Annotated in this window: 49 protein-coding genes (2 of these 49 running past the window's edge); 16 read left to right on the top strand and 33 right to left on the bottom strand. The window is 64.5% G+C overall.

Annotated elements, in window-relative coordinates:
* The 12 genes from recQ to QQK18_RS10500 all read right to left on the bottom strand — a co-directional run.
* Positions 1-89, bottom strand: the 5' portion of a protein-coding gene (gene recQ / locus QQK18_RS10555) for a DNA helicase RecQ (RefSeq protein WP_284340295.1). 1,744 nt of this gene lie to the left of the window's left edge; only the first 89 of its 1,833 coding nucleotides appear in the window; the start codon lies at positions 87-89; its stop codon lies off the left edge, out of view.
* 143 nt (positions 90-232) lie between these two features.
* On the bottom strand, positions 233-895 hold the full coding sequence (locus QQK18_RS10550) for a ThuA domain-containing protein (protein ID WP_284340294.1): 663 nt from the start codon (positions 893-895) through the stop codon (positions 233-235).
* An 8-nt stretch (positions 896-903) separates the two neighbouring features.
* The gene (locus tag QQK18_RS10545) at positions 904-2,565 is read right to left on the bottom strand and encodes an acyltransferase (protein ID WP_284340293.1); all 1,662 of its coding nucleotides are present in this window, start codon (positions 2,563-2,565) and stop codon (positions 904-906) included.
* Positions 2,562-3,572, bottom strand: coding sequence for a hydroxyacid dehydrogenase (locus tag QQK18_RS10540; protein WP_284340301.1), 1,011 nt, complete (start codon positions 3,570-3,572; stop codon positions 2,562-2,564). The genes QQK18_RS10545 and QQK18_RS10540 overlap by 4 nt, the downstream gene beginning before the upstream one ends.
* Positions 3,569-5,428, bottom strand: coding sequence for a DUF2264 domain-containing protein (locus tag QQK18_RS10535; protein WP_284340292.1), 1,860 nt, complete (start codon positions 5,426-5,428; stop codon positions 3,569-3,571). Before QQK18_RS10535 ends, QQK18_RS10540 begins: the two co-directional genes overlap by 4 nt.
* Positions 5,429-6,460 carry an ABC transporter ATP-binding protein gene (locus tag QQK18_RS10530; RefSeq protein ID WP_284340291.1) on the bottom strand — a complete coding sequence of 344 codons (1,032 nt, stop codon included), beginning with the start codon at positions 6,458-6,460 and terminating at the stop codon, positions 5,429-5,431. It abuts the gene before it with no gap.
* Positions 6,457-7,485 (bottom strand): ABC transporter ATP-binding protein, encoded by a 1,029-nt coding sequence (locus QQK18_RS10525; protein WP_379993754.1) that lies wholly within the window; start codon positions 7,483-7,485, stop codon positions 6,457-6,459. The genes QQK18_RS10530 and QQK18_RS10525 overlap by 4 nt, the downstream gene beginning before the upstream one ends.
* Complete coding sequence (locus tag QQK18_RS10520; RefSeq protein ID WP_284340289.1) at positions 7,475-8,611, bottom strand: ABC transporter permease; 1,137 nt, start codon at positions 8,609-8,611, stop codon at positions 7,475-7,477. The genes QQK18_RS10525 and QQK18_RS10520 overlap by 11 nt, the downstream gene beginning before the upstream one ends.
* Complete coding sequence (locus QQK18_RS10515) at positions 8,611-9,603, bottom strand: ABC transporter permease (RefSeq protein ID WP_284340288.1); 993 nt, start codon at positions 9,601-9,603, stop codon at positions 8,611-8,613. Before QQK18_RS10515 ends, QQK18_RS10520 begins: the two co-directional genes overlap by 1 nt.
* 77 nt (positions 9,604-9,680) lie before the next feature.
* Positions 9,681-11,606, bottom strand: a complete 1,926-nt coding sequence (locus QQK18_RS10510) for an ABC transporter substrate-binding protein (RefSeq protein ID WP_284340287.1) — start codon at positions 11,604-11,606, stop codon at positions 9,681-9,683.
* Between the two features lie 217 nt (positions 11,607-11,823).
* Positions 11,824-12,831 (bottom strand): LacI family DNA-binding transcriptional regulator, encoded by a 1,008-nt coding sequence (locus QQK18_RS10505; RefSeq protein ID WP_284340286.1) that lies wholly within the window; start codon positions 12,829-12,831, stop codon positions 11,824-11,826.
* Positions 12,832-12,936: 105 nt separating this feature from the next.
* A complete protein-coding gene (locus tag QQK18_RS10500) occupies positions 12,937-13,668 on the bottom strand; it encodes an SDR family oxidoreductase (protein ID WP_284340285.1) in 732 nt (243 codons plus the stop codon).
* A 240-nt stretch (positions 13,669-13,908) separates the two neighbouring features.
* On the opposite strand from QQK18_RS10500, the gene QQK18_RS10495 reads away from it, so the two are divergent.
* On the top strand, positions 13,909-14,742 hold the full coding sequence (locus QQK18_RS10495; protein WP_284340284.1) for an amidohydrolase family protein: 834 nt from the start codon (positions 13,909-13,911) through the stop codon (positions 14,740-14,742).
* An 18-nt stretch (positions 14,743-14,760) separates the two neighbouring features.
* Here the strand turns inward: QQK18_RS10495 and putA are convergent, their stop codons facing one another.
* Complete coding sequence (gene putA, locus QQK18_RS10490) at positions 14,761-18,411, bottom strand: trifunctional transcriptional regulator/proline dehydrogenase/L-glutamate gamma-semialdehyde dehydrogenase (protein ID WP_284340283.1); 3,651 nt, start codon at positions 18,409-18,411, stop codon at positions 14,761-14,763.
* 116 nt (positions 18,412-18,527) lie between these two features.
* Here putA and QQK18_RS10485 point away from each other — a divergent pair, with 116 nt between their 5' ends.
* On the top strand, positions 18,528-18,989 hold the full coding sequence (locus QQK18_RS10485; RefSeq protein ID WP_284340282.1) for an Lrp/AsnC ligand binding domain-containing protein: 462 nt from the start codon (positions 18,528-18,530) through the stop codon (positions 18,987-18,989).
* Positions 18,990-19,045: 56 nt separating this feature from the next.
* Here QQK18_RS10485 and QQK18_RS10480 read toward each other — a convergent pair whose 3' ends face one another.
* The 7 genes from QQK18_RS10480 to QQK18_RS10450 all read right to left on the bottom strand — a co-directional run bounded on the left by QQK18_RS10480 (position 19,046) and on the right by QQK18_RS10450 (position 27,010).
* A complete protein-coding gene (locus QQK18_RS10480; RefSeq protein ID WP_284340281.1) occupies positions 19,046-19,729 on the bottom strand; it encodes an outer membrane protein in 684 nt (227 codons plus the stop codon).
* Between the two features lie 119 nt (positions 19,730-19,848).
* The gene (acs, locus tag QQK18_RS10475) at positions 19,849-21,783 is read right to left on the bottom strand and encodes an acetate--CoA ligase (protein WP_284340280.1); all 1,935 of its coding nucleotides are present in this window, start codon (positions 21,781-21,783) and stop codon (positions 19,849-19,851) included.
* Positions 21,784-21,874: 91 nt separating this feature from the next.
* Positions 21,875-22,636, bottom strand: a complete 762-nt coding sequence (locus tag QQK18_RS10470) for an ABC transporter ATP-binding protein (RefSeq protein ID WP_379993752.1) — start codon at positions 22,634-22,636, stop codon at positions 21,875-21,877.
* Between the two features lie 14 nt (positions 22,637-22,650).
* Positions 22,651-23,412 carry an ABC transporter ATP-binding protein gene (locus QQK18_RS10465; protein ID WP_284340278.1) on the bottom strand — a complete coding sequence of 254 codons (762 nt, stop codon included), beginning with the start codon at positions 23,410-23,412 and terminating at the stop codon, positions 22,651-22,653.
* A gap of 11 nt (positions 23,413-23,423) precedes the next feature.
* Positions 23,424-24,557: a branched-chain amino acid ABC transporter permease gene (locus tag QQK18_RS10460; protein WP_284340277.1), complete on the bottom strand. Its 1,134-nt coding sequence runs from the start codon at positions 24,555-24,557 to the stop codon at positions 23,424-23,426.
* 2 nt (positions 24,558-24,559) lie between these two features.
* A complete protein-coding gene (locus QQK18_RS10455) occupies positions 24,560-25,591 on the bottom strand; it encodes a branched-chain amino acid ABC transporter permease (protein ID WP_284340276.1) in 1,032 nt (343 codons plus the stop codon).
* Between the two features lie 63 nt (positions 25,592-25,654).
* Positions 25,655-27,010 (bottom strand): substrate-binding protein, encoded by a 1,356-nt coding sequence (locus tag QQK18_RS10450; RefSeq protein WP_284340275.1) that lies wholly within the window; start codon positions 27,008-27,010, stop codon positions 25,655-25,657.
* A 178-nt stretch (positions 27,011-27,188) separates the two neighbouring features.
* Here QQK18_RS10450 and QQK18_RS10445 point away from each other — a divergent pair, with 178 nt between their 5' ends.
* The 4 genes from QQK18_RS10445 (at position 27,189) to QQK18_RS10430 (ending at position 32,258) form a co-directional block, all read left to right on the top strand.
* Complete coding sequence (locus QQK18_RS10445; protein WP_284340274.1) at positions 27,189-28,772, top strand: helix-turn-helix domain-containing protein; 1,584 nt, start codon at positions 27,189-27,191, stop codon at positions 28,770-28,772.
* Positions 28,773-28,910: 138 nt separating this feature from the next.
* On the top strand, positions 28,911-29,297 hold the full coding sequence (locus QQK18_RS10440; RefSeq protein ID WP_284340273.1) for a response regulator transcription factor: 387 nt from the start codon (positions 28,911-28,913) through the stop codon (positions 29,295-29,297).
* A 4-nt stretch (positions 29,298-29,301) separates the two neighbouring features.
* The gene (locus QQK18_RS10435) at positions 29,302-29,535 is read left to right on the top strand and encodes a hypothetical protein (protein WP_284340272.1); all 234 of its coding nucleotides are present in this window, start codon (positions 29,302-29,304) and stop codon (positions 29,533-29,535) included.
* Positions 29,535-32,258, top strand: coding sequence for a sensor histidine kinase (locus tag QQK18_RS10430; RefSeq protein WP_284340271.1), 2,724 nt, complete (start codon positions 29,535-29,537; stop codon positions 32,256-32,258). Before QQK18_RS10435 ends, QQK18_RS10430 begins: the two co-directional genes overlap by 1 nt.
* Before the next feature lie 140 nt (positions 32,259-32,398).
* On the opposite strand, the gene QQK18_RS10425 is transcribed toward QQK18_RS10430, so the two are convergent.
* The 3 genes from QQK18_RS10425 to QQK18_RS10415 all read right to left on the bottom strand — a co-directional run bounded on the left by QQK18_RS10425 (position 32,399) and on the right by QQK18_RS10415 (position 36,538).
* Positions 32,399-34,255 carry an ABC transporter ATP-binding protein gene (locus QQK18_RS10425; RefSeq protein WP_284340270.1) on the bottom strand — a complete coding sequence of 619 codons (1,857 nt, stop codon included), beginning with the start codon at positions 34,253-34,255 and terminating at the stop codon, positions 32,399-32,401.
* Positions 34,256-34,439: 184 nt separating this feature from the next.
* Positions 34,440-35,459: a LacI family DNA-binding transcriptional regulator gene (locus tag QQK18_RS10420; RefSeq protein ID WP_284340269.1), complete on the bottom strand. Its 1,020-nt coding sequence runs from the start codon at positions 35,457-35,459 to the stop codon at positions 34,440-34,442.
* Positions 35,460-35,725: 266 nt separating this feature from the next.
* Positions 35,726-36,538, bottom strand: a complete 813-nt coding sequence (locus QQK18_RS10415) for an aldo/keto reductase (protein WP_284340268.1) — start codon at positions 36,536-36,538, stop codon at positions 35,726-35,728.
* A gap of 204 nt (positions 36,539-36,742) precedes the next feature.
* On the opposite strand from QQK18_RS10415, the gene QQK18_RS10410 reads away from it, so the two are divergent.
* The 7 genes from QQK18_RS10410 (at position 36,743) to QQK18_RS10380 (ending at position 42,890) form a co-directional block, all read left to right on the top strand.
* Positions 36,743-37,639: a carbohydrate ABC transporter permease gene (locus tag QQK18_RS10410; RefSeq protein ID WP_284340267.1), complete on the top strand. Its 897-nt coding sequence runs from the start codon at positions 36,743-36,745 to the stop codon at positions 37,637-37,639.
* On the top strand, positions 37,636-38,568 hold the full coding sequence (locus QQK18_RS10405) for a carbohydrate ABC transporter permease (RefSeq protein ID WP_284340266.1): 933 nt from the start codon (positions 37,636-37,638) through the stop codon (positions 38,566-38,568). Before QQK18_RS10410 ends, QQK18_RS10405 begins: the two co-directional genes overlap by 4 nt.
* A 10-nt stretch (positions 38,569-38,578) precedes the next feature.
* Positions 38,579-39,679 (top strand): ABC transporter ATP-binding protein, encoded by a 1,101-nt coding sequence (locus QQK18_RS10400; protein ID WP_284340265.1) that lies wholly within the window; start codon positions 38,579-38,581, stop codon positions 39,677-39,679.
* Between the two features lie 23 nt (positions 39,680-39,702).
* Positions 39,703-40,950 carry an ABC transporter substrate-binding protein gene (locus QQK18_RS10395; RefSeq protein WP_284340264.1) on the top strand — a complete coding sequence of 416 codons (1,248 nt, stop codon included), beginning with the start codon at positions 39,703-39,705 and terminating at the stop codon, positions 40,948-40,950.
* A 138-nt stretch (positions 40,951-41,088) separates the two neighbouring features.
* Positions 41,089-41,568 carry a VOC family protein gene (locus tag QQK18_RS10390; RefSeq protein WP_284340263.1) on the top strand — a complete coding sequence of 160 codons (480 nt, stop codon included), beginning with the start codon at positions 41,089-41,091 and terminating at the stop codon, positions 41,566-41,568.
* Positions 41,569-41,570: 2 nt separating this feature from the next.
* Complete coding sequence (locus QQK18_RS10385) at positions 41,571-42,329, top strand: sugar phosphate isomerase/epimerase family protein (RefSeq protein WP_284340262.1); 759 nt, start codon at positions 41,571-41,573, stop codon at positions 42,327-42,329.
* Between the two features lie 156 nt (positions 42,330-42,485).
* On the top strand, positions 42,486-42,890 hold the full coding sequence (locus QQK18_RS10380) for a hypothetical protein (protein ID WP_284340261.1): 405 nt from the start codon (positions 42,486-42,488) through the stop codon (positions 42,888-42,890).
* A 34-nt stretch (positions 42,891-42,924) separates the two neighbouring features.
* Here the strand turns inward: QQK18_RS10380 and QQK18_RS10375 are convergent, their stop codons facing one another.
* The 10 genes from QQK18_RS10375 to QQK18_RS10330 all read right to left on the bottom strand — a co-directional run bounded on the left by QQK18_RS10375 (position 42,925) and on the right by QQK18_RS10330 (position 54,332).
* Positions 42,925-43,161: a DUF6894 family protein gene (locus QQK18_RS10375; RefSeq protein ID WP_284340260.1), complete on the bottom strand. Its 237-nt coding sequence runs from the start codon at positions 43,159-43,161 to the stop codon at positions 42,925-42,927.
* A 158-nt stretch (positions 43,162-43,319) separates the two neighbouring features.
* A complete protein-coding gene (locus QQK18_RS10370; RefSeq protein ID WP_284340259.1) occupies positions 43,320-44,144 on the bottom strand; it encodes an HpcH/HpaI aldolase/citrate lyase family protein in 825 nt (274 codons plus the stop codon).
* Entirely contained in the window at positions 44,141-45,355 is a 1,215-nt protein-coding gene (locus QQK18_RS10365; protein ID WP_284340300.1) for a CaiB/BaiF CoA transferase family protein, read from the bottom strand. Before QQK18_RS10365 ends, QQK18_RS10370 begins: the two co-directional genes overlap by 4 nt.
* 2 nt (positions 45,356-45,357) lie before the next feature.
* Positions 45,358-46,419: an ABC transporter ATP-binding protein gene (locus QQK18_RS10360; RefSeq protein ID WP_284340258.1), complete on the bottom strand. Its 1,062-nt coding sequence runs from the start codon at positions 46,417-46,419 to the stop codon at positions 45,358-45,360.
* Positions 46,420-46,455: 36 nt separating this feature from the next.
* A complete protein-coding gene (locus tag QQK18_RS10355; protein WP_284340257.1) occupies positions 46,456-48,552 on the bottom strand; it encodes an ADP-ribosylglycohydrolase family protein in 2,097 nt (698 codons plus the stop codon).
* A 24-nt stretch (positions 48,553-48,576) separates the two neighbouring features.
* Positions 48,577-49,770, bottom strand: coding sequence for an ADP-ribosylglycohydrolase family protein (locus QQK18_RS10350; protein WP_284340256.1), 1,194 nt, complete (start codon positions 49,768-49,770; stop codon positions 48,577-48,579).
* A 173-nt stretch (positions 49,771-49,943) separates the two neighbouring features.
* Positions 49,944-51,362: an extracellular solute-binding protein gene (locus tag QQK18_RS10345; RefSeq protein ID WP_284340255.1), complete on the bottom strand. Its 1,419-nt coding sequence runs from the start codon at positions 51,360-51,362 to the stop codon at positions 49,944-49,946.
* A 44-nt stretch (positions 51,363-51,406) separates the two neighbouring features.
* Positions 51,407-52,309 (bottom strand): carbohydrate ABC transporter permease, encoded by a 903-nt coding sequence (locus QQK18_RS10340; RefSeq protein ID WP_284340254.1) that lies wholly within the window; start codon positions 52,307-52,309, stop codon positions 51,407-51,409.
* Positions 52,309-53,274: an ABC transporter permease gene (locus tag QQK18_RS10335; protein WP_284340253.1), complete on the bottom strand. Its 966-nt coding sequence runs from the start codon at positions 53,272-53,274 to the stop codon at positions 52,309-52,311. Before QQK18_RS10335 ends, QQK18_RS10340 begins: the two co-directional genes overlap by 1 nt.
* A 2-nt stretch (positions 53,275-53,276) precedes the next feature.
* The gene (locus tag QQK18_RS10330; protein WP_284340252.1) at positions 53,277-54,332 is read right to left on the bottom strand and encodes a LacI family DNA-binding transcriptional regulator; all 1,056 of its coding nucleotides are present in this window, start codon (positions 54,330-54,332) and stop codon (positions 53,277-53,279) included.
* A 289-nt stretch (positions 54,333-54,621) separates the two neighbouring features.
* Here QQK18_RS10330 and QQK18_RS10325 point away from each other — a divergent pair, with 289 nt between their 5' ends.
* The 3 genes from QQK18_RS10325 to QQK18_RS10315 all read left to right on the top strand — a co-directional run.
* Positions 54,622-55,374 (top strand): glycerophosphodiester phosphodiesterase family protein, encoded by a 753-nt coding sequence (locus QQK18_RS10325; protein WP_284340251.1) that lies wholly within the window; start codon positions 54,622-54,624, stop codon positions 55,372-55,374.
* Entirely contained in the window at positions 55,361-56,896 is a 1,536-nt protein-coding gene (locus QQK18_RS10320) for an alkaline phosphatase D family protein (RefSeq protein ID WP_284340250.1), read from the top strand. The genes QQK18_RS10325 and QQK18_RS10320 overlap by 14 nt, the downstream gene beginning before the upstream one ends.
* A 98-nt stretch (positions 56,897-56,994) precedes the next feature.
* Positions 56,995-57,671 carry the 5' portion of a pyridoxal phosphate-dependent aminotransferase gene (locus tag QQK18_RS10315; protein ID WP_284340249.1) on the top strand. Its footprint extends 583 nt past the window's final position, so the window shows 677 of its 1,260 coding nt (coding positions 1-677); its start codon is at positions 56,995-56,997; its stop codon lies beyond the right edge, outside the window.

Here is a 57,671-nt window from a genome sequence, read left to right as displayed (position 1 = left end):
CGGAACGCCGAGTGCCCGAACACGGTCGCAAGCACCTCGAGCGGGTCACGGGGGCGATTTAGGAAGAGGTCGGGTGCGGCTGTCGGCACGGGCTCTTGGCAACAAACGAATCTGGGAAAGCGGCGCCGTTCCGTTGAATCACGGCGAGCAGCCGCGGGCAAGACAGTGCACCACATAAGTGGGTGATAAGCCCCTTGCCTTCTCCTCTCTTGGGAAAATGAGGTGCCCCGCTCTAGCCTTGCAATCCCCGAGCCGCCCACAGCAGCCCGCGCCGCAGGATCTCGCGCACCTGCGGAATCTCCAGCTCGTCGGCGGTGTGGCCGAGGGAGGAATAGAAGACCCGCCCGTCGCCATGGTTGGTGGTGAACACCACCGGCATCATCACGTTCGAGCGCCACGGATCGAATTCGCCCGAGAACGTCGTCGTCGCCAGTACTTCGACCGCCGGATCATAGTTGAGGTAATATTGCTCGGAGGTGTGTTCGAAGCTGTCGATGCCGGCCATGATCGGGTGATCCGGACGGGTAACGTCGACCCGATAGGTGATGATATTGCCGGGATGCGCGACCCAATAGCAGCTCGCCACATAGCGGAAGGGCACGCAATCGCGAAAGCTCGTGGCGAGGCCCATGTGGTACCCGGCGAGCCCGGTACCTGCCCGGATGGCGGCGGTGAGCTTGCGGCCCTTCTCGCGATCGAGCTGGCCGTCAGTCACCACCGGCACGACGAGGTCGTAGCTGGCGATGTCGTCGGCGCCGAGGAGGTCATAGTCCTGGCTCACCGTCGCTGTGAACCCTTCGGTTTCGAGTAGGGTGCGCACGGTCTCGGCACCGCGCCTCGGCGTGTGGAGTTCCATGCCGCCGAAAACAATGAGGGCTTTGCGGAAGGTCGCCATCGCTGCTGCTAGAGCCCCAGCCCCGACGGCTTGGTGCGGTGTACGCCCTTGGGCGCAAACGGAAACGTCTCCGCCAGTCCGAGGAGAAGCGCGCAAAGATGCACTACCGACAGCCACATTTCGGTGCCCTGCAGGCTGCCGGTCTGCCCGTCGGCGAAGGGAAAGCCTTGCCCGGCAATCCAGCGTTCCGGCGCGCGCAGTATGACCGCCTCGGCGATCGCCTCTGCCTCCGGCCGGCGATGGTCGGTTGTCTTGAGGCAGAGCCAGAGGGGGTGGACGGTGTCGAGCAGATTGCAGGCGGTGTAAGTCTTGCCGGAGAAACCGCTATAGTTGCGGTAGTTGGCAAGGACGCTGTCGATCGCCCGCTCGGCATCGGGCACGGGCAGGCCGAACTGGGCGTAGGTCCCGCGCGTCAGGCGATAGAAGCCGTTGACCGGCTGCAAGAGGCCCTCCTCGGTGGTGGGCCGGCCCCATAAACCAGTGCCTCGATCCTGGTTGAGGGCGAGCCAGCCGAAGAGAGCCTCTCGCGTACGGCCCGCTGTGAAGTAACGGGCGTTGAAATAGAGCGCGGTACCGATGGCATCGATCGCCGAACCGGCCGACCAGGCGCGGGTCGCCCACGGCAGGTCGTCGAGCCAGTCGCAGAGATCGGGCGCGGACAGCTCCACCGCGGAGATGGGGTATTTCGGGCTCGCACCCAGCACTTCGAGCGCATAGCCGACGGAGAGGATGTTGTAGAGCGCAAGGCCATCGTCGCGCAGCGGCCTGCCCTCGGCGGGCCTGCGCCAGGGATCGGGAAAGAGACCAGTCTGCGGGTCCTGCACCGCCTGCAGCCTGGCCACGGTCCCGGCCACGTCGAGATCGTCGGGGAGTTCGCCGAAGGCACCGGCGATCTCGATGGCGTCGTTGAGGTGGCGGATGCTCATGCGCGCCTCGCCGTCCGCCTCGGGCGAGAGATAGCCCTCGGGCGTGCGACGCCGTGCCAGGATGCCGCGCCATTCGGCTGCGGCCGTTTTGCCCAAGCGTGCCAGCGCCGCTTCGGATTCGCTACGGCGCGACTGCATCGACCGTTCACCACGGCGGCGCACGACCTTGGCGGGGACGCCGGCGACGATCGCCATCTCGGGCACGTCCCGCGTCACGACCGCTCCAGCCGCGATCACCGCGCCGCGTCCGACGGTCACGCCATCGACGACGACCGCATTGGCGCCGACCCAGACGTCGTCGTTGATGACGATACCGAGGGTCTCGTGCTTTTGCACATGGATCGGCTGGTCCGGGTCATCAAAGCCGTGATTGAAACCGACGATGGAGGCATGGGAAGCAATGCGCACGCCATTGCCGCAGGCAACCTTGCCGGAAATCGCCGCATAGGAATTGACCGTGCAGTGGTCGCCGAAGGTCACGTCCCCGCGCACCAGTGCATGGCCGGCGATCCAGGAGTGCTCTCCCAGAAGCAGCCGGGTGGTGAAGATCGCCGTGTCGGCGGCGATATAGGCCGTCTCGGCGAGCTTGGCCCCGGCGGTCTCGGCAAGGCGGGCTTTGCGCGCGACGTGCTCGGGATCGGCGATGTCGGCGGCGGTCCGGTCCCAGGTGAGGAACTGCAGGCGCGCCTTGCGCTCCTCCGGAGTGAGCCGCCGCTCGTCCGGCAGGGCCTCGGCCGCACTCATGCCAGGCGCTCCAGAATGGTCGGCTCGATGGCGTATGTCAGCGGCTTGCCAGCGACGAACCTCTCGATCTCCTCGACGGCCATCTGGCCGAGGCGCAGCCGTTCGGTGCCTGCCGCACCCGCCACATGCGGCGTCAGGAAGACGTTGGGCAAGGTATAGAGCGGCGAGGACGGTTCGGGAATCTCGGGTTCGGTCACATCGATCACGGCGTGGATACGCCCGGTCTCGAGCTCGGCGATCAGCGCCGCTTCGTCGACCAGGGCGCCGCGGGCGGTGTTGATGAAAGTCGCTCCGTCGCGCATCAGGGCGAACTCGCGCGCGCCGATCATATGACGGGTCGTCTCGAGCGAGGGCGCATGCAGCGACACGATGTCGGAGCGTCTCAGCAGATCGTCGAGATCGGTGAGCTCGGCAAGGCCCGTCACCGGATCGGTGCGGCCGACATAGGGGTCGGCCAGGAGCACTTCGACGTCGAGTGCCTGAAGGAGCGTGGCGACCTTTCGCCCGATCCGGGAGGCCCCGATGAGGCCGACTGTGCGGCGGTAATTGCCGATCGGCTCGTCCATCAGCGCCCAGGTGGAGGTACGCGAGGGATCGGCCTTGTAGAGCTCGCGCAGCTCGAACACGCGCTTGTTGGCGAAGATGATGGCCGCGAGCGTATATTCGGCGACCGGGATGGCGTTGGCCTCGGCGGCGTGGGTCACGAGAATGCCGGCCTCGTAGACGGCTGGATCGAACGTATATTTGACCGTACCGGCCGCATGAGCAACAAGGCGCAACCGGGGCATGGCCGCAAGCACCTCGCGGCTGACGAACGGGCAGCCCCATCCCGTCACCAGGATCTCCGCCTCGCCGAGCAGGTCGCGCGCCTTTGCGGTCGAGAAATCCTCGATCGGCACGGGTGAAAGAATCTCGCAACTCCCGGCGAGCCGGTCGAGCAGGTGCTCGTTGAAGACGTAACGTGTCTTTCCGGCCGCCATGGCGAATACGAGTTTAGGCCGCATCAGAATCTCTCCGCGACCTGTATGGCGCTGACCTCGACGCCCTCGCGGGCGAAAAGGGCTTCGAGCTCGGCAAGATCGGGCAGTGCCGGCGGGCTCGCAAGCGCAGCCTCGGCCTCTGCGCCAGCGGGCAGGGCGAGCACTGCGCAGGCGAGGACGGTGGTGCCCGCCGGCACATCACCACGCAATTGCGGCACGATGGTCTTGGCAACGATGAGGTTGGTGTTGGGCAGGGCGCGCAGGGCACGGCCGGCGCGTTTGCCGCCGGGCGAAAGGTCGAGGATGACACTGACATCGCTCGGCGACCTGGCGAATCCCCTGCCCTCGTCGTCTTCGTAGGTGTCGGTGTTGAGGTCGGCGCGGGCGATAGCAAATCCGCCTTCGGTCGCGTGCAGCGGCCGGGGCGTCTCGATGCGGTGGATGCGGATGTGCCATGGATTGGCCGGGATCAGCCAGGTCTCGACCGTCACGTCGCTCCACGGTTTCCACCTGGCATGGAGCCGGTCACCCGCGATCAGCGCGGCCTCATTGCTCTCGCGCACCCGGTAGTGCCGGCCATCGTCGGACAAGCCGATCATTCCGTCAAAGGCGGCCGAGTGGTAGGCGCGCTCGTCGCTTTCGACCGAGAAGGCGTAGCGCGAGGAATAGACGAACTTGGCGTATTTCTCGGCGCCAAACCGCATCTGGTAATTCTGCTGGCCGCTGGCGAGCGCAACGACATTGCCCCTGGTGTGGCTCATGACCATGCCGGGGTGCTTGAGCGGCACCGGATCGGCGCTGGTGACAGCTGGCGTCTCCTCGGCCTGCCAGAAGGGATGGTCCTCCGGCAGGGCGAGCGGCAGGAAGGCCTTGAGCGCCCAATAGGGGGAGCCTGCCGAGTTGTAGTTCTCGCTCATCAGGAGGTTCGGATAGCCGAAGCCGATCGAGAGCACGCCGTCGCGGTCGGCAATGGGGAGCCTCGCCCACCAGCGCAGGTGCCGCATGAAGTGGCCCTTGATCTCGCCCCAGGGCAGCGCCTCCAGGTCGGCAAAGGCGAGCGCGCCCCAGATACCGCCGCAGGCGAAGCGGTAGGTGAGGCTGCGCCCGAAAGCCAGGGCCCCACCATCTTCGTCGAACCAGTGGCGGATGTCCCTGGCAAAGAGCTCGGCGCGCTCCCTGTAGCGCTTGACCCGCTCATCGTCGCCCTGGGCGAGCCTGGCGTAGATGAGGCCATAAAAGTGCATGGCGAAGGGAATGTAGTGGTCGATGCGGCGCACATTGCCGTCGCGGTACCAGCCGTCGCCGAGATAGAAGCCGTCGAGTTCCTCGAGGTACTTCTCCGTCAGGGAGCGGTCGAACTCGACGCCGACCTCCTCGAGCCCAAGATCCACGAGGATGCGGAAGAACTTCCAGTTGTTGTCGGCGAAGTCGTATTTACGGATGTGGGTGAGATAGGCCGCGATATTGTCCTTGGAACGCTGATCGAGCGGCTCCCAGACGAGGTGCGGCACCATTTTCAGGGTGAAGCCAATCGCGGCCATCTCGACCATGCGCTGGTCGGTCTGGTGGACCGTGCCCCAGTATTCGGGATGCTCGGGATCCATGCCGTTGGCGAGGCCCTGCCGGTAGAGTTCCCAATGATCGAACGCGCCGCCACCGGCCGCGAACGGCGTCACGCCCCAGAGCGGGCGGGCGAATCCCTCGACATCGGCGGCGATGCGGTCGAAATGGGCCGCCGTGCCGCTGAGGCGCACGCGCGCACCGCCTTCCGAAAAGAACGGCAGCAGGGGGTTGAAGAGGTCGAGCAGCGCCTTTTCGACATCAGCACGGGTCTTCAGCGGATTGCCGGCCAGCGGGTTGGCGCCCAGGGGATTGTAGATCATTCAAGCAAATGTCCTGGTCATGGGCGCCTCTGCATAGGCGCCTTTCAATTCGAGGGATTCGGCAAAATGGCAGGCGACTTCCGCTTGACCGACTTTGCGCAGCGCCGGCTTATCGGTGCGACAGCGGTCCTCGGCGAAGCGGCAGCGGGTGTGGAACGGACAACCGGTGGGCCGGTTGCCGAGATACGGAATCTCGCCGCGCACCGCCTTCTCGCGCTTGTTGCGACGGGTCGGATCGGCGATCGGCAGGGCCTCGAGCAGCACCTCGGTATAGGGGTGACGCGGGCGCTCGAACAGCGTCTCGGTTGGCGCGTCCTCGACGACGTGCCCCAGATACATCACCACCACCCGGTCGGCGATGTAGTTAACCACTCCGAGGTCGTGGCTGATGAAGATGTAGGTCAGGCCGAACTCGCCCTTCAAATCCTCGAGCAGATTGAGGACCTGCGCCTGGATCGAGACGTCGAGCGCGGAAACCGCTTCGTCGGCGATGACGAGCTTTGGATCGAGGACCAGGGCGCGGGCGATGCCGATGCGCTGGCGCTGCCCACCCGAGAAGGCGTGCGGATAGCGCCCGATGGCATCGGGGGCGATGCCGACCTTGCCCAGCACCTCCACGACCTTCTCCTCGAGCGCCCGGCCGCGCGCCACCTTATGGATGCGTAGCGGTTCGGCGACGATGTCGAAGACCCGCATATTGGGGTTGAGCGAAGACATCGGGTCCTGGAAGATCATGCGGATATCGCGACGCCAAGGTTTCATTGCACGCTTATCGAGCGCGGTCAGTTCTACAGGGGCATACCCCTGCGGACGGTAGACGACCTTGCCGGCGCTGACCGGCATCGCCTTGACGATGCAGCGGCCAAGCGTGGTTTTGCCGCAGCCGCTCTCGCCCACGATCGCCAGCGTCTCTCCCGGCGCGACCGAAAGGCTGACATCGGAAAGCGCATCGAGGCTTTGCGGCGGACCGAACCAGCCCGAACGGAAGGTGAAGGTCTTAGAGAGGTTCTCGACCGAAAGCAGCGCCGTCATGCCATCGCCTCCGCTACCGGCGCGTTCTGGGTCAGCAGATGGCAACGCGCCGTGTGGCCTTCCCCAACCCGGGTACGCTCGGGCCTGATCCCTGCGCAGGGCTCGAAGGCATAGGGGCAGCGGCTGGTGAAGGCACAACCCTCCGGCCGGTCCTTGGCCGAGGGCACCGTGCCCTTGATCGGTGACAGACGCTGCCGGTCGGCTTTGCGCGCCATGGTGGGAATGGAGCGCAGCAGTGCCTGGGTATAGGGGTGCCTGGGCGCGCGGAAGACGTCGAAGACGTTACCCTGCTCGACGACATCGCCCAGGTACATCACCGCTACGTCGTCGGCGATCTCGGCAACGACGCCAAGATCGTGGGTGATGAACAGCATGGCCATTCCGTAGTCGTCCTGCAGTTTTTTCAGCAGGTCGAGGATCTGCGCCTGGGTCGTCACGTCGAGCGCCGTCGTCGGCTCGTCAGCGATGAGCAGATTGGGCGTGCAGGCAAGCGCCATGGCGATCATGGCGCGTTGCCGCAGGCCGCCGGAAAGCTGGAAGGGATAGGCGTCGGCCCGCTCGCGGGGACCGGGAATGCCGACCTGGTCGAGAAGGCTGACGGTACGCTCGCGGGCTTGCTTGGGTTTCAGCCCCTCGTGCAGGATGATCATCTCGTCGATCTGATCGCCGATGGTGTGGACCGGCGAAAGCGAGGACATCGGCTCCTGGAAGATCATCGAAACCTTGTTGCCCCTGATCTTGCGCATGGCGAGGCTGTCTGGCTTCAATGTCGCGATATCGACCGTCTCTTCGCCGGGAGGCGTAAAGAGGATGCGGCCGCGGCTGATGGTGGCGTTGTGGTCGAGAAGACGCAGCACGGCGCGAGCCGTCACCGACTTACCACAGCCGCTCTCCCCCACGAGGCAAAGGGTCTTGCCGGGGGTCAACGTCAGGTCCACCTGACGCACGGCGACGATGTCGGCCTCGTCGGGCGAGGAGAAGGCGATCTCGACATCCTCGATGGTCAGCAGTGGTCTATCGGCCATGGGGGTCAGCGGCGTCACGAAGGCCGTCTCCAAGAAAATTGAGGGCAAGGATGACCACCACCACGGCAACCCCTGGCAGCAGCAGCCATGGCGCGCTGGCGAGTGTGCGGATGTTCTGGGCCTCCTGCATCAGCGTGCCCCAGGAAACGATCGGCGCCTGCAAGCCGAGCCCGAGGAAGGAGAGTGCAGTTTCGGCGAGGATCATACCGGGCACCGCGAGCGTTGCCGCGGCAATGATGTGGCTCATGAACGAAGGCACCATGTGCTTGGTGATGATGCGCCAGTCGCTGGCGCCGTCGAGCTGGGCGGCGGTGACGAAATCCTCGGTCCTCAAGGCAAGAAACCGGCCGCGCACCACGCGAGCAAGTTCGGTCCAGCCGACGAGCGAGAGGATGATCGTGATAGCAAAATAAATCTGGAGCGAAGACCAATCGCGCGGCAGCGCCGCTGCCAGCCCCAGCCACAGCGGAATGGTCGGCAGCGAGCGGATGAATTCGATCACGCGCTGGACGGCGCCATCGAACCAGCCGCCGTAATAGCCCGAGAAGCCGCCGATGATGACGCCGAAGAAGAGGCTCATGACGACGCCGACGAGGCCGATGGAGAGCGAGATGCGGGTGCCGTGGATAAGACGGCTCAGAAGATCGCGTCCCAGCCGGTCGGCGCCGAGCACATAGAGTGGGGCACGCGGTTCTGTGACGCCGAAGAGCTTAATGCTCATTGGGATGAAACCGGCGAGGCGATAGGGTTCGCTCGGCACGAAGAAGGCGATGGGGATTTTCACCTCCTCGTCGATGACGAAGGTGCGGCGCAGCGCCACCGGATCGATCTCGGTCTTATATCCATAGACGTAGGGACCGAACTGCCAGTTGCCGTTCTCGTCGGTCGAGAAGAAATGGATACCCTGCGGCGCGGCATAGGTATAGCGCGGGTTATAGTCGCCCGGACCGAGAGGAGCGAGAAACTCGGCGAGTAGCGCCACCAGGTAGAAGGCGACGACTATCCACAGGCTCCAAACCGCCAGGTGGTGCTGACGGAAGCGGCGCCACATCAAGGCGGACTGGCTTTCGCGCGAGCGCTTGACCCTGAGCAAGGCGGGCTGCTGAGTGAGTGCGTCGATAGCCATCAGTTGCCCCCGTAGCGGATGCGCGGATCGATCCAGGCAAGGATCAGATCGGAAATCAGCGTACCGATGACCGTTAGGACGCCGAGCAGCATGATTATGGCGCCGGCCAGATACATGTCCTGACTGGTCAGCGAGCGCAGAAGCATGGGACCGGCGGTCGGCAAGTTCATCACCACCGAGACGATGACCGAGGAGGATACGAGTGTCGGCAGCAGCCAGCCGATGGTCGATACCAGCGGATTGAGCGCCACTCGCACGGGATATTTGAGGATCACCTTCCACTCGGGCAGGCCCTTGGAGCGCGCGGTCGTGACATAGGGTTTCTTGAGCTCATCGAGCAAGTTGGCGCGCATAATGCGGATGAGCTGAGCGGTGCCGGCGGTCGCCAGCACAACGATCGGTGCCCAGGCATGGGAGAAGAAGTCCCAAATACGCGGCAGGCTCCAGCGGGCGTTCTCGAACTCGGGCGAGAAAAGCCCGCCGAGCGTGGTGCCGAACCAGACGTAGCCAAGATACATCAGCACCAGCGCGAAAAGGAAATTAGGTACGGCCAAGCCGAGGAAGCCGAAGATGGTGGCGAGGTAGTCACCAAGAGAATACTTGCGTACCGCCGCATAGACGCCGATCGGCAGGGCAACGAACCACATGACGACGACGGCGAGGCCTTCGAGCAGGATCGAATTGCCCAGACGCCCCCAGATGAGTTCGGTGACCGGTGCATTCCATTCGAAGCTGCGGCCGAAATCGCCGTGGAGGACAATGCCCGTTATCCATTTCCAATACTGGACCAGATAAGGCTGACCGAGCCCGTACTGCTGGCGCAAAGCCTCGATGGCCCGTGGATCGGCACGCTCACCCTGGGCGCTGATGGTGGCAAGATAGGTCGTCAGGTAGTCGCCGGGCGGCAGCTGGATGATGGCGAAAGCGACGAAGGAGACTGCCCATATGGTCACGACCATCGAAAACAGCCGTCCGGTCAGGAAACGTAGCATGGCACGCGGTCCTCGGGGCGATCGGGGCTTCCCGCGGCGACAGGCGTCGCGGGAAGCGGTTCAATGCGGCGCCGAGCTTATTGCTCGAAATACCACTGGAACGGGTCGTAAGGCGCCGGGGTCGGGAACAGCCAGCCGTGCAACATATTATCGGCAACGTTACGCAGGTTGTTCTTGGCAATGTAGTAGCCGGGTCCGGGCATGCTGACGCCGATGACTGGGAACTGCTCCTTGGTGATGGCCAGTATTTGTTTCATCAACGCGGCACGGGCTTCCGGATCGCCCTCCTGGCGCAGCTGGGTATAGAGGTCCATCTGCTCCTTGGCCCAGTCGACGGGCTCCTCGGCGACTTCGGGTGTGGTGCCGTTGTACCAGGCCTGCCAGCGGAAGGCCCACACGCTCTCGCCATTGGCCGGGAAGTAGTAGCGCGGCTCCTGGATGACATCGAGGCCGCCGTCACCCTGCCAGACCTGGGCGTCGTACTCTCCGAGCGGACGTTTGTCGTAAAAGAGCGTGCGGTCGATGGTATTGATCTCGACGTTGATGCCGGCGGCGGCGAGCTGGAGCTGGATCAGCTCGAGCATGTCAACCCATTCGGCGCGGAACGCGGCGATGGTATCGATAGTGATCGTCAGAGGCGAGCCATCGGGCATGGTATAGAATTCACCGTTGCGCACGAGCCCGGCCTTTTCGAGGTACTCGGCAGCGAGTTCGGGATCGTACTCGGTATACTGCTTTGCCAGCTCCTCATCATAGAACGGGGATTCTGGGCGCGGCGCGACCTGGAAGGGTTCGCCCTGGCCGGTGAAGACCACGTCGATGATCTCCTGACGGTCGATGGCATGGCTGAGGCCGATGCGGAAATCCTTGTTCTGGAACAGTTCGCGCTTTGCCTCATCGACGTGGTTGAAGTTGAGCTGGATGAGGAGGGTGTTGGAGTTGGACAGCACGTTCGATCCCAACCGGTAGTCGCCCTGCTCCTGGCCGTCGAAGAAAAGCGGCCGGTTGATGGTGGTGGCGATGTGACGATCCTGGAAGTCGATCTCGCCATTGAGCGCCATGAGGGTGAGTTCCTCGAGGCTTTCGCTGACCCGCATCTCGAGGCGGTCGATGTAGGGATACTGATTACCCTCGGGGTCGACTTTGAAGTAATAGGGATTACGCTCGAAGACGACGCGCGTGGCATCGCCGGTCAACGGCTCGGTGAGCATCCAGGCGTTCATCATGGGCAGGTCGGGATTGGCCCAGCGCTCCTGCTCGATTGCCCAGGCACATTTGTTCTCCATGAGCAGAGCCCAGCCCTCAAAGCCCATCTCGGTCGCCAGAGCCTCGGCATCCGGATTGTATTTGGGGTAGAACTGCCCGCAGTAATTCTTGTTGAGCGAGACGATGGTGATGCCGTTGACGCTCGCCAACTCATCGAGAACAGTGCCGTTGGGCTGCTCGAATACGAGAGTGAAGGTATTCTCGTCCTCGATCTCGATCGAAACAGGATTCTGCGGGTTGTCGATGAAGCCGGCCGAGCCGGGGTAAGCCTCGTCCTGCATCAGTTCGATGGCAAAGGCGATGTCCTCGGTCGTGAAGGGCTCGCCATTGTTCCATTTGAGCCCTTCGCGCAACTCGAAGGTATAGCTGCGCGCGTCGTCGCTGACTTCCCAGCTTTCGGCAATGTTTGGAATGATCTGATCCCAGTTGCGGTCGTAGCGCACGAGGCCGTCGTAGGCGATCGTGCGCCCAATCCAGGCGTTGTCGCCGCCGCCGCGCAGACCAGAGCGCCAGGTGCCGCCGTATTGGCCGACGCTCTCGACCGGTTCCACCACGAGCGGGTTGGCCGGCAGGCGTTCCTCAACCGGGGGCAATTCGCCCGAGGCGACCAGGTCGTCGAGCATTGGGGCCTGCGAGTACTCCTGCGCCAGGGCGGACGTGCCCAGCCCCAGGATGGCGGCGAATGTCGCGGTGACCAGATGGCCGGCACGCGGGCCGGACCTCAGTCCTTGTTTCATCATGAATTCCTCTCCCTTGTGACCGTCGGGTTTCGGTCCGGCGCCGTTGCGGCACGCATTGCGCAAACTAGAGGAGCCTTTGCGTAAGCGCAAGCATTTGCACAAATTTTCATTATTTGCGCAAATTTGCTTCGCACTTGCAGGCGCTTACTCACCTCGGAGGAGGAAGGGATGAAAAAACAAGAACTTCAGCAGGCTCGCGCGCAGGCGGGTGGACTCAGCGGTTGAGCGGAAAGATCGTGCCGCCCTGCACGGGCGTCACGCCGATCTGCAACTGCTGGACGGCCGTGACACCGCTCATCTGCTGGACCAGTAGGCGGATAGCCCCTGCCCCGATCGCCTCGCGGTCGACCCGCATGGTCGCGAGGCGTGGAGTGGCTATTGCGGCCACCGGAAGGTCATCGAATCCGATGATGGAAAAGTCCGCCGGCAGGGGCGTGCCATCCTGGGCGCCTTCGAGAATCTCGACGGCGGCGATATCATTCCAGTTAAAGAGGGCAGTCGCGCCATAGCGGTTGGTGACGATGCTTTCGAAAAGCTCGGCCCGCGTCTGCTCGTCGGAGGTCACGACGATGCCTTCGGCCTCGGGCGTTTCTGCGATGGCGGCCTCGAAACCGCGCCGGCGCTGGACAATGGTGGGACGAAAGAGATGGGTATAGTGCAGGATACGCCGGTGCCCAGCATCGAGCAGGCGCTTGGTGGCAAGGTAAGCGCCATAGAAGTTGCTCGGGGCAACAGAACTGACCCGCATGCGTGGATCGACGCCATTGACCAAAACGATGGCAACGGCGTTTTCCGCGCACCAGTCGGCCACCTCGTCCACGGGATCTATACCGGCGAGGAGCACGCCGTTCGCTTCGGCCTGAGCCAGATGCCGCCGAACCGTCTCCAGGCTGACCGTCGCATCACCGACCAGCCGCAGGTCAAGTGCCAGCCCCATCTCCTCGGCTGTGCGGCGCATGGCTTCGATAATGCCGAAATAGAAGTTGGATATGCCGCCGGTGGCGCTGCCGAGCGGCACCAGCGCAACGGCTCGGCGACCGGCGGCAGCCACGCTCACGTGCTTGCTCTTGTAACCCAGCGCCTGGGCCATCTTGTGGACGTCGCGGCGCACGGTCTCGCTGATGCCGACCTCATTGGCCAGTGCTCGCGACACGGTCGACACCGACACGCCCAGGCGCGCCGCGATATCGGCTTGGTTTGGACGCCGGTTGACGATGGTCATGGACTCAAAAGCCGCCTTGCCTGAGGAGATCAACTCTCCTTACGCAAGTTTTGCGTTTTTTGAAAGTGGCGCGATCAATTCTCGCGGCGCGCCGTCCACCCACCCTCAGGCCGTCCAGCCTCCGTCGATGATGTGGACATGGCCGGTGGTATAGGTTGCGGTCGCCAGGTAAAGCGCGAGCTCAGCGACCTCGTCAGGCGTGCCGATACGCCCGATCGGCTGGCGCGCGATGAAGTCCCTGCGGGCCTTGTCGTAGTCGCCGGTCGCCTTCAGGCGCTCCTGCAGCGAGGGACTGTCGACGGTGCCGGGGCAGATGGCGTTGCAGCGGATGCCCTTGGTCACATAGTCGGCGGCGATCGACTTGGTCAGGCCGATAACGGCAGCCTTGGAGGCCGAATAGGCAAAGCGGTTAGGCACGCCTTTGACCGAGGAGGCAACCGAGGACATGTTGACGATGGCGCCATCGCCACGCTCCAGCATACCGGGCAGAACCGCCCTGATGGTGCGCACCTGCGCCTTGACGTTGAGGTTGAGGGCGAAATCGAGCTCTGCATCGGTGCAGTCGAGAATGGTGCCGTTGTGGACGACGCCGGCGCAGTTGAAGAGCACGTCAACGCGGCCGATCTCGGCGCAGGCCGCGCTGACCGCGGCATCGTCGAGCACGTCCAGAACCCGCGTCTCGACATTGGGCTCATCGTCAAGGTCCCTCAGCCTGTCGGCGTTGATGTCGGTGGCGATGACGCGACCGCCGGCCCTGGCGAAGGCGAGCGCCGAAGCTTGGCCGATGCCCTGGGCGGCGGCGGTGATGAGGCTGGTCTTGCCGGTCAGGCTCGGCATAGTCGTTCCTCCGTCGAATCCTCTGCCTGTTTTGCGCGGGCCGCCTCCTCCGGAGCCACCGGGAGCCGCGCCGGCCACGAGTGCGACCCGCCTACCCGGCTCGAAAAGCACCTATCAGGAGGTCAGGCAACCTATCCACGCCGCCCAGGGCCGTCAACGTCCGGCCGGCAGCTTGCGTCCCCCTTTCCGGCATGTTCTTGATAGCAAAACGATCGGCTCCAGGACATCCGGGAGGACACCTTGCGCATTCTCGATACGCACCTGCATCTCGTCTATCCCGAGCGCTTCAGCTATCCCTGGCTTTCCGGGGCGCCAGCGATCAACAGGGCCTGGCCGGTCGAGGCCTATTTCGCCGAGGCCGAGGCGCTCGGCATCGAATCGGCGCTTCATATGGAGGTGGACGTTGCCGAAGCGGACATGCTGGCCGAGACGCAGTTCATGGCGACGGTCCACCCCAAAGTCGTCGGCGCCATCGCTGCCTGCCGCCCCGAAAGCGCCGACTTCCCTGCCTTGCTCGAAACCCTTGCCGGCATGGACCACGTCAAGGGCCTGCGACGTATCCTCCATGAAGCGCCCGACACGCTGTCGCAGTCGGAGCTGTTTGCCGAGAACATAAAGCGCCTCGCCGTCCACCGGCTGTCGTTCGACCTGTGCCTCAGAGCCGACCAACTGCCGATCGGCATCGCGCTCGTCGACAAGGCCCCGGACGTGCAGTTCGTCCTCGACCATTGCGGAGTGCCCGATGTCGCCGGCAACGGGCTCGATCCCTGGCGCGCCTATATCGGTGAGATGGCGAGGCGCCCGAATGTGGCTGCCAAGGTCTCAGGCATCGTCGCCTATGCCCGGCCCGACTGGACAGTCGACGATCTCAGGCCCTTTGCCGAGCACGTCATCGAGAGCTTCGGCTGGGATCGGGTCGTCTGGGGCTCGGACCATCCCGTCTGCACGAAGACCGCCGACCTCACCCGCTGGGTCGAGGCCACGCGTGAGATCGTCGCCGGAGCGAGCGAGGACGAGCAGGCCAGGCTCCTCCACCGCAATGCCGAGCACTTCTACCGCGTGGGCGGACACTAACCCACTGCGCGGCAGCCTTCACGCCAATGCCATCAGGCTGGCGTTGCCGCCGGCCGCCGCCGTGTTGGTGCTGATCGAGATCTCGTCGACCAGGAGGTCGAGGCTATAATGTCCGTCGACCGGCCCTTGCACGGTCACGACCGGGCCCGGCCACTCCGCCACCCGCCGGCTCATCGCCGCCACTGCATGCGTGCCCTCGACCAGCGCCGCCTGCACTGAGCCGGGTTCCGCCGGGCCGACGCTCACGCGGCGACGCGCCCCCTCGGGCAAGTCCGCGAACAGGCGTTCGAGATGCGGCGGAGCCTCGACTAGGGCGTCATTACCGGTTGCAAGGATCGCAGCAAGCTGGGCCAGCAGACCCGCCTCGGTCTCGGCGCTGGCGAGGACAGTGCCACGCGGCCGCGTCAGGTAGCTGTTACGCTCGCCCACCGGTCCGGCAAGTTCGACATTGGCCTTAACGACCGGATGCGTCCCCATGAGGCGGGCAGCGTGGGCGATGTCATGCGTGCCATTCTCCGACAGCCAGCCCGCGAGGGCGGCTAGAGCCGGATCGGGAGCGGCATTGGCAGGGAGCCCGGGCACGACCGATCCCGCCTCCATCACCAGCCGCCGCAGGTAGAGCGGCCCTCCCGCCTTGGGGCCGGTTCCGGAAAGCCCATGGCCGCCGAACGGCTGCACGCCGACCACGGCGCCGATCTGATTGCGGTTGACGTAGATATTGCCGGCCTCGATGCGTGCGGTCACCTCGGCAATAGTGGTGTCGATGCGGGTATGGAGGCCGAAGGTCAGCCCGTAGCCCAGCGCATTGATCCTGTCGATGAGCCCAGCGAGCCCATCGCGGCGGAAGCGGACGACGTGCAGCACCGGCCCGAACACCTCGCGGCCGAGTTCGGCAACGTCGTCGATCTCGATGATCGTCGGCGCAATGAAGGTGCCGTGCGCGGCTTCGGCCGGCAGGTCAAAGCTGGTCACGCGGCGGCCCTTGCCGCGCATCGCCTCGATATGCTCCGCGATGGTTTTTTGCGCCTCGGCGGTGATCACCGGCCCGACATCGGTCGAAAGCCGCTCCGGATTGCCGACGGCCAGCTCGGCCAGGGCCCCTTTCAGCATCTCGAGCGTGCGCTCAGCCACCTCCTCCTGCAGGCAGAGGACGCGCAGCGCCGAGCAGCGCTGACCGGCACTGTCGAAGGCCGAGGTCAGGACGTCGATCACCACCTGCTCGGCAAGGGCCGAGGAATCGACGATGAGGGCATTCTGGCCGCCGGTCTCGGCAATGAGCGGAACCGGGCGCCCATCCGGCAGGATGCGCTCGGCCAGTTGCCGCTGGATCAGCCGGGCGACCTCGATCGAGCCTGTGAACATCACGCCGCGGGTGCGCGGTTCGGCAACGAGCGCCGCCCCGATCCGCCCATCGCCCGGAAGGACCTGCAGCACATCGCGCGGTATGCCGGCCTCGTGGAGGATGCGCACGGCCTCGGCGGCGATCAGCGGCGTCTCCTCGGCGGGCTTGGCTATAACTGGATTGCCGGCAACGAGCGCTGCCGCCACCTGCCCGGTAAAGATCGCCAGGGGGAAATTCCACGGGCTGATAGAGACGACGGGGCCGATGCCTCGCGCCGCCTCCAGGCCGCGCTCGGCCTCATCTGCATAATAACGCAGGAAATCGACCGCCTCGCGCACCTCGGAAACGGCATTGGCCGCGGCCTTGCCCGCCTCGCGGATGGCGAGCCCCATCAGCGTTTGCATCTGGGCTTCCATCAGTTCGGCAGCACGCCTGAGGCAGGCGGCTCGCTGGGCCGGTAGCGTTTCGTTCCAGCGCTCGGCGACCGAGGCGGCGATAGCGAGCGCCCGCTCCGCTGCTTCAAGGCTCGGAACTTCGACGGTTCCGACGAGATCGCGGTGATCGGCGGGGTTGAGCACGAGGTGTCTGGTGGTGAGGCCGATGTCCTGCGTCGGGCCTGCCGCCCAGCGGATGGCCGCACTCTCCGCCAACCCATGGGCCAGATCGCGCAATGCCGGCTCGCTGGCAAGATCGATCCCACGCGAATTGATGCGGCCGTTGGCAAGGATATGGCGCGGCAGCTGGATCGCCGGATGCGGCGAACCCTGCGGCACGATCGCCGCGGCCTCGACAGCCGGATCGGCCGCCAGCGCCTCGGCGGGCACGGCTTTATCGGCGATGCGATGGACGAAGGAGGAGTTGGCTCCGTTCTCGAGGAGCCGGCGCACGAGATAGGCGAGCAGGGTATCGTGGCTGCCGACCGGCGCGTAGATGCGGCAGGGCCGGTCGAGCTTGTCCTTGCCCACTACCTCCTCGTAGAGCGGCTCACCCATGCCGTGCAGGCACTGGAACTCGTAGTCCCCCGGCCGGAAGTCCGGGCCGGCCAAGGTGAAGATCGTCGCCATGGTCTGCGCGTTATGGGTGGCGAACTGCGGGTAGACAACGTCCTTGGCCGCCAGCAGCTTCCTGGCGCAGGCGATATAGGCGACATCGGTATGGACCTTGCGGGTATAGACCGGAAAGTCGTCGACCCCGTCGATCTGTGCGCGCTTGATCTCGGCGTCCCAATAGGCGCCCTTGACGAGGCGCACCATCAGCCGGTGCCCGGTGCGGCGGGCAAGGTCGATGAGGAAGTCTATGACCGCCGGACAGCGCTTGGCATAAGCCTGCACGACAAAGCCGATGCCGTTCCAGCCGGCAAGGCGGGGCTCGGCGCAGAGGGCCTCGAGAATGTCGAGGGAGCTGTCGAGGCGATCGGCCTCCTCTGCATCGATGTTGAGGCCGATGTCGTAGGACCGCGCGAGCACCGCCAGCTCGATGACGCGTGGCAGTAGTTCCCCAATCACCCGGTGATACTGGGCACGCGAGTAGCGCGGATGCAGGGCCGAGAGCTTGATCGAGATGCCCGAGCCGTCATAGATGCCCTTGCCGTTGGCGGCTTTGCCGATGGCATGGATGGCCTTGCGGTAGTCCTCCATATAGCGGGCCGCGTCCCTTGCGGTCACCGCCGCCTCACCCAGCATGTCGTAGGAATAGCGGAAACCTTCGGCCTCCATTTCCCGGCCGTTGCGCAGAGCCTCGGCGATAGTCTGACCGGCGACGAACTGCTCACCCATCATCTTCATGGCAAGGTTGACGCCGGAGCGGATCACCGGCTCGCCCGAGCGGGCAACGAGCCGGGTGAGCGCCTGGGAAAGCCCCTGCTCGTCGACCGGCGAAACCAGCCTGCCGGTCACCACCAATCCCCAGGTGGCGGCGTTGACGAAGAGCGAACGCCCGTGGCCGAGATGGCTCTGCCAGTTGCCGGGAGCGATCTTGTCGCGGATCAGCCGGTCGCGAGTGGCGTTGTCGGGGGTGCGCAGCAAGGCCTCGGCGAGGCACATCAGGGCGACGCCTTCCTGGCTCGAAAGCGCGTATTCGTGGATAAGGCCCTCGACGCCGCCGCGGCGCCCCTTAGCGCGCAGCGCCCTGACGGTCCTCATGGTCAGAGCGCGGATGGAAGCTGCGGTCTCCGACGGCACGGACGCGGCCGCGATCAGCGGCGGTATGCACTCGGTTTCGGGCGGGCGGTGAGCCGCGTCGATTGCTGCCCGCAGCGGCGAGGGCTTGCGGCGGGGGCCAAGGAAATCTGCAAAGGGTGCGGGCGGCGTCGGGTCTGCTAGGGTCATGGTTCGGGTTCCGGAAGTCTCGTTCCGAAAATAATCCCGTCTCTACCGTACATCCATTGCGATCATTGGTCCAATTCCGTATGAATCACGGCATCTGGGCAGATTGGTCACGCGAAATGACGGAAATTGACGTTATCGACCGGAAAATCCTGCGCGAATTGCAGACAGATGGGCGCATGTCCAATGTCGAGCTTGCCAATCGCGTCGGGTTGGCACCAACTTCCATGAGCGACCGGGTCAAGCGCCTGACGCGGTTAGGCTATATTTCCGGCTTCGGTGCCCGGCTCGATCCGCACAGGCTCGGGCTCGACCTCCTGGTCCTTATCGAGGTCTCCCTCGACAAGACGACGCCCGACATCTTCGACAAATTCGCCGCGGCTGTGCGGCGGGCGCCCGAGGTGCTCGAATGCCATATGGTGTCGGGCGGGTTCGACTATCTGGTCAAGGCACGCCTCAAGGACATGGCGACCTATCGTGCCTTCCTCGGCGACATCCTCCTGGCACTGCCCGGCGTGCGCGAGACGCGCTCCTATCCGGTCATCGAGGAGGTCAAGAGCGACGGACCGCTGCCGGTGTAGTGGCCAGACAGCCTCTCGCCGGGCCGTGGGCCGGGCGAGAGGCTCGCTTGAGTTCGTCAGAACTTGTAGCTCACCCCGCCGCGAATGACGCTGAAGCGGTGGCTGGCATCGATGTCGCCACCGGGGGCGGTCGCATAGGTCTGGGTGCCGAGGTCGACATAGAGATATTCAGCACGCAGCGTCAGATTCTCGGTGGCGGCCGCCTCGAGACCAATGCCGGCGGTCCAACCCCAATGGGTGCGCGACTGGGAGGTGGTGATGTCGGTCGGATCGGTGATGCTGACTGAGCCGCGCCCATAAGCGAGACCGCCGGTCACGTAGGGCATGACTTGGCCGAAGCTGGCGCCGGCGCGGCCACGTACGGTGCCGAAGAAGTCGACCCCGGCCTTAAGCTCACCAGGAGCTCCCAGATCCTGGTCGTAGGAAAGGCTCGACCATTGCAGATCGGTCTCGGCGCCGAGGACAAACCCGCCGAGATCGACATTGTAGCCGGCATGACCGCCCAGGGCCCAGCCGCTGCTGTTGTCTTCGCTGGTCGGCCCGCCGCCGGCAGGCTCGCGCGAGAACGTGCCCCAGCCGAAACCGGCATTGGCGCCGGCATAGAACCCGGACCAGTTGAAGGCGGAGCTCGGCGAATAGAGAGGGCTGGAGGATCCGCCGCCCCAACCCAGATCAGCCGCCGCGGCGGGACCGGCGAGGAGGAGCGTGCCGCCAAGAAGGAGAGAGATTGCGTACTTCATAGAGGTAACCTGCTCGCGAAAAAGCTGGTTCCTCAAATGTGAGATAATCCGTTAACACCCGGGTAAGAAAGACGGTTAACGCGCCCGGCTGTCGAAGATGTGAATGGGGCCTTTTCGCGCTACTTGTTGAGCCTGTTGTCGACGAGGTTGGTGACGACGGCGGGATCGGCGAGGGTGGAGGTATCGCCGAGATTGGAGAAGTCGTTCTCGGCCACCTTGCGCAGGATGCGGCGCATGATCTTGCCCGAGCGCGTCTTGGGCAGTCCTGGCGCCCACTGAATGAGGTCGGGGGTGGCGATCGGGCCGATCTCCTTCCTCACCCACGCCCGGAGCTCGTCCTTGAGGGCGTCGGTGTATTCCTCCCCGGCCATCAGCGTCACATAGCAGTAGATGCCCTGCCCCTTGATGCCGTGCGGATAGCCGACCACCGCCGCCTCGGCCACCTTGGGATGCGCCACCAGCGCGCTCTCCACCTCGGCCGTCCCCAGCCGGTGCCCGGAGACGTTGAGCACGTCGTCGACCCGCCCGGTGATCCAGTAATAGCCGTCCGCGTCCCGCCGGCAGCCGTCGCCGGTGAAGTAGTAGCCCTTGTAGGTGGCAAAATAGGTGTCGACGAACCGCTGGTGGTCGCCATAGACGGTGCGCATCTGCCCCGGCCAGCTGTCGGCGATGGCCAGAACCCCCTCGGCCTTGACCTGCTCCTGCAGCCGGCCCTCGGGCGAGAGCACCACCGGCTTGACCCCGAAGAACGGCTTGGTGGCCGAGCCCGGCTTGGTGGCGATGGCTCCAGGCAGCGGCGTGATCATGAACCCGCCGGTCTCGGTCTGCCACCAGGTGTCGACGATCTCGCAGCGCTCGCGCCCCACATGCCTGTGGTACCACAGCCAGGCTTCCGGGTTGATCGGCTCGCCCACCGAACCCAGCAGTCTGAGGCTGGAAAGGTCGTTCTTTTGCGTCCACTCCGCGCCCGCCCCCATCAGCGCCCGGATCGCCGTCGGCGCGGTATAGAAGATGTTGACCTTGTGTCGCTCAACCACCTGCCAGAAGCGCGACGGGTCCGGCCAGTTCGGCACCCCCTCGAACATCAGGCTCACCGCCCCGTTGGCCAGAGGTCCATAGACGATGTAGCTGTGCCCGGTCACCCAACCGACATCGGCGGTGCACCAGTAGACCTCGCCCTCCCGGTAGTCGAACACCAGCTCATGGGTGAGGCTCACCCACACCAGATAACCGCCGGTGGTGTGCAGCACGCCCTTGGGACTGCCGGTCGAACCCGAGGTATAGAGGATGAACAGCGGATCCTCGGCATTCATCGGCTCGGGCGGGCACTCGCCCGACACCCCGGCCGCCTCCTCGTCGAGCCACAGGTCCCGGCCCGCGACCATCGCCACCTCGCTGCCGGTGTTGCTGACCACCAGCACCGTCTCCACATCCGGGCAGCTTTCCAGCGCCTTGTCGACATTGGCCTTGAGGGCCACCGCCTTGCCGCCGCGCCGGCCTTCGTCGGCGGTGATCACCAGCTTCGAGCCGCAGTCGTTGATGCGCCCGGCCAGCGCTTCGGGCGAAAAGCCGGCGAACACCACCGAGTGCACCGCCCCGATGCGCGCGCAGGCCAGCATCGCATAGGCCGCCTGCGGGATCATCGGCAGGTAGATGGTCACCCGGTCGCCCTTCCTGACCCCCCTGGCCTTCAAGACATTGGCCAGCCGGCACACCTCGTCGTAGAGCTGGCGGTAGCTGATGTGGCGCGCCTCGGCCCTGGGATCGTCCGGTTCGAAGATCAGCGCCGTCTGGTCGCCGCGTGTGGCCAGATGCCGGTCGATGCAGTTGGCCGAGACATTGAGCTCACCGTCCTCGAACCAGCGGATCGACACATCCGGGTAGGCAAACGAGGTGTCCTTCACCGTGCTGAACGGCACCATCCAGTCCAGGCGGCCAGCCTGCTCGCGCCAGAACCCATCAGGGTCCGAGATCGAGCGGGCGTAGATTTCCTCATAGTCCTGGCTGGTCAGCCGGCTATGCCGCGCGTGCGGCGGGACCACGTGGGTGTTCAAATCTGCCTCCCTTGGCAGTTGCTGTTCGATAGATGTTGGTCCCCTCACCCTATCCCGGGGGAGAGGGTAGTCAGGGTGAGGGGACTTGCCGTCAGATCGCCAGGTACTCGTGCCGCAACTCGGTATTGTCGAGCACCTCCCGGGCAGAGCCGGTGAAGGCGACCTCGCCGGTATCGAGGATCACCGCTCGGTCGGAAAGCCGCAGCGCTGCCACTGCATTCTGCTCGACGATGACGGTGGTGATGCCGAGCGGCTTGATCTCGTGGAGGATGCGCTCGATCTCCTCGACGATCACTGGCGCCAGCCCCTCATAGGGCTCGTCGAGCAGGAGCAGCTTGATGTCGCGGGCAAGGGCGCGGGCGATGGCCAGCATCTGCTGCTCGCCGCCCGAGAGCGTCACGCCCTCCTGGCGCCGCCGCTCGGCGAGGCGCGGGAAATGCCCATAGATGCGCTCGAGGGTCCAGCCGCGGCCCGGCGCCACCTGGGCAAGCTCAAGGTTCTCCTCGACCGTGAGCCCGGCGATGATCCGCCGGTCCTCGGGCACGAGCTGAATGCCGGCGCGGGCAGCCTCGTGCGCCTTCATGTGGTGGACGGGCTTGCCCTCGATCCAGATTTCGCCGGCTCTCAGCACAGGATCACCGGCCCTTGCGATGGTGCGCAGCGTCGAGGTCTTGCCGGCACCGTTCCGTCCGAGAAGCGCCAGGATTTCGCCTTGGCGAATGTCGAACGACACGCCCTGCACGATATAGCTTTCGCCGTAATAGGCGTGGATGTCCCTGACTGAGAAAAACGGGGTAGATCGTTCGAGGGTGCCGGCGGTGGGCGCGCCGTCGGTGACGAATTGGTTGTCCATGGTGATTGCGCTCATCAATGCGCCCCTCCCAGATACGCCTCGCGCACGCGGGGATCGCCGCGCACCTCGTCGGGCATCCCTTCGGCAATGATGCGGCCGCCTGCCAGCACCGAGATGCGGTCGGCGAGCGAGAAGACGACGTGCATGTCGTGCTCGATGATGACCTTGGTCATGCCGCGGCTCTTGATCTTCTTTAAGAGTTCGATGGTGGTGTTGGTGTCGTGCCGGCTCATGCCGGCGGTCGGCTCGTCGAGCAGCAACAGGCGCGGCTTCTGGATGAGGCACATGGCCAGTTCCATGCGCCGCTTGTCGCCGCGCGAGAGGGCTCCGGCGTGGGCCAGGCGGCGCTCGTAGAGCCCGACATCGGCGAGGACGTCCTCGGCCTCCTGCCGGATGGCGGTCTCGCTGTCGAGCGTGCGCATCATGTTGAGCCGGAACGCCCCGTCGCGCCTGGAGAGCGCCGGGATCATGACGTTGTGGAGGACCGTCAGGTCCGGGAAGATCTCCGGCGTCTGGAACACCCGGGCGATGCCGATCTGGTTGATCTCGTAAGGCTTGCGGCCGGTCAGCACCGTGCCGTCGAAGACGACGGCACCCCGGCTCGGGGCAAGGCGTCCGACGATGACATTGAGCAGCGTCGACTTGCCGGCCCCGTTCGGCCCGATGATAGCATGGGTCTGGCCCTCCGCCACCTGCAGGTCGATATCGGAAAGTGCGTGGAGGCCGGCGAAGTTCTTATGGACGTCGCTTACGTGCAGGACGACATTGTCGGGCATGGGTGCCTCCCCTATTCGGCCGGTTGCGGGCGTGGGCTCGCACGGCCCGGTTCGGCGGGACGCCGTGCCCAGTGGACGAGCCGCCGCACCCCTTCCATGATACCACCGGGCAGGAACACGACGATCAGCACGAAGACGAGACCGAGGGTCAGGTGCCAGCCCTCGCCGACGAACTTGCTGGTGACGAGGACGACGGCATCCTCGAGGCCATCGGGGAGGAAATCGAAGGTGCGGTGCAGGATGCCCTCGTTGAAGGCCGAGAAGATGTTCTCGAAATATTTGATGATCCAGGCGCCGATGACCGGTCCGACCAGCGTTCCGACGCCCCCGAGTATGGTCATCAGCACCACCTCTCCCGAGGCGGCCCACTGCATGCGCTCGGCCCCGGCCAGTGGATCTGTGATGGCGAGGAGCGCACCGGCAAGCCCTGCATACATGCCTGAGATGACGAAGGCGGCGAGCGTATAGGGCCTTGTGTTGAAGCCCGTGTAGTGCATACGCGTCTGGTTCGACTTGATGGCCCTGAGCATCATGCCGAAGGGCGAGCCGGTGATGCGTTGAGCGATGAAGAAGGCGACGATCAGCAGCCCGGCGCAGAAATAGAACCCGGCATAGCCGAGGAGCGGTTGGCCCAGAAGCGCCGGCGACCTGCTCGAGATGCCCAGTGCCTGGTCGAGATGGCGCGGATCGGCAAGGGTGAGCTGCAGGCCCGTCTCGCCATTGGTGATGGGTGTCAGCACCGAGTAGGCGAGGTTGTAGCTCATCTGCGCGAAGGCGAGGGTGAGGATCGAAAAGTAGATGCCCGAGCGCTTGAGGCTCACATAGCCGATGAGCAGGGCGAAAAGCCCGGAGATGAGAACGGCGAACACCAGCGCCGGGATGGCGTCCATGGTCAACAGCTTGAACGACCAGACCGCCGCGTAGGAGCCGACGCCGAAGAAGGCGGCGTGGCCAAAGCTCAGGTAGCCCGTCAAGCCGAAGAGAATGTTGAAGCCGATGGCGAAGATGCCGTAGATGGCGAAGCGCTGCATCAGGTCCGGATAGGCAGCGCCGAACGGCTGCAGCCAGATCGGCATGGCGAGCACCGCGATGGTGAAGCCAAGCAAGAGCAGCAGGTCGTTTCGCGTGACAAGGATCGTGTTCATGCTCAGGCCTCCATCACGCCGCGCCGGCCCAGGAGCCCGCGCGGGCGCACCAGCAGGATGATGACCGCCACCAGGTAGATGATGATCTGGTCGATGCCAGGGACCAGTGCCTTGACCTGCGTCATCGAGGCGAAGGACTGAAGAATCCCGAGCAGGAACCCGGCGGCGACCGCTCCCGGGAGCGAACCCATGCCGCCGACGACGACCACCACGAAAGAGAGGACAAGGAAGTCCATGCCGAGGTGGTAGTTGGGCGGCAGCAGGGGCGTATACATGACCCCGGCCATGCCGGCGACGACGGCGGCAAGCCCGAACATGATGGTGAAGCGCCTGTCGATATTGATGCCGAGAAGTCCCACCGTCTCGCGATCAGCCATGCCGGCGCGCACCACCATGCCGAACGTGGTGAACCGAAGGAAGGCAAAGACCGCGCCGATGACGACGCCCGAGAAGAGGAAATAGACCAGCCGCCAGATGGGATAGGTGATGATCCCGGGGTTGAGGCCGAGCATGACCCCGATATCGGCGGCGCCGCGTAGGTCGGTCGGTACCGGTTGCGGGATCGGATTGGCCCCGAAACTGGCCTTGATGATCTCCTGCAGGACGATGGCGAGACCGAAGGTAACCAGGATCTGTTCGGCGTGGGGGCGCTTGTAGAAATATTTGATGAGCCCGCGCTCCATGGCGATGCCGATGACCAGCATCACAGGAATAGCGAGCAGCAGGGAAAAGGGCACCGAATAGTTGACGAGGACGGCTCCGAAGTCACCGAGCCAGGCCTGCACCAGCGGCTCACGCACCTCGACCGGAGTGCCCCAGGGTGAAAGCTGGGAGGGATCGACGGTAACGGTTTCGAGCGTAATGAGTTTCTGGAACGTGACTGCGCAGAACGCACCGAGCATGAAGAGCGCGCCATGGGCGAAATTGACGACGCCTAATGTGCCGAACACCAGCGTCAGCCCCAGGGCGATCAGCGCATAGGCGCCGCCCTTGTCGAGCCCGTTGATGAACTGGAGTAGGATGACCTCGAACATGACCTGCCTTCCCAAAAGCCGCAGGAGCAGGCAGCCCGTCCCGTGGACGGGCCGCCTGACGCATCAGCACATCGGCGCAGGTTCGGCCGGACCAAGCTCGCCGCCGAAGATCGTCGGATCGTAGGCAACCTCTTCGCGTGGCACCTCGCGCACGACCTCGAGGACGTCGTATTGGCTGGTCGGGTTTTCGTTGCCGCGTACGACCAGCACCGACTTAATGCACTGGTGATCATCGGCGCGGTAGAGCGTGCGCCCGTTGCCCATGCCGTCGAACTCGAAGCCTTCCAGCGCCTTGATGACCTCGGGGGGATAGAAGGTCCCGGCGCGCTCGACGGCGTCGGCATAGAGCAGAGTCTGTACATAAGCAGTGTGGGCAGCCTGGGACGGCGGAGAGCCATAGGCGGCGCCGAACGACTTGGTGAAGGCGATGGTGCCGGGATCCTGCAGGTTCCAGTGCCAGTTCGAGGTGCCGAAAATGCCCTTGATGTTCTCGCCGGCCCCCTTGGCCATCAGCTCGGAAAACAGCGGCACGACGATCTCGAACTGCTTTCCGTTGACCTGGCGGTCGCGCATGCCGAACTGCACCGCCTGGGTCAGCGAGTTGACCATGTCGTTGCCGTAGTGGTTGAGGATCAGGACGTCCGCGCCGGAATTGAGTACGGGTGTCAGATACTGCGAGAAGTCGGCGGCGCCGAGTGGCGTCCTCACCGCCTGTACCGTCTCCCAACCCAGCGCCTCGGTGGCGTTCTTGATCGATTCTTCCTGTGTCCAGCCCCAGGTATAGTCGGCGGTCAGGTGATAGGCGCGCCGGTCGGCACCGTATTCGTCGCCGAGCACGGGTCCGAGCGAAATGCCGGACTGGTAGGCGTTGAAGAAGTGGCGGAAACCATAGCGTTTCTTGTCCTTGCCGGTGGTGTCGTTGGAGTGGGTCAGGCCCGCCATGAAGATGACGCCCATTTCCTGGCAGAGGCCCTGCACGGCCACCGCCTCGGCCGAGGACGACCCGCCGGTGATCATGATGGCACCATCGCGCTCGATCATGCGGGTCGCGCCGGCGCGGGCAACGTCGGCTTTTGTCTGGCTGTCGGAGGTGACGAAAGCCATCTTCTTGCCGAGAACGCCGTTGCCCTTGAGCGCCGACGGGGCGAACACGTTGAGGAGCCCGCCGTCGCCCTCGCCGTTGAGGTGCTGGACGGCCAGCTCATAAGCCTTCTGCTCATCGGCGCCCTCCTCCGCATAGGCGCCGCTCAGCGGAAGGTTAAGGCCAATGGTGACCGTATCGCCTGTGGGATTGTTGCAGAACTCCTGCGCCCACGCGCCGCGGGTGAGAATCAGTGGGGAGACGCCCGTTGCCAGGATACCGGCAAGGCCCGTCTTGATGAGCGTGCGACGGCTCATCCCCTTTTTGGAATGGTTCATGGAAATCCTCCTCCGAAGGTGCGGGGCCCCGGTGCATAGCCGGATCACTCACCGCTTCGTCAACTATCGACCGCCCAGAAAAGAGGCGCAATAATCAATTGTAATCAAAGAGAAATCTTGTAAATAATTGAACTCATGTAGCGACAGTCCTGTAAATTCGTTGACAAGGGAGGGGAGAATGCGTGCGCCGATCGGCATCCGCATCAGTTCGCGCCGCAAAACACTGAGGATTTCGCAGGCCGAGCTCGCGCGGCGCGCCGGCATTTCGGCGAGCTATCTCAACCTCATCGAGGCCAACAAGCGCGAGGTCGGCGGCACGCTGCTGCGGCGCATCGCCGGCGAGCTCGATATCGACGTCGGGGAGTTGACCGGTGAGAGCGAGCACCGACTGATCCACGAGATCGAAGAAGCTTTTGCCGATCCAGTTCTCGCTGATGCGGGTCTGGGCGCCGCGGAGGCACGCGATCTGGTGGCGCAGAACCCGGCGGTGGCGCAGGCGATCGTGCGGCTCTATCGCGCGTACTGGGCGGCGACCGCCAGCAGCGAGGCCTATGCCAACAGGCTGCGTGCCGATCCATTGCTGTCGGAGCTTCTCCACCAGGTGCTCTCAGGCATTACTGCCGTGCGCTCAAGCGCGGAAATCCTCGAAGAGGTCGCCGACCTCGAGGAGGCCGAGCGCGGGCGTTTCGTTTCGGCCATCGGCCGGGAGACCCGGGGGCTGACGGCAGTGGCGCGCAACCTCATCGGCCAGTTCGACCAGGCCAGCGAGGGCGGGCGCTCGGCGCTGCCGCGCCGCGAGCTCGACGACCTGATCTTTGCAAGCGACAACTATTTTCCGCGCCTCGAGGCAGCGGCCGAGACGATGCGGGCCGAACTCGATGCGCTCGGTCCGTTCGGCGAGACGACGCTGATCGAGGCACTCGACAAGCAGTTCGGGGTCGGCGTGCGGCAGGGCCGTGCCGGCGATCGCGATGCGCTCGGCTGGCCAGGCCAGCACGGCTACGACCCCGCCACGCGCACGGTCTGGTTCCGCAATACCACGACGCTCGCCACCCGCCAGTTCCAGCTCACTCGTCTCTATTGCCAGATGGCGGACCCTGCAGCCATCGATGCCGAGATCGCCTCGCCGATCCTGACCAGCGCGGCGGCGCGCACCCTCGCCCATCGGGCGCTCTCGTCCTATCTCGCCGGGGCCGTGGTCTTTCCCTATTCGGCGTTCCTTTCCGAGGCTGAAGCCCTGCGCTACGACATCGATGCGCTGCGTGAGACCTACCGGGCAAGCGTCGAGCAGGTCGCGCACCGCCTGGTGACCCTGCGCAAACCCGGCGAGAGCGGCGTGCCCTTCGGGTTCCTGCGCTCGGACCCGGCGGGGCGGCTGACCAAGCACTTCCCGCTGCCGGGCCTCTTGCTGCCGAGCAGCGGCCATGCCTGCCCGCTCTGGGCGATTTACGCGGCCTTCCGAGCGCCCGACACTTTCGTGCGGCAGGTGGTGCAGTTCTCGGGCGGCGCGCGCTATCTCTTCATCGCGCGTACGGTCAGCCGGCGCATCGCAGGCTTTACCGACCAGACGCTGCCCATCTCGGTGATGCTCGCCTGCGACGTGCTGCATGCCGACCGCACGGTCTATGGGGCCGGGCTCGACCTGGCCGACCACCGGGCGGACGTGCCGGTCGGACCAGCCTGCCGCCTTTGTACGCGCGCGGAGTGCTCAAGCCGCCAGGAGGAGCCGTTGGCCCCGGGTGGAGAAGGGATTTTCGCATGAGGCTTGGCGTCGGGCGTTGATTGCGCTTTTATGAAAGATGTTCCCATAGGAGGAGATCGGGAATACTTGCTGTTTCGCATTTTCAAATCGGAAGAGTGGCACCCACTCTATGACTGAAAATGCCCAGGGGGGAAAACAGTGGCCATAGACGTTCTCATCGCTGAGGACGAGCCGAGCATCCTTGAGGCGCTCGACTTCATCCTGCGGCGGGCGGGCTGGTCCATCGGATCGGTGACCGACGGCGAGGCCGTCGTCGACGCTGTGCGACGGCTGCAGCCGCGCATGCTGCTGCTCGACGTGATGCTGCCCAAGCGCAGCGGGTTCGAGATCTTGAAGCAGATCCGGGCGAGCGAGAGTCTGAGGGACCTGCCGGTCCTGGTGCTGACGGCCAAAGGCCAGGCCCAAGACCGGCGTATCGCCGAGGAGCTCAGGGCCGACGCGTTCGTCACCAAGCCTTATGCCAATGCCGAGGTGGTCAGCGCCGTAAGGCGGCTGCTCGGCGAGCAGGTGGCGGAGCGAGGGTAACCAGGTGGACCGCGGCAAGCTCGTCAGCGCTGCGTTGGTCTTCTCGATCGCCTCGCTGATGGCGATCATGCCGCCGTTGACGGGCCTCTTCCAGTGGCATGCGCGGTTCTTCGGGCTGCCGATCGAGGTCATCTACCTCTTCTGTGCCTGGGCGGGGATGGTCGTCGGAGCGTTCCTGCTTGCCCGGGCGATGCCCCGCGACCCGCCATCCCCGGATGCGCCGGGAGGGACGGGCTGATGCTCTCGGCCGATCTCGTCATTGCCACGGCCATCGCCTATGTGGGGCTCCTCTTCCTCATCGCCTATGTGGGCGACCGGCGTACGCGCAATCGCCCCGGCGGGCTGCTGCGCTCGCCGCTCGTCTATACGCTGTCGATTTCGGTCTACTGCACCAGCTGGACCTTCTACGGTGCCGTCGGTTCGGCGGCCCGCAACGGGCTCGAATATCTCGCCATCTATCTGGGCCCGACACTGGTGTTCATCGGCTGGTGGTTCATCCTCAGGCGGCTCGTCAGGATCAGCCACGAGCAGCGCATCACCTCGGTCGCCGACCTTCTCTCCTCGCGCTTCGGCAAGTCGAGCCGGCTGGCGGTGCTGGTGACCGTCATCGCCGTCATCGCCATCGCGCCCTATATCGCCCTGCAACTGAAGGCGGTGACCTCGTCGATCCAGGCGATCGCCGGCACCTCGGAGATGGCGCGCGGGCGCCTGACCGGCATCGACGAGGTCGGCCTCGCTTTCGGCATCGCCGCCGGGATGGCGCTGTTCACCATTCTCTTCGGCACCCGCAACGTCGATGCCAAGGAGCAGCATCACGGGGTCGTTGCCGCCATCGCCTTCGAGGCGGTAGTCAAATTGACCGCCCTCATCGCCGTCGGGGTTTTTGTCATCTATGCCGGAGGCGGGTTCGAGGGCATCTTTTCGACCGCGGAGGCAGCCGGCGTCGAGATCTATTCGAGCGATACCTTCGGCACACGCTGGGTGGCCATGAACCTTCTCTCTTTTGCCGCGATCATCTGCCTGCCGCGCCAATTCCAGATCACGGTCGTCGAGAACTCCGACGAAAACCATTTGCGCACGGCCTCCTGGGCATTTCCGCTCTATATGCTGGCCATGAGCCTCTTCATTCTGCCCATCGCGCTTTATGGGCTGACGAGCATGCCGGAAGGGGCCAATCCCGACATGTTCGTCCTCACCCTGCCGCTCTTTGCCGGCCACGAGAGCCTGGCACTCTTTGCCTTCATCGGCGGGTTCTCGTCGGCGACCTCGATGATCATCGTCGAATCCATCGCGCTCTCGATCATGGTTTCCAACCACATCGTCATGCCCGTAGTGCTGCGGCTGGCGTCCGATGCGCGCGCCAGCGACGGGCGCGGGGTCAGCCGGCTGCTGCTCAACTCGCGGCGCTTCTCCATCGTCCTCATCCTGGCACTCGGCTTTGCCTATTTCTATCTCACGCGCGATTCCGATGCGCTGGCGCCTATCGGGCTCATCTCGTTTGCGGGCGTTGCCCAGTTCCTGCCCGCCATCCTTGCCGCGCTCTTCTGGCGCGAGGCTTCGATCAAGGCGGCGACGGCCGCGGTGGCGGTCGGCTTCGTCGTCTGGGCCTGGTCGAGCTTCCTGCCCTCGTTCGAGTCCACCTCGACGACGGTCGCCGCCATCATGGCCAAGGGTCCGTGGGGTATCACATGGCTGCGGCCGGAAGCGCTGTTCGGGCTCGAGGGACTAGACCCGCTGGTGCATGCGGTGTTCTGGAGCCTCTTTCTCAATACGGCCACCCTTGCCGTGGTCTCGCTCCTCACCAGCCGCTCGGCGCTCGAACGGCTGCAGACCAATCTCTTCGTCAATGTCTTCGGGCGGACCAGCGGTTCGGGGCAGACGTTCATGCGCGGCTCGGCGGCGGTCAATGACCTGTTCTTCGTTGCCCAGCGCGTGCTGGGCGACGAGCGGGCGGTGGCGCTGTTCGGCAACGAGGCGAGCGAGAGCGGTCAGGTGTGGACCGACCTCGAGCCAACCCCGGCCTTTATCGGGCGCCTCGAGCGCGAGCTCGCCGGCTCGATCGGTGCGGCCTCGGCCCATGTCATGCTCTCCAAGGTCGTCTCGGGCGATGCCATTTCGCTCGAGGAGGTCATGCAGATGGCCGACGAGACGCAGCAGGCCATCGAGTATTCGCAGCAGCTCGAGAAGACCTCGGCGGAGCTGCGCTCGACCGCCGACCAGCTCGAGATCGCCAACCGGCAACTGCGCGACCTCGACCAGGCCAAGGACGAATTCCTGAGCCAGGTCAGCCATGAAGTGCGCACCCCGATGACCGCGATCCGCGCGTTCTCGGAGATCCTGCTCGAGGCGGAAGATCTCAAGGGTGCCGAGCGCGAGAAGTTCATCTCGACCATCCACAAGGAGAGCCTGCGCCTGACGACGCTCCTCGACGAGATCCTCGATCTTTCCGCGCTCGAGCGCGGCGAACGGGGCTGGGAGAACCAGCCGGTCGATGCCGAAAGCGTCCTCGAGCAGGCGGTGCATGTGTGCCACGCGCTCGCCCGGCAGCGGGCGATGACGATCCGGTTGGCCAGGCGCGCCAAAGCGGCGACGGTTTCGGCCGACCCCGACCGACTGGGGCAGGTGCTGATCAACCTCATCAGCAATGCCATCAAGTACAACAGCACCGAGCATCCGCAGGTCACCGTCTCCTCGCGCATCGTGGACGGAGCCTATTGCGTCGAGGTCGCCGACAACGGGCCGGGCATCGCCAAGGCCGAGCGCGGCAAGATCTTCGAGAAGTTCTATCGCGGCCGGCGCGCGGGGGCAGCGCTGACCGGCGCCGGCCTCGGGCTCGCCATCAGTCGCCAGATCGTTGCACGCATGAACGGAAAGCTGGAGCTGATCGAGGGCACCAGGCGCGGCGCGTGTTTCAGGGTGACGCTACCGCTGCTCAAGGCCGAGGCCATGGCGGGAGAATGAAGTGGCCCGCCGCGCAGGCGGCGGGCCACAGGCTTTTCCCGTTCTGACAGGGGTCAGAACGGGAGCTGCAGGTTTTTGATTTGTCGCGTTTTCGTACCGCAAAAGTGGTATCCACTTTTTTGCTGAAAACGCTCCCTAGTCTAGATGCTGGCCTGGCGATGCAGTCCGGCATAGAAGCCGCCGGCCGCCATCAGGGCATCGTGGTTGCCTTCTTCGGCGATGCCGTCCTCGGTCAGCACGAGGATGCGGTCGGCGTTGCGCACGGTCGACAGCCGGTGGGCGATGACGATGGTGGTGCGCCCCCTGGCCAGCTCGAGCAGCGCCTGCTGCACCGCCCTTTCGCTCTCGTTGTCGAGCGCGCTCGTTGCCTCGTCGAAGATCAGGATCGACGGGTTCTTGAGGAATGCCCGGGCGATGGTCAGGCGCTGCTTCTGTCCGCCCGAGAGCTTGACGCCGCGCTGGCCGATGTCGGTGTCGTAGCCGTTGGAGAGCGCCGAGATGAACTCGTGCGCATTGGCAGACTTGGCCGCCGCCATGATCTCCTCGTCCGATGCATCGGGTCGCCCGTAGCGCAGATTTTCGGCGACCGTGCCGCTGAAGAGATAGACGTCCTGCTGCACCACCCCGACCGAACGCCGGAGCGAGGCAAGGGTGACGTCGCGTACGTCGAGCCCATCGATCGACACCTGCCCTTGTGTCACATCGTAGAACCGCGGGATAAGGGCGCAGAGCGTGCTCTTGCCGACGCCCGACGGGCCGACGAGCGCCACGAACTCGCCCGGCGCGATGTCGAGCGAGATGCGGCTGAGGACGTGCGGTCCCTCCTCTTCGTAGCGGAAGCTGACGTCACGGAAGCCGATGGCCCCCGTCGCCCGGCGCAGCTCGACAGCACCGGGGCGATCCTCGATGTCGGGAGCGACCTCGAGCAACTCCATGGCCCTGACGAACCCGGTGTAGCCCTCCTGCCAGAGTCGCACGAAGTTGGCGAGGCGCTGGATCGGATCGACCAGCACTGCGACGCACAGGAGGAACGTCAGCATGTCGGCAACGGAGAGACCCGCGGTGAGGATGCGGACCGCGCCGACGACGATAACTATGACCATGACGAGCTGGGCGAACGTCTCTGAGCCAACGGAGAACCAGGCTTCGCTGCGATAGCCGTCCTTGCGGCTTTCAAGGAACCGTTGGTTCTCTTCCTCGAAGCGCCTCGCCTCCAGCGCCTCATTGGCGAAGGACTGGACGACCCTGATGCCGGAGAGCGCATCCTCGACCCGCTCATTGATGCCGGCAATCCGCTCCTTGCTGCGCTGGAGGGCAACGTTCATCGCGCGGTTGAAGTGCAAGGCATAGAGCACCGCAAAGGGGGTCAGCACCGCAATCACTGCGGTCAGCACCGGATCGATGAACGCCAGGACCAGCATGGCTCCGGCGAACTTCAAGGCCGCGATCGAGAGGTCTTCCGGACCGTGGTGGAAGAGCTCGCCCAGCCACAGGGAATCGTTGGTGATCCGGCTCATCAGCTGCCCGACCCGCTGCCGGTCGTAAAAGCTGAACGAGAGCTTCTGGCAGTGCTCGAACAGCTCCTTGCGGACCGCTCCTTCGATACGGGCACCCATGACATGGCCCTGGTAGTCGACGAAGAAGATAGCGAGCACCTGCACCGCCAATATGGCGAGCATGATGCCGCCCATGGCGTAGATCTGCCCGATGGCGTCGGGCGCGTCCGGCAGGCTCAGCAAACGCTTGGTGACGTAGTTGGCGCAGACCGGCAGGGCGACCGCTGTTGCCGCGATCAGCAAGGCGCAGGCAAGGTCCGCCAGCAGCAAAGGCAGGTGCGGGCGGTAGTATGAGAGGAATTTGCGCGCACGCGCAAAGCCGCGGCCACCATCAGCCGACGTCCTGCCGGACGGTCGGATGCGGCGTTTGCGGAATTTGGCTAGGAAATGGCTAAGGCGCGCGTCGGCATGCGTCCTCGCCGATGGGAACTGAGAGTGCATAAAGCTTCATGTCCTGTTGGTACATTTCTCCTTTCTTTCCGGACACGGTTGCTTTCATCTCACTCTCCCATGGAGGACGGGTTGGGATGCGATAATATGCCGAACAGCCTTGCCCGGGCAACCTCCCGGCCAAGTGCTTGATGGAAAACGTGCCTTTTCGGCCACAGGCAGCAGGACCACCTGCCTAGCGCGATGCCGCCGAACTCTCGCGCACTACAAGATCCGGATCGATCATCGTCACACGCGGCTCGGGCAATGTATCGCCGGCCGCGATCAGGCTCATCAGCCGCTCGACCGCGAGCTCGGTGACCATATCGACCGCGTAGTTGACGCTGGTCAGGGGCGTCGCGGCGAACTCGGCGAATTCGATGTTGTCGAACCCGACGATCGCCACGTCGCGCGGCACAGCAGGCCCGTGCTTCTGGCACCAGCGCAGCGCCCCGATGGCAAGTGAATCGTTGGCGGCAAAGACGGCCGTCGGGCGGTCACGCACTGTCATCAGGCTGTCCATGGACCGATAGCCGCGGGCGACCGAATGACCGTGCGGGTCGACGGCGATGCTGGCGTCGTAAGGAATGCCGGCTTCCTTCAGCGCCTGCTGATAGCCTTCGCGCTTTTCGAGATTGCCGAGCCGACTGCCGCCATCGATGATGCCGATGCGCCCGTGGCCGATGTCGATGAGATGACGAGTGGCCTTGTAGGCGCCCCGCCGCTCGTCCATGCATACCGCATCGATCCCGGCGTCCGGGTCGCCAACAAGTAGCACGACGGGATAGTTGGCGTTGCGCAGGCGCCGGATATGGTCGAGTTTCCGGTGGCTGCGCGGATAGATCAGCATGCCGTCGACCTGGCGGGAACGGAAGACCTCGAGGACGCGGATCTCTTCTTCGGGATCATTGTTGGAGGTGGCAAAGAGCGTGGCGTAGCCGCGCTCGGCAAGCGCCAGCTCAATGGCTTGTGCGGTATGCGTCAGGGCCGGGTTGGTGATGTCAGTCAGCACCAGCCCGATGGTCTTGGTCTCGCGGCTGACGAGCGATTTGGCGATCTGGTTGGGCAGATAGTTGAGCGCTTGTGCCGCCTCGCGAATGAGTTGACGGGTTTCCTGCGGAATGCGCGGGCTGTCGCGCAGGGCGAGCGAAACCGTGTTGACCGAAAAGCCGGTCCGGTCGGCGATATCCTTCAAGCGCGTGATGGCCTTGCCCATCTGTTCCGTCTAGAGCGCGATGCGATTTGATGGAATCAAATCGCGCGCTCTACCTTTTTGTTGTGGCGGGATCTTTTGTAAAAAACCGGTTCCCACCCCGGATCCAGTCCGGGGCAGGCTTTTTTCGCATCCCGCTCTAGCGCCCCGCCCCATCTCCGCCATTGGTAAATGCCTTGGGCCCACCGCCCGGAGAATCCAGTTCACCGATCGCGGTGATGGGTCAACAATGGTGACCTTATTTGAACGATAATATGAACTGGGGCAAGCTAATCCCACTCCGGGCCCCAGGCGGGATCGACCGCGCGCCGGCCGCGATCGAGGGCGTCGATGGCGGCGATCTCATCGGGCGCAAGGCTGAGGCGAGTTGCTTCGTAGTTGCTGCGGATGCGCTCGGCGCGGCTGGACGTCGGTATGGCGCAATAGCCCCTGGCCATCTCCCAGGCGAGCGCAACCTGCTCGACGCTCGCGCCATGTTGTTTGCCGATGCGGGTGAGGACCGGGTCGTCCTTGAGGCGGCCCTTGGAGATCGGCTGGTAGCAGGTGACGGAAATTTCCCTGCTGTTGCAATAGGCTGCAAGCTTGGCGTTGGTAATGTAGGGATTGAGTTCGACCTGATTGTTGACGATCGCGCCCTTGCCCAGGATCGCCTCGGCCTCTTCCAAAAGTGCGATGGTGAAGTTGGAAACGCCCATCAGGCTGGCAAGCCCCAGCGATTGCGCTTCGGCAAGCTGCGTGAGGTACGTGGCAAGCGGCACCTCGCCGCGTGGCGAGGGCCAGTGGATGAGCGCCAGGTCCACTTGGTCGACCCCGATTTCCTCGCAGCTTTTCCTCAGCGACGGCACCAGCCGCCCCTCAGCGAAATTCTGGGTCGCCACCTTAGTGGTCAGGAATACTTCGTTACGGGCAAGGCCGGAAGCCCGCACCGCTTCGCCCACCTCCCGCTCGGTGTTGTAGTCCTGCGCCGTGTCCAGGTGCCGATAGCCGGTTTCGAGCGCGAGGGAGATCGCCGCTATGCCCGCCGCGCCGGTGCGGCCATAGGTGCCGAACCCCATCAGCGGCATACCATATTGATTCTTCAATGCGACTCCCTCCCTTGCTCTCCTGCCTGTCCGTCCTCGGGCGTGGCGTTCCCACAATATGCAAAATCACCGTTGACGAACGTCGAATTCCCCTCCTAGATTAACGATAATACAGAGAAGGCCGCAAGGCCCAGCTCAATGCAAAGAGGCCTGCAAGGCCAAACCGGCGCGACAGTCACCGTCGTGTTGAGGGAGGGGAACGTCATGGCGTTGCGATGGAGCAGGCTATCGCCACAACTGGCCCTGACGCCGGCGCTGGCGGTCACGGCGGTGGCTTTCGTCGGCGCTATCGGCTGGACGATCTATCTCTCGTTCACCCGCAGCCGGCGCCTGCCCGAATACACCATCGACTGGAGCGAGTGGGGCCGGCAATACAGCCGGCTGTTCCGTGACGATGCCTGGATGATTTCGCTCAGGAACCTCATCACGCTCGGGCTCGGCAGCGCCCTCGCCATCGTCTTCGGCTTCGTGCTCGCGGCGATGATCGACAAGGAGAAGCGCGGAGAAAGCCTCTTTCGCACCGTCTTTCTCTATCCTCTGGCGGTGTCGCTGATCGTGACCGGCGCCGCCTGGCGCTGGATGTTCAATCCCGACATGGGCATCGAGAACTTCCTGCACCAGATCGGTTTGACCGGGCTCAACTTCAGCTGGCTCGCCCACGCCGACACGGCCATGTACGGCATCATCCTCGCCTCGGTCTGGCAGAGCTCAGGATTCTACATGGCGCTGATGCTGGCCGGGCTCAAATCGATCAATTCCGAGATCTGGAGCGCGGCCAAACTCGACGGCGTCCCGCTCTGGCGGCTCTATATAGAGATCGTCATCCCGATGATGAAGTTCACCTTCATCACCTGCGCGATCCTTCTCTCACTCGGCGTCATCAAGGCCTATGACGTGATCGTGGCCATGACCAATGGCGGCCCCGGCCAGTCGACCTATGTGCCGGCCTATTTCACCATCCAGGCGCTGAGCTCCTCGGGCAATCTCGGCTACGCGTCGGCGGCGGCCGTGATGATGCTGGTGATCACCGCCGTGGTCTTCCTGCCGCTCGTGCTGCTCACGGCCTGGCAGCAGCGCCGGCGGGCGGAGGCGGTGAAATGAGTGAGCTGACCGTCGCCCAGCGCGCCGCCGGCGCCGAAATCGCCATCGACAGGGCACCTTACTTTCCGCGCCGCAAGAAGATGATCACTGGCCGCTCGATCGCAGTGCTGGTGTTCCTCAGTATCTGCGCGCTGTTCTTTGCGGTGCCGCTCTATGTGGTGGTGGTCACCTCGTTCAAGACCATGGCGCAGATCCGCGAGGGCGCGATCTTCGCGCCGCCCTCGATGTGGACGCTCGAGGCCTGGGATTACGCCTGGAACCAGGCCTGCTCGGGCATCAACTGCAACGGCCTCAAGGTCGGGTTCTGGAACTCGGTCGCCATCCTCTTTCCCTCGCTCGTGCTGTCGATCGCGCTTTCGATGGTGACCGGCTACGCGCTAGCGCTGTGGAACGTCAGATGGGCGGGGCCTTTCCTCTTCCTGTTGTTCATCTGCGCGTTCGTGCCCTTCCAGATCATCATGTTTCCGCTGATCTCGATGACTTCGACGCTCAAGGTCTACGGCTCGATCTGGGGGGTGGCGCTCGTCCACTCGGTCCTCTCCATGCCGGTGCTCACCCTCATCTTCCGCAACTACTACAAGGATGTGCCACAGGAAATCCTGAGCGCGGCGATCATGGATTCGGGCTCGTTCTGGCGGATCTTTTTCGAGATCATCGTGCCGATGTCGGGAAACATCCTCATCGTCATCCTGATCCTGCAGATCACCTCGGTCTGGAACGACTATCTGATCGGGGTGACCTTCGGCGGCTTCAACGCCCAGCCGATGACGGTGAACCTGGCAAATCTCATTACCATCTCGACCGGCACCGTCGCCTACAACCAGAACATGGCCGCTGCGCTGCTCACGGCCATCCCTCCGCTCGTCATCTATTTCCTCGTCGGAAAGCTCTTCGTGCAGGGCATCACGGCGGGTGCAATCAAGGGTTGATGGACACCATATGCCGCGCGTCAGCTTCGAACACATCACCAAGACCTACGGGCACCTCACGGTCCTCGACGACCTCAACCTCGCCATCGAGGACGGAGACTTCCTGGTGCTGCTCGGGCCCTCGGGCTGCGGCAAGACCACCCTCTTAAACCTGCTGGCGGGCCTCCTCGACGTTACCGATGGACGCATTGTCATCGGAGACCGCGACGTCACCGACCTCGATCCCAAGGATCGGGGGTTGGCCATGGTGTTCCAGTCCTACGCGCTCTATCCGACCAAGACGGTGCGCGGAAACCTCAAGTTCGGGCTCGTCTCCTCGAAGCTGCCCGCCGACGAAATCGAGCGGCGCGTCGCCTGGGCGGCGAAACTCCTGCAGATCGAGCCGCTGCTCGACCGCAAGCCGGCGCAGCTTTCGGGCGGGCAGCGCCAGCGCGTCGCCATCGGGCGGGCGCTGGTCAAGAACGTCGGGGTGTTCCTGTTCGACGAGCCGCTCAGCAATCTCGACGCCAAGCTGCGCACCGAAATGCGCATGGAGATCAAGAGGCTCCACGACGAGCTCAACCACACCGTCGTCTACGTCACCCACGACCAGATCGAGGCCATGACCATGGCCACCAAGATCGCGGTGATGAATGCCGGCGTCATCCAGCAGTTCGGCACGCCCGACGAGATTTACGAGAGACCGGCCAACCTCTTCGTTGCCGGGTTCATCGGCTCCCCGGCGATGAACCTGCGCAAGGCGAAGCTGTCGCTCGCCAACGGCCGTACGGAGGCCATCTTCGGCTCGGGCATACGTCTCGACGTTTCCGACTATGATTTTTCCGCGCGGCCCGAGGATGGCGCCGAAATCATCGCGGGACTGCGGCCCGAGCACTTCGGCACGCCAGACGGTTCGGTCGAGGGGGCGGCGGGGGTGTTCAACGTGCCGGTCCAATATGCCGAGCGCACCGGGCCCGACGCCAGCGCGTATTTCCGCTTCGAGGACGAGCTGCTCGCCTTGCGCATCGACCCGGCCATCGCCTCGGCGCTGGCACCGGGCCAAGCCGTCTCGGTCGGCTTTCTTCGGGGCAAGGCAAACCTATTCGACGCCCGTACAGGGCAGCGGATGTGACCAACATTGCAAGGGAGAGAGATATGTCCAGGAAATTGCTGACCGGGCTTGCCGCCGGTCTCATGCTCGGCACCGCCTCGACGGGGGCGATGGCAACCGACCTCGTCATCTACCACAGCTGGTCCGCGCCGCCCGAGGTCGCCGCACTCAACGTGCTGCGCGCCGGCCTCGAGGAGAAGGGCCATAGCTGGACCGACATCGCCATCCCCCATGACACGGGCTCCAACGTCAACCTGATGAGCCTCGTCACCGGCGGGCAGCCGCCGAACGTGTTCATGGAGTCCAACCCCGGCGTCTATCGCGACCTCGCCGGGATGGGGCTGGGCCTTCCGCTGACCCAGTGGTTCGAGGAGAACAATGTCGTCGAGAACCTGCCGACTTCGGTTGCCGCAGCGATCAGCGTCGACGGCGAGATCGTCAAGGTGCCGACGGCGCTGCATATCGATGGCATGGTCTATTACAACATGGAAGTCGCCGAAGCGGCCGGCGTCGATCCGACCGCATGGACCTCCTTCGAGGACATGTTCGCCGACTTCGAGACCATCCGCGCCGCCGGCTACGATCCCGTGGCGGTGGGCAGCCAGCCGTTCCAGGTCGGCTATCTGATGCATGCGCTGACCGCCGCGGTGGCAGGTCCGGACGTCTACAGTGCCATCTATGGCAGCGAGGTCGATCCTGCTGCGCTCGACGATCCCGCGTTCCGCCAGACGCTCGAGACGCTGCGGCTGTTCGCCAACGAGGCAGGGCCGGCGGCGCAAAACCGCCCCTGGAACGAGACCACCAATGAGGTGATCAGCGGCAGGGCCCTCATGCAGGTGCATGGCGACTGGATGAAGGGCGAGTGGCTGGCGGCCGACAAGGTGCCGGGCACCGATTTCGGCTGCATGCAGATTCCAGGCGGCAAGGCGGTCGTGGTGACGGTCGACGCCTGGGGCCTGCTCGGCGGCGTTCCCGAAGACGTACAGCAGGCCGAGCTCGACTTTGCCTCCGTCGTTGTCGACCCCGAGGTTCAGGGCGCTTTCGCCGCCGAGAAGGGATCGACCCCCGTGCGGCTCGACGCGCCGGCCGACAGCCTCGACGCGTGCAGCCAGGAAGTACTCGAGATCCTCGGCGATCCGGCCCACCAGGTGCAGAACCCGCACAACACGGCGGACGCCGACTGGCAGGATTCGATCTGGGACGTCGTCTTCAATTTCTGGAGCGATCCCAACATGACGGTCGACGATGCCATCGCCCAGATGAAGGAAAACTACGACACCATCCTCGGCTAGAGTTCTGAATTGTCGCGTTTTCGAACCGCAAAACCGGTACCCACTTTTGCTGAAAACGCTCTAACCCTTCCTCCCGACGCGGGCGACCCGGTTGCGGCCGGGCCGCCTGCGACTCCTCCCTCACATGGACAGACCAAAATGGACAAGCGCCTGCTCGACGAAGACGCGGTGATGCAAATCTGCTTCGTCACCGACGATGTCGACAAATCCTCCCAGTGGTTCGCGGACCTCACCGGCAAGCCCTTGCCGCCGCTCGGCAAGGCCGCCGAGCCGGAAGAAGCGAGGGCCATCTACAACGGCATGCCCGCGGCTGTCGGATGCAAGATCCGCATGTTCAAGTTCGGCAATATCGACGTGGAATTCCTCGAGCCAGGGCCTGAGAAGAGCGCCTGGCGCGACCTTCTCGAAGAGAAGGGCCCCGGCTGCCACCACATCGCGTTCAAGACAAAAAACCTCACCAACCGTCACGCCTATCTCGAGGGCAAAGGTCATAAGCTCCTGCAGAGCGGCGAGTTCGACGGCAGCCACGGGCGCTATGCGTACTACGACACCGTTCCCCAGCTCGGCGTGATGCTGGAGCTCCTCGAGTTCGACGCCGACAAGGAGCCCCAGGGCTGAGCATGGCTTACCCAATTGCCTACCAGCTCTATTCCTCGCGCAATTTTCCGCCACTTGCAGCACAGTTCCCCATCCTCAAGCAGATGGGATACGACGCCATCGAGCCTTGGCTGCCGGCCTATGAGGCGGACCCGGCCCTCTTTCGCCGGCAGCTCGACGATGCAGGGCTCGCCTGCTACGGCTTCCATATGCCGCTGTCGGGTCTTGTCGACGAGCCGGAGCGTTTCATCGACATCGCCCTGACGCTCGGGGCAACGCTGATGATCCCGCCTTACATTCCGGTAGAAGAGCGCGAGACAACATCGGCCTTCTGGCAGCGGCTCGGCGAGAAGCTGGCGCGGGGAGCACAGAAGGCGCAGCCACACGACCTGAAAGTCGCTTGGCACAACCACGATTTCGAATACTTGGCCCTACCCGACGGCAGTCGGCCGATCGATCACATCCTCGAAACGGGCGGCGATACTGTGTGGTTCGAGATCGACTGCGGCTGGATCACACGGGCGGGCGCGGACCCTGCCGCCGAGCTCACTCGCTATGGCGACCGGATCGCCGCCATTCAGACCAAGGACACGGCGCCGCCGGGCACCGCGGCCGATGACGGCTGGACGGCGACCGGTGACGGCATCATCGACTGGGAGACGCTGGTACCGCTGTTCAAGCAGACGGCGGCCGACCATATCGTGGCCGAGCACGACAATCCGTCCGACTGGCAGAGGTTTGCAGGGCGTTCGATCGAGAAGCTCAGGGCGCTGGGGCTTTAGGCGAAAGGACTTTACCCACCGTCGCCAAGCCTCGTTTGCGCCGCATTCGCTGATGATGGTGTCCCGGCGGCAGCTGGAGGCAACATGAGGCGGCGATATCACCTGGCGGTATATGCGGCAGCGCTGGCGATCTTGCCGGCCCATGCGGAGGAGGAGATGCCTCTCCCGCATTTTGCCAGAGCTGCCACGCCTGCAGATGCTTCTTTAAATGCGTTAGCCGTTGGCGAGCTTCGGATCGACGAAAACAATTGTCTGCGACACGGCGATTCCGTCGTCATTTGGCACCATGACACTACAGTCGAACGCACCGACGACGGCCGCATCCGGCTCATCGACGGCTTCAACGGGAAAGCCGTCTATGTCGGCGAGACCATCGCCATGAGTGGCGGGCACGGAACCGATATTCTCAACTGGGACGGGATCGGCGTTGCCGAACCGGCGCCGCCGGATGAGTGCACCGGCTCGTTTTGGTCGGGCGGTCCCGTAAACACCGCCGAGGAGACGCAAGAAATGCTGAAGGCATGGGAGGCTAGGACGCCGGTGCCTTCACCGCCGGGTTGAGGCGCGTACGGGCACTTTGCTGGCGGCTCTTAGACTAGGATAGGGGCGGCGTCGCTGAATATGAGAGAAACACCCGGAGGACAACCACGCTGGCTTCATCCCGGACGTTGATCGCCATGTCTCGCCGAGCCTCATAGGAGAAGTCGTCTTTCACCGCTTCGCTAAGCGCCCGGTCGGCCTCTGCCTTTGCAGCGTGCAGGCTTGCCAGCTCCTGTCCGACATAATCCCGAACAGCATGCCTGTTCTCAACATCGAAGAAGTAGCGCGGCATGGACCTGGACTCCTCTAAGCAGCGTCCTAATCCATCGCCAGGCACCTTCGTTGCTGAAATCCGAACAACATAGTTAAAAATCTATCTTCTCGTCGGCGCTACGCCTGCCGCTGCCTCCAACTCGCCAAGGGCCAGGGAGGGGGGAAAGGGCGCTCCAACTACTTTTCTTCCAGCAACCGCCGCGCCCGTGCAAGGACCGGCGCGTCGATCATCTGCCCGTCGAGTGCGAAGGCACCCGGCTGTCCTCCAGCGGCCTCGACCACCCGCCGCGCCCAGGCAAGATCCGTCTCGCTTGCCGTGAACGCCTCGTTGAGGAGCGGCACCACCGCCGGGTGCACGCAGGTCGCGCCGTCGAAGCCGAAGTCGCGGGCCTCCCGTCCCGCGGCGCGGATGGCGGCGTGGTCGGAATAGTCGGCGACGGTGCGTAAGAGGCCTATGGACATCAGCCCCTCCGCCTTGGCGGCGTAATGGACGAGCAGCTTGGGAAAGCGCAAAACCTCCGAGGTCGGTCCGGCACCCATGGCGAGTGCCAGATCCTCGCCGCCGACGGCGAGAGCCATCAGGCGCGGACCCCGGGCGATGGCGCGCGCATCGAGCACGGCGGCGGGCGACTCGATGAGGCCGATGACGGAGAACGGCAGCCGGGCGATTGCGGCCTCCAACGGTTCCAGAAGTGCGGCAAGCCGGGCAAGGTCGTCGGCGCTCTCGGTCTTGGGCAGCATCAGGCCGTCGGCGCCGGCACGCACGGCTGCCTCGACGTCGTCGGTAACGCGCTCGGGATCGTGGTTGACGCGCACGAAAATTCGGGCACCACGCTGGCGTGCCAAGGGAATTGCATCGGCAAGGCCTGCGCGCGCCTTGTCCTTGTCGGGCTCCGCCACACTGTCCTCGAGGTCGAGGATGATGGCGTCGGCGCCGCGCTCATGGGCCTTGGCGATGAAGCGCTCGGAGCTCGCCGGGATATAGAGCAGCGAGCGGATCATGGTTCCGCTCCAGCCGCGAGAACGGCGTCTATCTCATCGGCATCGAACCCCGCCTCGGCCAGAATCTCGCGCCCATGCTCGCCCTGGGCAGGCGCCGGCCGCCGCCAGACACCGGGCGTGCCGGAAAGGCGCGGCACGATGTTGTGCATGGCGAGCGCGCCGAACTCGGGGTCCTCGGCTTCGACGATGATCTCGCGCTCGCGGTAGTGCGGATCGTCCATGATGTCGGCGATATTGTAGATCGGCCCGACCGTCGCGCCGGCCTCCCGCATGAGCCGCAGCGCCTCGCCGCTTTCGCGCTCGGCAAACCAGCCGCCGACCGCCTCATCGACGAGGGAGCGGTGCCTTACGCGATCGGAGTTGGTGGCAAAACGCGGATCGGTGTTCATCTCCGGGCGACCGATGATCTCGAAGATCCTCTTTGCGACCGCCGGGGTTGAGCCCGACAGGGCCAGATACTTGCCGTCGGCGCAGCGGTAGACGTTGCGTGGCGAGGCGGTGTTGGAGGCGCTGCCGGCGCGCTGCTTGACCTTGCCGGTGCGGGTGAAGATTGCGACCTCCGGCCCCAGCACCGAGAACATCGGTTCCAGCAGCGAGAGATCGATGACCTGGCCTTTGCTCACCCCACGCTCACGGGCAAAGAGCGCCGTCATCGTTGCCGAGGCCCCGTAGATGCCGGCGATCATGTCGGCGAGCGCCAGGGGCGGCAGCACCGGTTCGCGGTCCGGGAAGCCCGTGCGGTCGGCAAAGCCGCTCATGGCTTCGACGATGGTGCCGAACCCTGGCAGGAGCGCGTAAGGGCCGGTCTGGCCGAAGCCGGAGATGCGCACGACGATCAGATTGGGATTGGCGGCGAGCAGCGCCTCGGGAGCGAGCCCCATCTTTTCCAGCGTTCCGGGTCGGTAGTTCTCGATGAGGACATCGGCGCCTTCGATCAGACGCCAGAGGGCGTCCATGGCGGGCTTCCGGCGCAGGTCCAGGGTGATGGATCGCTTGTTGCGGCCATAGGTCTTCCAGAAGAGCGAGTGGCCATCGTCCTTCCAATCGCGCAGCGGGTCACCCGCCGGCGGCTCGACCTTGACGACGTCTGCACCGAAATCGCCGAGCTGGAGCGAGAGCATGTTGCCGGCCATCAGACGGGAGAGATCGAGGACCCGAATGCCCGCGAGTGGCCCCTGCGCGTGTGGGTCGAAATGCCGGACTTCGCCCATCGTCACTGCAGCCTCAATCCACTTGCCTTGTCGAAGATGAGGACACGGGCGGGATCGATGGCGAGGCGAATGGTCTCGCCCGGATGCAATGGCGCATGGTCCCTGACGACGACGGAAATATCCTGGATGCCGATGCGGGCCAGAACCTCTTGCGCCTCGCCGGTCGGCTCGACGACGACGATCTCGGCCGGAACCCCCGTTTCGGCAAGCCCAATGTGCTGAGGGCGAATGCCGTAGACGATCTCGCTGCCCGGTGCGCGGTCGAGCGGTTGGCCGATCGGAAGCGCTGTCCCGTCGGCGAGCCGCACATCGGCGCCGGCTTCACCCACCACGGCCGGCATCAGGTTCATCTCCGGCGAGCCGATGAAGCCGGCAACGAACAGGTTCCTCGGATTGGCATAGAGCTCGAGCGGGGGACCGGACTGCTCGATATTGCCGCCGTTGAGGACCACGATCTTGTCGGCCATGGTCATGGCTTCGGTCTGGTCATGGGTGACGAAGACCGTCGTCTTGCCGAGACGCTGGTGGAGCGCCTTGATCTCGGCGCGCATCTTGACGCGCAGCTTCGCATCGAGATTGGAGAGCGGCTCGTCGAAGAGGAAAGCGCGCGGATTCCTGACGATCGCGCGGCCCATGGCGACGCGCTGGCGCTGACCGCCGGAGAGCTCACGCGGCAGCCGATCAAGCAGGTTCTCGAGCCCGAGAATGCGGGCCGCGTCGGCGACGCGCTGGCGGACCTCGGCTTTCGGCGCGCCGGCAAGCTTCAAGGCAAAGCTCATGTTGTCGGCGACCTTCATGTGCGGATAGAGCGCATAGGACTGGAAGACCATCGCGAGGTCCCGTTCCTTGGCGGGCATGTTGTTGACCACCTTGCCGCCTATGGTGATCTGCCCGGCGGTGATGTCCTCGAGCCCGGCGATCATGCGCAAAAGGGTGGATTTGCCGCAGCCCGACGGGCCGACGAGGACGACGAATTCGCCGTCCTCCATATCGAGACTGATGTCCGACAGCACCGGCAAGTTGCCGTAGGTCTTGCCGACATGTTTGAGGGCGATCTCTGCCATAGTCTCCTCCTCGCGGGACGATGCCCGCTGCCGCCGTCAGCTTTCGACGATCTCGATGGTGCCGACGCTCATCCGTCCCGGCCCGGCCATACGCAGGCCCACCATGCCGTAAGCATAGGCGCCGTCGCGGGCTTCGAGCAGCGATTGGCCGTCGATGGAGAAGGCGAGCCTGTCGCCTTCGACGGTAAAGCCGAACTGGTAGCTGCGTCCTGGTTCGGGTGCGAAGGGCGCGCGGGCGAGCTCGGTCGTGCCGAAGTCCTCCTTGAGGATTACCACGTCATCCCCATCGAACCCGGCGGCATAGAACCGTCCGGTACCCTGCACCCGCGCGGTCACCAGCTGCGAAGCACCGGCGAGGCGCCGGATGTCGGCGGTGACGGTCAGGTCGCAGGCGTAATAGTGACCGGTCCACATATCGGCGTCGGCAGCGGTATGGCCGTGGATACGGCCATCCCCGAGCGTCCAGTGGCCCCGGTTCCAGGTAAAGCGCGAGATCGCGCCCCATTCCTGCATTTCAACGCTGGGATCGATGCGCGCACGGCCCGCGCCCTCGACGCGGAAGTCGGTAAGGAACAGCCGGCCGAGGAATTTGAGGCGGCCGAAATATTCGATGGCGATGCCGACCTCGTCGATGGCCTCGTCACCTTCCGGCACAACGAAGCTCACCTCCTGCCACCCCTCGCTCGAGGGCACGTGCCAGGCGCCGGTCTCCTCGACGACCCCGCTCATGGTGCGGCGCACATAAGGGGCGATGCGCAGATTGCCGTCGCCGTTCCACGGGTCGAGCCAGAGCTTGAAGGAAACCTTCTGGCCGGCATCTATGACCGGCGAGAACATCGGGCGGTAACGCTCGTCGTCGAAATCGGTGCGTCGATAGAACGGCTTCCAGAATGCGCGTCCACCCTGCCCGCGCTCCAGCCGGTCGAGGAGGATTTCGAGGCTGCCACGCGACGCCTCGATGTGACGCTCGTTCGAGGCCTTGAGGCTGATCTGGTTGAAGCCTTCGGTGCGGAAGCCGTGCGTCGATCCGGGCAAGTCGAAGTCGAAGCGCAACCCGCGCCGGGTCATGTCCTCGCGCCAGAGTGCGGGCGCTTCGCGTCCGGCAAGATCGAGTGCGAGCACTGTCAGCTCGCGCGCAAAACTCGGGATGTCGACGATGTTGATGGAGCCGACAATGCCGGAGGCAATGAGGAAATCGTTGATGGGCTTGCGGTACTTGTCCCAGCCCGGCTGCAGGCCCTGCAGGGTGCCGACGATGGCGCCGGCATTGCCGGCGTTGCAGTCGGTGTCCCAGCCGGCCATGGTGGCGATCTCGACGGTGCGCTGCAGGTCGCCCCGCCCATAGATGAGCGCCATTATCGTGACGCCGGCATTGGGGACGATGTGACAGACGCCGGGATAGCGGTCATAGCCCCATTCGGCGTTCAGCATATCGCGGCAGGCGCGCCAGTCGTCGGGATTGGCCTTGTGGAAGGCAATGACGGCGTTGGCGACGCGGGCATAGAGGCTTTCGGTCGCAATGGTGGCAAGGCCTGCCGCGATGACCTCCTCGATGCTCCTCCCCACAAAGGCGGCAGCGATGGCGGCGGCGCAGAAGCGGGCGCCGTTGAGCCCCTCGCCGTCATGGGCAACGCTGGCGGCCATTGCCGACATCTGCGCGGCCTTTTCCGGATTGCCCGGATTCACCCAGCCCCAGCTGTCGATGAAGATCTGTCCGCCGATCTGTTCGGCAACGGTGGTGCCGTTGGTGGCGATGGATCCGGATAGCGGCGCTGGGATACCGGCGCGCAGGTTGCGGTAGGCAGTGTGCTCGGTCGAGACGCCGTAACCACCCCACCAGTACATGCCGTGTTCTTCCGCGGCATAGTTGAGCCAGGTCTTGCCGACGTCGGCGGCGGTGGCATTGAGCCCGTAGTCGCGCAGCGCGCGGATGAAATAGACGGGGCCATTGGTGTCGTCGTCGGCGGCAAAGTTCTTGAAGTCGCGCAGGTACGCGGTCACCTCGCCATAGGTGTCGCGGATGCGCTCGTAGCTCCAGATGGTCGGCTCCACCGGGGCGCCAAGACGTACACCGATGGCCTTGCCGATGAAGCCTGAATAGATCTTTTCGAGGATTTGAGTGGGGGAGAGCATCTAGGATCTTTCGGAAGAAAATGGTCAGGCAATGGCTTGGGCGAGGCCGGCTTCTCCGAAAAGCGCGGCCCGAGCAACTTCGCGCTGCTCGGCAGCGGCACGGTCGTCGGCAAGGATGGCGAGGGCGGTGTCGCAGAAGCCGTCGGCGAGCGCCGCAAGGTCCATGCTGTTGGCGCCGTCGAGCGTTGCCCGGTCGGCAGCGTCGACAACCGCCTCGCCATGCAGCGCGCCGAGAACAGCGCCGGCCATGACGCCGATGGAATCGGTGTCGCGACCGGAATTGATGCCGTCCTCGATCGCGGAGCGGAAATCGCCGTCGTTGAAGAGGCAGAAGCCGAGGGCAAGCGGGAGTTCTTCGATGCTGGCGAGGCGGGAGGGTCGATAGGCATCTGTCAGCCGCCCGGCCTTTTCGGGCAGATGATTGACGTCGTCCCCGATCGACGAATAGCGGGTGATGACGGAATGGAAGGCGTCGCAGACCGCCGCGTGATCGGCGCCGATGCGCCGCATCTTGCGGGCGCGCTCGGCGATGTCGGCAATAGCCAGACGTGTGCCGTCCTTGGCGAGGTCGATGACGGTGTCGACAATGCGCTCGATGCTCGTGCCTGGAACGAAGGCCGCGGCAACCGCGGCGGCCATGGCGCCGGCGGCCTCGAGCCCGTAGCTTTCCTGATGACCGGAGGCGAAGGCGATGGCCTCGTCATAGGCGGCCTTGGGATCGCAGGCGTTCACCACGCCGACGGGGGCGATGTACATGGCCGCACCGCAATTGACCATGTTGCCGATGCCGCCCTGGCGCGGATCGCAGCTGGCGAGCTGGTGGCGCTGGAAGATCCATTTCTCGGGATAGAACAGGCGCTCGACCAGCATCGTCTCACGCTGCAGTTCCGGTATCCATCGCGGCGTCCAGACGATCTGGCGCACCATGCCGTCCGCCATGTCCCAGGCATCGAGGTGACGGCGCACGGACCCGTAGACGTCCATCAATGCCAGCGTCATCAGCGTATCGTCGGTGACGATGCCGTTGCCGCGGATGCGCCCGTTTCGGGCAGCTTCCGGCAGGCTCATCTTGTGCCAGGTCGTCTCGAGTGAGGTCACCCGGCCATAGCGCGCGCGGATATCGGCGGCCGAAAGCTTCTCGACCGGCGCGCCCAGGGCGTCGCCGAAGGCGATGCCATGGACGAGAGCGCGGACGCGGCCACGAAAGGAGCTAGGCATGGGTCGGGGGTTCCTGGTTGTGGCGCTTAGAGGTTCGAGACACCCCCCGCCCAACCTCCCCCACATGGGGGGAGGTGCCGTTCGGAGCGTGGGGCTCGATCGTGCCAAGAGCACGGGGTCCCACCCTCCCCCTTGTGGGGAGGGCAAGGGAGGGGGTTCTTAAGGCATAGACCTCACTCATCGAGGACGCCGCGGGCGTACTCGTTGAGCCTGGCGCCACCAGCGGCTTCCCATTCGGAAACATACCGGTCCCACTGGTCCATGCCGGCCTCGCCGGAAATGAACTTGTACACCCACGAGCGGTAGACGTTCTCGGTGGCGTCGAGATCGGCGGCGTATTCGGCCGGGAAGACGAAGGCGTTGTCGGGCGTATAGTACTCGGCCAATTGGTCGAGCGAGGCGACTGCCGCTTCCGACTGCCAGACAACCGGGGCCTCCCAGTTGGCGGTCGCCATGAAGCGGGCGTACCAGGTGGAGATCTTGTCGGTCACCTCGATGGTGTCGCCACTGCGGGTGTAGTGTTCACCCTCGAAGCCCATGCGGTCCATCATCTGGCCCTCGGGGCTGGCGAGGAAATCGAGGATGGCAACGACCGCCTCCTTGTTCTCGGAAAGCACCGACATGGCAAAGCCGCGGCTTTCCTTGGAGACGTCGACGGCGGCAAGTCCGCGGCCGCCCGGACCCTCGGGAGGAGCAAGCAGCACCAGTTCGGCCTCGGGCTCGACCTGGCGGAGCTTGCCGCCATAGATGTCGATCACCTCCATTGAGGAGCCGAGGATGACGCCGGCGCGACCGGTGTAGAACTTGTCCTCTTTGATGTCCCACTTGGTGGTGATGTATTCGGGATCGTAGAGCCCTTCCTCGCGCAGCGATGCATAGAAGGCGAGCTTGTCGCGCTCCTGCGGGGTCACGCGAGAATGCACCCACTCGCCGGCCTCGTTCTTCATCCAGGTCGAGGTGACGCCGAAGGCCTGGTTGAAGATGGCGTCGAGCTCGTTGGTATTGTCGGCGGAGGTGATGCCGTAGGTGTCGTCCTGGCCGTTGCCGTCGAAATCGCCATCGCGGATGGCGGTAAAGAGCGCGACGTACTCATCGACGCTCTGCGGGGCCTCGAGCCCGGATTGCTCCAGCCATTCCCTGCGGATCACCGGCTGGGGAATGCGCACCGGATAAGGATAGAGCAGGTACGGGTAGTTCTCGAGGCGGGCGACGTTGTGCGCGTAGAGCCCGTCTTTCAGATATTCCGTCTGCTCGATCCACGGGCGCCAGTCTTCCAGGATGCCCTGCTCGACCATCTTGGCGTCGCCGCCCTGGAAGTAGATGAGATCGGGAATGTCGCCCGAAAGGAGCATGACGCCGAGCGCATCGGCATAGCCCGAGGAGGGCAGGTCGACGATCTCGATATCAACCTCGGTGCCACGTTCGGCGAGCGCCTGCTCGATGCGCTCGATATGGGCGACATCCTCGGGATTGGTGGTCAACAGGTCCTTGGAAACGATGCGGACCGTCGTGGGCTGCGCCGACGCCGTTGCGGCTAGGCCAAGGCTGAGGGCCAGGGCGGCCGTCGTTGCCAGAAGTGTTTTGGCGAGCATTGTTGTCTCCTCCGTGATTGGTGCTCGTTGGCAGGTCTGGGGGTTCATCCCTTGAGGGCGCCGGACATGGTGCCCTTGGTGAAGAATTTGAGGATCAGGGGATAGATGATGAGGATCGGCAGGATAGTCAGGATGATCATCCCGGCATTGAGCGCCCGGATCGAAAGCTGGCTGGCGCCGGTGAACTGGTTCATCGCCTGAACGCCCACCATCGACAGCTTGTCGCCGCCGATGACGAACTGGCGCAGCACCACCTGCAGCGGCCATTTGCTCTGATCGGTCAGGTAGATCATGGCCCGGAAGAACTCGTTCCAGTGGAAGACGAGGTAGAAGAGGGTAATGGTGGCAAGCGCTGGCCGGGCGAGCGGCAGCACCACGTGCCAGAACACCTGGAAGGCATTGGCGCCGTCGAGTTCGCTGGCTTCGAGCAGTTCCTTGGGGATTTCCTCGAAGAAGCGGATGAGGATGATCAGGTACCAGGCGTTGACGGCTTTGTAGAGGATCACCGACCAGTAGGTGTCGAGCAGGCCCAGACGCTTGTTGATGAAATAGTCCGGAATGATGCCGGGCTCGAAGACGATGGTGATCAGCACCATCACGAAGAGGAACCGTCTTCCGGGAAGGCCGGGCCGGGACAGGCCCCAGGCCATGAGCGCGGTGAAGGTGACGTTGATCAACGTGCCGGCACCGGTGATGAGGATCGAGTTCATTACCCCCTGGCGCACGTTCGGATGGTTGAGGAGCAGCGTCCACACATCGAGCGAAAAACCATCCGGCCAGATGGAGAGCCCACTCATTCTCGGTACGCGGGCGGGATCGGAGAGCGAGATTGCGGCAAGGTTGAGGATCGGCTGGACGGTCACCACCACCATCAGCAGCATGGCCGAGACGATAATGGCGTATTCGGTGCGCTCGAGCGGGGTGCGGCGGTCGTTGCGGGATGCCATCACCAGACCCCCTTGCCGGTCAGGCGCTTGGAGACGTTGTGGGCGACGACAATCAGCAGCATGCCGAGCACGGCCTTGAACAGCCCGGCGGCGGTGGCCAGCGAGTATTCGCCGGTCTGCAAGCCGATGCGGTAGACGTAGGTGTCGACGATATCGATGGTCGAGCGCACGACGTCGTTGGAGAGATTGATGACCTGGTTGAGGTCGGCCGACAGGAACATGCCGGCGTTGAGGATGAAGAGCGTGGCGATCGTCGGCACGATGCCGGGAATGGTGACGTACCATATCTTCTGCCAGCGGTTCGCACCGTCCATCTCGGCAGCGTCGTAGAGCTGCTGATCGATGGCGATGATGGCGGCGAGATAGAGAAGGCTGTCCCATCCGCCCGAGCGCCACATTTCCGAATAGACCAGCACCCAGCGGATGGCGCCGGTATCGGTCATATAGGAGCGCGGTGCGAGCCCGAAGAAGCCGGTGATCTGGTTGACGACGCCGCCCGAGGGCGAAAGCGCGGCGATGAAGATGCCGGCGATCACCACCCAGGAAAGGAAGTGCGGCAGGTAGATCGCCGACTGGATGAACTTGCGCAAGGGGCCGGAGCGGATTTCGTTGAGAAGCAGCGCCACGAGGATGGGCACCGGGAAGACGAAGGCTATCTTCATGCCCGAGATGATGAGGGTGTTGGCCATTACCTGCCAGAAGACGGGCGAGGTAAACAGCGTCTCGAAATGCTTCCAGCCGACCCAGATGTTGGGCGGGATGATGCGCACCTGCTCGAAGGCGATCTTGGCTTCCCAGATGGGCAGGTAATGGAAGACGACGAAGAAGAAGATGCCCGGCGCCATCATCACGTAATAGGGCCACCATCTGCGCAGGCCGCGCACGAAGGCGTCCCAACGCGAGTCAATGGGAACGTTCCCATCATCAAGCGCGGCATCGAACCGCTGCTCGTCTCCTGCGACCATGACTATCCTCTCCCCGCCCCGGCTTTGCGCTGGGGCGCCGAGGCCGAAAGATCGGCGAGCGAAGCTCGCTCGATCAGGCGGCACGGCAGGTAAATGCGGCCATGTTCCGACCGCCCTTCGATTTCGTCGAATAAACCCTCGACCGCGCGAATGCCCATTTCGCGACCGGGCTTGGCGATCGTGGTAAGACCCGGCGTGGTGAAGGCGCCGGCCGGAATGCCGTCGAACCCGAGGATGGAAACGTCGTCAGGGCATGAGAGGCCCGCCTCGCGCACGGCCATCAAGGCGCCGATCGCCATCATGTCGTTGGCCGCAAATACGGCAACATGCCCCACATGCGCTCGGGAAAGGAGCCGCTGCATGGCGAGGCGCCCGCCCTCGACGGTATATTCGCCGTCCTCGATGGCGAGGATCGCCGGATCGATATCCCGCTCGATGCAGTGCTGGTGAACCGAGCGCAGGAAGCGGGCCCGCGCGAGACGCGATTTGGGCCCAAGGATGAGACTTGGCGCCGCGTGGCCCTTGGCCGCCAGATGATCGAGGCCGAGCCGCACGGCCTGGGCAATGTCGGAACCCACGCTCGAGGTCTCGGGGAAACGTTCGGCGCTCGATCCGATGAGGACGAAGGGAAGGCCGAAGCGATCGAGGTCGTCAAAACTGTCGGATACGGGATTGATAATCGCGCCGTCGACGCGGGCGCGGCGCAAGGCGCGCAGGTGCGTTGCTTCCTTGGCCGGATCCCAGTCCGAAGAAAAGACCAGCAACGATATGTCGTTTTCGGCGGCACGGTCCTGGGCGCCACGGGCGACCTCGGCCCAGAACGGGTTGGCGATGTCAGGGATGACGAGACCCAGCAGCCCGCTGCGTCCGGACCGCATGCCGACGGCCAGGTGGTTGCGCTCGTAGCCAGCCAGCCGCGCCGCCCGCAGGACGCGCTCGCGCGTTTCCGGGTTGATGTTGGCCGCGCCGGCAAGCGCGCGCGCCGCCGTGCTCTTGGAGACACCGGCCTTGGCAGCGACATCGATGATGGTAGGCCGGCGATTGCCGCGCTTGGTCATATCCTCTTCCCATGACGCTGCGATGCTCTTCGGCACGGTGAGCGCTGTGGGAACGTTACCAGTAATGTGGATCATGTCAAGACCGGAGGCCCTGGGCGATCTTGCGGTTCGGGCACATGCTTGCACATATGTCACGCGCATGTAACAAATGTAACGCAGATCGCCTGAAACACTTGATATGCGGTTCGACGCTACCCTTGCGGGGTGACGGCGCAATACGTTGGCCAAAGGTCTTGTCGATTCGGGTACATACTGGTCACCATCGCCCTCTTCAAAGCCGGACGAAACCATGACCTTCATCGTTGGCCATCGCGGCGCTCGCAGCCTCTGGCCCGAGAACAGCCTTTCGGGCTTTCGCAACCTGCTGACGCTGCCGGTCGAGGCGGTGGAGTTCGACGTACATCTCACCGATGCCGGAGAGCTGCTGGTCATCCATGATCCGGCGCTCGATCGCACCACCAACCGCACCGGACCGGTGCGGGCGCTTGGCTTGGGCGAGCGGCACGACGTTACCCTCAGGGGCAGCGACGGCGAGGGCATTCCGACGCTCGAAGAGGTGCTTTGGCTGTTCAAGGACAGCGATCTCGAACTGCAAGTCGAGCTCAAGGCCGACGCCGCGCGCGTGCCTTATGCCGGACTGGAAGCCAAGGCGGCCGCCGTGCTCAATGCCCTGGGCCTTGCCGACCGCACTTTCCTCACGAGTTTTTATCCCGACGTGCTGGCGACGGTACGGCGCGTGGCACCGCACATGCGGACCCTCCTCTCCTTTTCCCGCGGCTCGATCGAACGGCTCGGCCTTGCCGCCAGTATCGAGGTGGCGATGACCGTCGCCGATGTCGTTGACATCGAGATGTCGCTGCTCTCGGTCGAGTGGGAGGCAATAGCCGGAAGGGTGCCGCTCGACCGGCTGGGTGTCTGGACCCCCAATAGCGAGGAGGACCTTGCCTATTGGCTGGCGAAGGGCCTGCGGAACGTCACCACCGACCGGCCCGATCTTGCCCTTGCCGCACGCGGAAAGGAACTCGCCCATGCCGCTGATTGATCGCCGCCAATTCCTCGCTTCCGGGCTTGCCGCGGTTGCCGTCTGGCCGCTCATCGGGAATGTGCGAGCCCAGCAGTTCGACAGCGATCCATTTACTCTGGGCGTTGCTTCCGGGAGCCCCACGGCGGAAAGCGTCGTCCTTTGGACCCGGCTGGTCTTTCCGGCCGAGGCGGCCATCAACATGGCCGATCCCTTCGCTCCGGCCCCTGCGCCGGAGTACGGACCGCTCGATGTTGCCTGGGAGATTGCCGAAGACGATGCGTTCACGCGCTCCGTGCAGTCGGGCATGGCTCCGGCGGTGCCAGATTTCGCACACTCGGTGCATGTGGAAGTCAAGGGACTGCAGCCTGAGCGCTGGTATTTCTACCGCTTCCGCTGCGGCAATGCGGAAAGCCCGGTCGGGCGCACTCGCACCGCGCCGGCGGCCGAAGCCCTACCCGACCGCTTCAATTTTGCCTTCGCCTCCTGCCAGCAATACGAGCAGGGCTATTACAGCGCCTATCGCGACATGGCGGCGCGCGATCTCGACCTCGTCGTGCATCTGGGCGACTACATCTACGAGAAGACCTACGGTGCCAATCTGGTGCGCCGGCACGGCACGGGCGTACCCTCGCTTCTCTACGAGTACCGCGACCGCTACGCGCTCTATAAATCCGATCCGGACCTCAAAGCCGCGCACGCAGCCTTCCCGTGGCTGTTCGTGTGGGACGACCATGAGGTGATCAACAACTACGCCAAGGATCACTCGCCCGACGCGCCGCGGCCGGATGTGTTCCTCAGGCAGCGCGCGGCCGCCTACCAGGCCTGGTACGAGCACATGCCCGTGCCGCCTCGTGCCGCGCCGGAGTTTTCCAGCCTCGCCATCTATGGCCTCCATGGCTTCGGGCGCCTGGTCGACATCGCCCTGCTCGATACCCGTCAATATCGCTCGCCGATGCTGACGACCCACGCCAGTCTCGACACTGACGAGCGGACCTTTCTCGGTCTCGATCAGGAGCGCTGGCTCGACGGGGCGCTGAAGGCCTCGAGCGCCAAATGGACGATCATCGGCCAGCAGACCCTGCTTTCCGAGCGCGACACGGCGGCCGGTCCCGACACGGCCTACAATCTCGACGGCTGGGACGGCTATCGTTCCGCCCGCGCGCGCCTGCTCGACAGCGTCGCCGAGGCCGGCACCGCCAACCCCCTCATCATCGGCGGAGACCTGCACGCCTTCTATGCCGCGGACGTCAAGCGGGATTTCATGGAGGAGGAGGCGACGACATTCGCGACTGAGTTCGTTTCTGGCTCGATCACCTCCGACGGCCCGTCGGACGAAAGTATCGCCACGGCACTCGCCGAGAACCCGCACCTCAAATACGCCAACGGACGCGACCACGGCTACGCTCTGATGCACCTCACCGACAAGGAGGCGCGCACGGAGTTCGTGACGGTTTCTGACCGCAAGGATCCGCAGGCGACGGCAAAGGTCGAACAGAGCTTCGTCGTCCTTGACGGGCTACCGGGGGTGAACCGGGTGTAGTGCAAGCCGATCGCATATGGCGGTGTTTCCCTTCTCCCCTTGAGGGAGAAGGGACACGGTGCCACAGGCGATAAGCCTGTGGTCCTTGGGGGCTGCCCATGCCCGGCGGCAAGCGCTATGACTTCATGAACCTCCCACCACGCCGGACGCCCGACTTGACCGTCTCCGAACCCATCGTTTCCTCGACCACCTTCCCGCCCGTACCGCGCCGGGAGGTGATCGACCTCACCTCCTCCAGCATACGCGACATCGCCAATGCCGGCATGGGCCGTGCCGACACTGCCGCCTTCTGGTTCGGCGAAAGCGACATGCCGACGCCCGACTTCATCGTCGAATCCGCCATCGCCTCGCTCCAGCGCGGTGAGACCAAGTACCTGCACAATCTCGGCACGGCGTCGCTGCGCGAGGCGATCGCGGCTTATTCGTCCCGGCTGCACGGGGTCGATCTGCCGGCCTCGCGCATCGCCGTCACCGCTTCGGGCGTCTCGGCGCTGATGGTGGCAACACAGATGGTGGTCTCGCCCAGGGACAAGGTCGTCGTCGTCACGCCGATCTGGCCCAATATCGCCGAGATGCCGCTACTTGTCGGGGCGCAAGTCGTACGGCATCCACTGACGGTCGAGAACGGCCGGTGGCAGCTCGATATGGACGCGCTCCTCAAACGCCTCACGCCAGACATCCGCATGGTCGTCGTCAATTCGCCCAACAATCCGACCGGCTGGACGATCACCCGGGCCGAGCAGGAGCGGCTCCTCGCTCATTGCCGGCGGTACGG

Origin of the sequence: Devosia nitrariae, assembly GCF_030160115.1 — a bacterium.
GTDB classification, from domain to species: Bacteria; Pseudomonadota; Alphaproteobacteria; order Rhizobiales; family Devosiaceae; genus Devosia; species Devosia nitrariae.
This window is presented reverse-complemented; position numbering and strand designations above follow the sequence as displayed.

What these genes read in the sequence shown, in the direction of transcription:
- QQK18_RS10550 (WP_284340294.1), bottom strand. Translation starts at nt 895, where the DNA reads ATGGCGACCTTCCGCAAAGCCCTCATTGTTTTCGGCGGCATGGAACTC.
- QQK18_RS10545 (WP_284340293.1), bottom strand. Translation starts at nt 2,565, where the DNA reads ATGAGTGCGGCCGAGGCCCTGCCGGACGAGCGGCGGCTCACTCCGGAG.
- QQK18_RS10535 (WP_284340292.1), bottom strand. Translation starts at nt 5,428, where the DNA reads ATGATCTACAATCCCCTGGGCGCCAACCCGCTGGCCGGCAATCCGCTG.
- QQK18_RS10530 (WP_284340291.1), bottom strand. Translation starts at nt 6,460, where the DNA reads ATGACGGCGCTGCTTTCGGTCGAGAACCTCTCTAAGACCTTCACCTTC.
- QQK18_RS10525 (WP_379993754.1), bottom strand. Translation starts at nt 7,485, where the DNA reads ATGGCCGATAGACCACTGCTGACCATCGAGGATGTCGAGATCGCCTTC.
- QQK18_RS10520 (WP_284340289.1), bottom strand. Translation starts at nt 8,611, where the DNA reads ATGGCTATCGACGCACTCACTCAGCAGCCCGCCTTGCTCAGGGTCAAG.
- QQK18_RS10515 (WP_284340288.1), bottom strand. Translation starts at nt 9,603, where the DNA reads ATGCTACGTTTCCTGACCGGACGGCTGTTTTCGATGGTCGTGACCATA.
- QQK18_RS10510 (WP_284340287.1), bottom strand. Translation starts at nt 11,606, where the DNA reads ATGAAACAAGGACTGAGGTCCGGCCCGCGTGCCGGCCATCTGGTCACC.
- QQK18_RS10505 (WP_284340286.1), bottom strand. Translation starts at nt 12,831, where the DNA reads ATGACCATCGTCAACCGGCGTCCAAACCAAGCCGATATCGCGGCGCGC.
- QQK18_RS10500 (WP_284340285.1), bottom strand. Translation starts at nt 13,668, where the DNA reads ATGCCGAGCCTGACCGGCAAGACCAGCCTCATCACCGCCGCCGCCCAG.
- putA (WP_284340283.1), bottom strand. Translation starts at nt 18,411, where the DNA reads ATGACCCTAGCAGACCCGACGCCGCCCGCACCCTTTGCAGATTTCCTT.
- QQK18_RS10485 (WP_284340282.1), top strand. Translation starts at nt 18,528, where the DNA reads ATGACGGAAATTGACGTTATCGACCGGAAAATCCTGCGCGAATTGCAG.
- QQK18_RS10480 (WP_284340281.1), bottom strand. Translation starts at nt 19,729, where the DNA reads ATGAAGTACGCAATCTCTCTCCTTCTTGGCGGCACGCTCCTCCTCGCC.
- QQK18_RS10470 (WP_379993752.1), bottom strand. Translation starts at nt 22,636, where the DNA reads ATGGACAACCAATTCGTCACCGACGGCGCGCCCACCGCCGGCACCCTC.
- QQK18_RS10465 (WP_284340278.1), bottom strand. Translation starts at nt 23,412, where the DNA reads ATGCCCGACAATGTCGTCCTGCACGTAAGCGACGTCCATAAGAACTTC.
- QQK18_RS10460 (WP_284340277.1), bottom strand. Translation starts at nt 24,557, where the DNA reads ATGAACACGATCCTTGTCACGCGAAACGACCTGCTGCTCTTGCTTGGC.
- QQK18_RS10455 (WP_284340276.1), bottom strand. Translation starts at nt 25,591, where the DNA reads ATGTTCGAGGTCATCCTACTCCAGTTCATCAACGGGCTCGACAAGGGC.
- QQK18_RS10450 (WP_284340275.1), bottom strand. Translation starts at nt 27,010, where the DNA reads ATGAACCATTCCAAAAAGGGGATGAGCCGTCGCACGCTCATCAAGACG.
- QQK18_RS10445 (WP_284340274.1), top strand. Translation starts at nt 27,189, where the DNA reads ATGCGTGCGCCGATCGGCATCCGCATCAGTTCGCGCCGCAAAACACTG.
- QQK18_RS10430 (WP_284340271.1), top strand. Translation starts at nt 29,535, where the DNA reads ATGCTCTCGGCCGATCTCGTCATTGCCACGGCCATCGCCTATGTGGGG.
- QQK18_RS10425 (WP_284340270.1), bottom strand. Translation starts at nt 34,255, where the DNA reads ATGCACTCTCAGTTCCCATCGGCGAGGACGCATGCCGACGCGCGCCTT.
- QQK18_RS10420 (WP_284340269.1), bottom strand. Translation starts at nt 35,459, where the DNA reads ATGGGCAAGGCCATCACGCGCTTGAAGGATATCGCCGACCGGACCGGC.
- QQK18_RS10410 (WP_284340267.1), top strand. Translation starts at nt 36,743, where the DNA reads ATGGCGTTGCGATGGAGCAGGCTATCGCCACAACTGGCCCTGACGCCG.
- QQK18_RS10405 (WP_284340266.1), top strand. Translation starts at nt 37,636, where the DNA reads ATGAGTGAGCTGACCGTCGCCCAGCGCGCCGCCGGCGCCGAAATCGCC.
- QQK18_RS10400 (WP_284340265.1), top strand. Translation starts at nt 38,579, where the DNA reads ATGCCGCGCGTCAGCTTCGAACACATCACCAAGACCTACGGGCACCTC.
- QQK18_RS10395 (WP_284340264.1), top strand. Translation starts at nt 39,703, where the DNA reads ATGTCCAGGAAATTGCTGACCGGGCTTGCCGCCGGTCTCATGCTCGGC.
- QQK18_RS10390 (WP_284340263.1), top strand. Translation starts at nt 41,089, where the DNA reads ATGGACAAGCGCCTGCTCGACGAAGACGCGGTGATGCAAATCTGCTTC.
- QQK18_RS10385 (WP_284340262.1), top strand. Translation starts at nt 41,571, where the DNA reads ATGGCTTACCCAATTGCCTACCAGCTCTATTCCTCGCGCAATTTTCCG.
- QQK18_RS10380 (WP_284340261.1), top strand. Translation starts at nt 42,486, where the DNA reads ATGCCTCTCCCGCATTTTGCCAGAGCTGCCACGCCTGCAGATGCTTCT.
- QQK18_RS10375 (WP_284340260.1), bottom strand. Translation starts at nt 43,161, where the DNA reads ATGCCGCGCTACTTCTTCGATGTTGAGAACAGGCATGCTGTTCGGGAT.
- QQK18_RS10370 (WP_284340259.1), bottom strand. Translation starts at nt 44,144, where the DNA reads ATGATCCGCTCGCTGCTCTATATCCCGGCGAGCTCCGAGCGCTTCATC.
- QQK18_RS10365 (WP_284340300.1), bottom strand. Translation starts at nt 45,355, where the DNA reads ATGGGCGAAGTCCGGCATTTCGACCCACACGCGCAGGGGCCACTCGCG.
- QQK18_RS10360 (WP_284340258.1), bottom strand. Translation starts at nt 46,419, where the DNA reads ATGGCAGAGATCGCCCTCAAACATGTCGGCAAGACCTACGGCAACTTG.
- QQK18_RS10355 (WP_284340257.1), bottom strand. Translation starts at nt 48,552, where the DNA reads ATGCTCTCCCCCACTCAAATCCTCGAAAAGATCTATTCAGGCTTCATC.
- QQK18_RS10350 (WP_284340256.1), bottom strand. Translation starts at nt 49,770, where the DNA reads ATGCCTAGCTCCTTTCGTGGCCGCGTCCGCGCTCTCGTCCATGGCATC.
- QQK18_RS10345 (WP_284340255.1), bottom strand. Translation starts at nt 51,362, where the DNA reads ATGCTCGCCAAAACACTTCTGGCAACGACGGCCGCCCTGGCCCTCAGC.
- QQK18_RS10340 (WP_284340254.1), bottom strand. Translation starts at nt 52,309, where the DNA reads ATGGCATCCCGCAACGACCGCCGCACCCCGCTCGAGCGCACCGAATAC.
- QQK18_RS10335 (WP_284340253.1), bottom strand. Translation starts at nt 53,274, where the DNA reads ATGGTCGCAGGAGACGAGCAGCGGTTCGATGCCGCGCTTGATGATGGG.
- QQK18_RS10330 (WP_284340252.1), bottom strand. Translation starts at nt 54,332, where the DNA reads ATGACCAAGCGCGGCAATCGCCGGCCTACCATCATCGATGTCGCTGCC.
- QQK18_RS10325 (WP_284340251.1), top strand. Translation starts at nt 54,622, where the DNA reads ATGACCTTCATCGTTGGCCATCGCGGCGCTCGCAGCCTCTGGCCCGAG.
- QQK18_RS10320 (WP_284340250.1), top strand. Translation starts at nt 55,361, where the DNA reads ATGCCGCTGATTGATCGCCGCCAATTCCTCGCTTCCGGGCTTGCCGCG.